The sequence below is a fragment of the Kitasatospora sp. A2-31 genome, assembly GCF_022288725.1.
Lineage (GTDB): Bacteria > Actinomycetota > Actinomycetes > Streptomycetales > Streptomycetaceae > Kitasatospora.
This window is the reverse complement of the sequence record NZ_JAKNTA010000009.1, coordinates 184455-242125: the sequence shown is the minus strand read 5'-3', so window position 1 is coordinate 242125 and position 57671 is coordinate 184455. Positions and strand designations below refer to the sequence as shown.

Here is a 57671-nt window from a genome sequence, read left to right as displayed (position 1 = left end):
GGGGGCGGTGTGCTCACGTACCTCCGGGCACGGCCGGGCCGACGGGGTGGCGTCATATGCCGCGAGGATGGTCCCGGATGGTGTCACGAAGAGCAATGCAACAGTTCACCTGCGTGTCCGTCAAGCAGCAGCCGATGTGCGCCGGTTCGCGCCGCGACGGCCACGTGCTTCGATCCACCGGGCGAGCGCCGTGAGCAGCAGGCACATCGCGATGTAGATCGGGCCGATCACCAGGACCACCGGGATGTAGGGGAAGCCCGCGGCGTTCAGCGGCTGGCTGGCGATCGCCTTACCGACGAACAGCAGCTCGTGGTAGGTGATGATGAAGCCGAGCGAGGTGTCCTTGAGGGTGACGACCAGCTGGCCGATCATCGAGGGAAGCATCGAGCGGATCGCCTGCGGGACCAGGATGAGGGTCATCACCTGGGTCTTGCCCATGCCGAGCGCGTAGGCCGCCTCGCCCTGGCCGCGCGGGACGGCGTTGACGCCGCTGCGGATGATCTCGGCCTGGACGGAGCCGTTGTAGAGGGTGAGTCCGAGCACCAGGGCCCACATCGGCTCCTTGGCGAAGAACGCGTAGTAGAGCGCGACGATCAGGATCAGCAGCGGCATCGCCCGGAAGAACTGGACGACCGAGACCGCCGCCCAGCGCACCGGCCTGTGGTCGGAGAGCTGCCCGGCGGCGAGCAGCGCGCCCAGCACGAGCGAGAACAGCGCTGCCAGCCCGAAGGCCTCCAGGGTGGCCAGCAGGCCGTCGACGATCCGCTGCTGGACGGTGTTGTACTGGAACGCGTCCCAGAGCTGGGGGTCGAACTGGCCGTTCTCGTCGAGCGCCGCGTAGGCGTACCAGAGCAGCCCGGCGATGCCGGCCAGTGCCAGCACGCCGAGGATCCGGTTGCGGGCGCGGGCCCGGGGGCCCGGGGCGTCGTAGAGGACGCTGGCCGTGGAGGCGCGGGTGAAGAGCGAGCTCATGCGGCCACCTCGTTCCGCTGGGCAGGGGCAGTCACCGGCGCGCACCTTTCGATGGTTCGCTCGCTCCGCTCGCTCATCGGGCCACCGCCAGGCGGTCTTCCAGGAAGCGGAACACGAGGGCGACGGTGGCGCTGATCACCAGATAGGCGCAGGCCACCCAGAAGAAGATGGCGAAGATCGAGTAGCCGCGCTCGGAGAGCGTCTGCTGCACGCTGTAGAGCTCGGGGACGCTGAACGCGCCGGCGATCGCCGAGTTCCTCGGCAGGGCGATGAAGACGCTGCTCATCGGGGCCAGCACGGTCCGGGCGGCCTGCGGCAGGACGACCGAGGTGAGGGTCTGGCCGAAGGTGAGGCCGAGGCTGCGGGCCGCCTCGGCCTGACCGAGCGGCACGGTGTTGATGCCCGAGCGCAGCACCTCGCAGACGAACGAGGCGGTGTAGCCGCCGAGCGCCAGCACCGCGAAGACGAGGTGGCTGAAGTGCACGCCGAGCCGGGGGAGTCCGAACGCGACGGCGAAGAACAGCAGGGTCAGCGGGGTGTTGCGGAACAGCGTCACCCAGGCGGTGCCGAAGCCGCGCAGCACCGGCACGGGGGAGACCCGGAAGGCCGCCAGCAGGGTGCCCAGCAGCAGGGCGAGCAGCGCGCTGAGTGCGCTCAGCTCGATCGTCTGCAGGAAACCGTCGCGGAACAGAGCGAAGTTGTCGTCCTCGAACAGTATGCCCATCTGGCGGCCCTCCTCTCAGAATCGGTCAGGAACGGATCAGGTCCGACGTGGGTCGGGCCTGGCGGGGGATCAGTAGCGGTCCAGGGCCGGCGGCTGCGGCGCGCTGGAGCCGGAGAGGCCGAGGGTGGCGTCGTAGGCCTTCTTCCAGTCGCCGTTGTCCTGGTGGGCCTTCAGGGCGTCGTTGATGGCGCCGCGCAGCGCCGCGTCGTCCTTGGCCAGGCCGACGCCGTAGTTCTCCTTGGTGAACGGCTTGCCGACCACCTTGAGCTTGGGCGCGAACTTGGAGGCGTAGCCCTTGAGGATCGCGTCGTCGGTGGTGACCGCGTCGACCTCGCCGGCCAGCAGCTTGTCGACGCAGGCCGAGTAGCTGTCGAACTGGGTGATCTTCGGCGAGTACTGCTGGATGTTCTTGATCGACGTCGAGCCGGTCGCGGTGCAGACGTTCTTGCCGTTGACCGACTCCGGGCCGGTGATCGCGGTGTTGTCGGCCTTGACCAGCAGGTCCTGGCCGGCGATGTAGTACGGGCCGGCGAAGGAGACCGTCTTCTTGCGCTCGTCGTTGATGCTGTAGGTGCCGACGTAGAAGTCGATCTGGCCCTTGTCGATGGCGGGCTCGCGCTGCGAGGAGACCAGGGTCTGCCACTTGATCTGCTGCGGGGTGAAGCCGAGGTCGGCGGCGATCATCTTGGCGATCTCGATGTCGAAGCCGCTGCGGTCGCCGGTGGCGACGTCCTCGAAGCCGAGGAACGGCTGGTCGGCCTTGGCGCCGATGATCAGCTGGCCGCGCTTCTTGGCCTCGGCGAGCCGGGCCGAGTCCACCTTGACGTCGGTCTTGACGGTGTAGGTGGGCAGCTTCGGGGCGGGCGTGCCGCCGGCGCCGGTGGCCTCGGTGCTGCTCGGCGAGCCGTCCTTGCCGCAGGCGGCGGTGGCGGTGAGCGCGATGACACAGAGCGCGACGGCGAAGGTGCGACGAGTCCTCATGGGGGTAGCTCTCCTCGGGCGAAGCCACGGATCGACCGGGCTCTGGCGACAGGAAGTTGGCCGGGCAGGCCGGGGTGGCGGCGGCGTTCTCGCCGCCGTCGCCCGTTGGCCGGCCCGATGGGTCCGGCGTGGTCAGTGGTGCAGGATCTTGGAGAGGAAGTCCTTCGCGCGGTCGCTGCGCGGCGCGGTGAAGAAGGCCTCGGGGGTGTTCTGCTCGACGATCCGGCCGTCGGCCATGAACAGCACGCGGTTGGCGGCGGAGCGGGCGAAGCCCATCTCGTGGGTGACGACGACCATCGTCATGCCGTCGGCGGCCAGTTGGCGCATGACCTCCAGCACCTCGTTGATCATCTCCGGGTCCAGCGCCGAGGTGGGCTCGTCGAAGAGCATCACCTTGGGGTTCATCGCCAGGGCCCGGGCGATCGCGACGCGCTGCTGCTGACCGCCGGAGAGCTGGGCCGGGAACTTGTCCGCCTGCGCACCGACACCGACCCGCTCCAGCAGCTCGCGGGCGGTCCGCTCCGCCCGATCGCGGCCGATCTTGCGGACCTTGACCTGGCCGAGCACCACGTTCTCCAGCACGGTCTTGTGTGCGAAGAGGTTGAAGCTCTGGAAGACCATGCCGACCTCGGCCCGCAGCCGGGCCAGTTCGCGGCCCTCGGCGGGCAGCGGACGGCCGTCGATGGTGATGGTGCCGGAGTCGACGGTCTCGAGCCGGTTGATCGTCCGGCAGAGCGTGGACTTGCCGGAGCCGGACGGGCCGATCAGCACGACCACCTCGCCCTGCGCGATCTCCAGGTTGATGTCCTGGAGCACGTGCAGCGCGCCGAAGTGCTTGTTCACCCCGCTCAGCACCACCAGAGGGGCGTTCGCAGCGCTGGAGTCCTTGACGAGGCTCTCGGTCATCGCGCCTGCTCCCTAGGGTTCGGCCCGAGAGCTGAACTCCCGTGGGCGGCAATGGTGGTGGGTGGAGCCGGGGGCCTCGGCCGGCGGAGCCGCGGCCCCCGGTGGGGTGACCATAGGAGCCATGACGATGGCACGTCAGCCGATCTGAGCGGAACTTGAGGATCACGATCCGGCCACACGCCGGGCGCGGACCGTTCACCCCGCCCCCGCAGGGGCACGTGACACCGGTGGGGCCGCGTGGTGACAGCGGGCGTCCGCCCCGGCGCACGCCGTCCCGGTCGGTCCCGGGACGTGGCCGAGCCTGGCGTCCGGCGCTCCACTGGCCCATACTGCGCAGGACCGGGAGGTGCCCGGAGGGGCCCGCGAACACCAGGCGACACCCCGGGGAACGTCGGGGAAAGGAGGAACGATGCGACTGCTGCTCGTCGAGGACGACGAACGCGTGGCCGCCGCGCTGGTCGCGGTGCTGGGACGGCACGGCTTCCAGGTCAGGCATGCCCGCAGCGGGCACGAGGCGCTCGACGCGCTGGTGCCGGACGGCAACGACCCGTACCGGGTCGTGCTGCTCGACCTCGGGCTGCCCGACCGCGACGGCTTCGAGGTGTGCAGCCGGATCCGGGCCGGCAGCGGCGTGCCCGTGATCATGGTCACCGCGCGCGCCGACATCCGTTCCCGGATCCACGGCCTCAACCTCGGCGCCGACGACTACGTCACCAAGCCCTACGACATGGGCGAGCTGCTCGCCCGGATCCACGCCGTCGCCCGCCGCGGCGCGGCCCCCGCCGCCGTCTCGGTCCCCACGCCCGACGCCGTCCCGCAGCAGCGGGGCCCGCTGGAGTCCCGCGGCATCACGATCGACCGCGAGCGCCGCCGGGTCAGCGTCGACGGCCGGGACGTCCCGCTCACCCGCAAGGAGTTCGACCTGCTGGCGCTGCTCGCCCAGAGCCCCGGCGTGGTCTACCGCCGCGAGCAGATCTTCAGCGAGGTCTGGCGCAGCGGCTGGGAGGGCAACGGCCGCACCCTGGAGGTGCACATCGGCTCGCTGCGCACCAAGCTCGCCCTGCCCGGCCTGGTCGAGGCCGTCCGGGGCGTCGGCTACCGGCTGATCCCCGAGTCCCCGGCGGCCGCCGCGGACGCCCCCCAGGCCCGCGCGGAGCACTGACCGCACGTGCGCACCCGCCTGCTCGGCATCCTGCTCGCGCTGATGCTCTGCGTCCTGGCCGCCCTCGGGCTGCCGCTCGCCGCGGCGGTCGCGGCCGCCGAGCAGAGCCGGGTGGTGGTCGACCGGCTCGACGACGCCGCACGGTTCGCCCAGGACCTGCCCACCTCCGGCGTCTCCGGCCTGGACTCCGCCCTCAAGGGCGACCCCGAACCCGCCCCCGGCGACCTCAGCCGCCGGCACGCCCTGGACGCCGAGGTGGCCCGCTACCACGAGCTGTACGGCGTACGGCTCGGCATCTTCCAACGCGACGGCATCCCGATCGCCACCGCCCCGGCCGACTGGCGGGTGCCCGCCGGCGGCTGGGGCGAGCAGGCCTTCCAGGAGGCCCTGGACGGGCGGCGCAGCCACAACCCGCCCCAGGTCTGGCCGTGGACCTCGGACCGCACGCTCACCATCGCCACCCCGGTGGTGCGCGACGGCGACGTGGTCGCGGTGGTGCTCAGCGAGTCCCCGACGGGTGCGCTGCGCACCCGGATGCTGCACAGCTGGCTGGTGATCGGGGCCGGGGAGGCGGCCGCGATGATCGTCGCGGTGCTGCTGGCCGTCCGGCTCACCGAGTGGGTGCTGCGCCCGGTCCGGACGCTGGACCGGGCCACCCACGACATCGCCACCGGCCGGATGAACGCCCGGGTCGCGCCCGGCGGTGGACCGCCCGAACTGCAGCGCCTCGCCCGCTCGTTCAACGACATGGCCGACCACGTGGTGCTCGCCCTGGACCAGCAGAAGGCGTTCGTCGCGGATGCCTCACACCAGCTGCGCAACCCGCTCGCGGCACTGCTGCTGCGGGTCGAGGTGCTCGGCCTGGAGCTGCCCGAGGGGCACGAGGAGGAGCTCGGAGGGGTGCGCGAGGAGGGCGCCCGGCTGGCCCGGGTGCTGGACGACCTGCTCGGCCTGGCCACCGCCGAGCACGCCCGCCCGGCGCCCGAGCCAACCGACCTGGCCGCCCTCAGCATGGCCCGGGCCGACGCCTGGCGGCCGGTGGCCCTCCAGCGCGGGATCGAGCTCGCCTGGGAGGGGCCGGCGGTGGCGCTCGGCATGGCCGACCCGATCGGCTTCGGCAGCGCCCTGGACGCGGTGGTCGACAACGCCCTGAAGTTCGGGCCGTCCGGCAGCCGGGTGCGGGTGCTGGTCGCCGTCCGGAGCACCGAGGTCGCGGTGACCGTCTCGGACGGCGGGCCCGGCCTTACCGAGGAGGAGCTGGCCCGCGCCGGCGACCGTTTCTGGCGCAGTGCGCGGCACCAGAACGTGGACGGCTCCGGCCTCGGCCTCTCGATCGCCCGCACCCTGCTGCAGGCCGCCGGCGGCTCGCTCACCTTCGCCCCGGTGAAGCCGACCGGCCTCGCCGTGACCCTGGCGGTGCCGCGGGCGGAGGGCCCGGGCCGGCCCTGAGCTCGCCGGTGCCGCCCGAGCTCGCCGGTGCCGCCCGAGCGCCAGGCGGGCCCGAGCGCCAGGCGAGACCTGGGCGCCCCCGGTGCGGCCCGAGCCGGGGAGACGCTGCTAGGGCTTCACCGAGCGGTAGTAGCGCATGGCGCCCTCGTGGAGCGGGAGCGGGTCGGTGTAGACCGCGGTGCGCAGGTCCACCAGCTGGGCGGCGTGCACCTGGGAGCCGATCTGGTCGCGGCTGTCTATCACCACCCGGGTCATGCCCTCCACCAGGGCGGTGTCGACGTCGCTGCGGGTGATCAGCAGGTTGGGCACGGCCACGGTGGCGACCGGCTCCTTGGGCTCGGCGTTGGGATAGGTGCCCTTCGGCATGGTGGCCGCCCGGTAGGCGTCGGTGCCGCCGCCCTCGACCTTGTGCACGGCCTCGGCGAGGTCGCCGAGCGGGACGAGCCGGATCCGGACGTGGTCGGAGAGGTCGGTGATCGCGCTGGTCGGCAGCCCGCCGGACCAGAAGAAGGCGTCCAGCTCACCGGACCGCAGCTTGTCGGCCGCGTCGCCGACGCCCAGCATCACCGGCCGGACGTCGCGGTCCGGGTCCAGGCCGGCCGAGGCCAGCAGCCGGCGGGTCACCAGGTTCACCCCGGACTGCGGCAGGCCCACGCCCACCCGCAGGCCCTTGAGGTCGGCCGTGCGGTGCACCGGTGAGGACACCGGGACGATCAGCTGGAGGTAGTCGTCGTAGAGCCGGGCGATCGCCCGCAACCGGTCCTTGCCGGGGCCGGAGTACTGCGCCACCGCGTCGGCGGTGGCGATCGCGAAGTCGTCCTGGCCGCCGGTCACCCGGGCCAGGTTGTCGACCGAGCCCTGGGTGTTGTCCAGCCGCAGCTGCACCCCGGGCATCGCCTTGCCGATGTGGGACTCCAGCAGCTGCCCGTAGCGGTCGTAGACGCCCCGCTGCACGCCGGTGGCGAAGCCGGTCTCGCCGGGCGGGTAGCCGGGCGAGCGGCCGGCCGACAGCCACCAGCCGCCGATCCCCGCCAGCACCAGCACCAGGACCAGCACCGTCCGCCACAGCGGGCTGCCGGCCGCTGCGCGGAGGGCGCCGGGGCGGGGGTGGGATCTCGGGGCCATGCAGGGATAGTGCCAGGCGCGCCGGGCGAACGGGAGGGGCGAACCGGAGGACGCACGCCCGGGGCGGGCGTACGGCGAGCGCACGCCGGAGCGGAGCCCCGGGCAAAGCCAGGGGAAATCCGCTTCGCGGGTGCCCGTACCCTGGTCTGGTGAGCGGTGAGAGCGGATTGAAGAGCTACAAGGTCGTCACGCACGGCTGTCAGATGAACGTCCACGACTCCGAGCGGCTGGCCGGTCTGCTGGAGGAGGCGGGCTACGTCAAGGCCGGGTCCGACGGCGACCCGGACCTGGTGGTGTTCAACACCTGCGCCGTGCGGGAGAACGCCGACAACAAGCTGTACGGCAACCTCGGCCAGCTGGCGCCGGCCAAGAGCCGCAACCGCGGCATGCAGATCGCCGTCGGCGGCTGCCTGGCGCAGAAGGACCGCGACAGCATCGTCCAGCGGGCCCCCTGGGTCGACGTGGTGTTCGGCACCCACAACATCGGCCACCTGCCGGCGCTGCTGGAGCGGGCCGCGGTCGAGAAGAAGGCCCAGGTCGAGATCCTCGAGTCGCTGGAGACCTTCCCCTCCACCCTGCCGACCCGCCGCGAGTCCGCCTACGCCGCCTGGGTCTCCATCTCGGTCGGCTGCAACAACACCTGCACCTTCTGCATCGTCCCCGCGCTTCGCGGCAAGGAGGAGGACCGGCGCCCCGGCGACGTCCTCGCCGAGATCGAGGCGCTGGTGGACGAGGGCGTCATCGAGGTCACCCTGCTCGGCCAGAACGTCAACGCCTACGGCTCCGACCTGGGCGACCGCGAGGCCTTCTCCAAGCTGCTGCGTGCCGCCGGTCGGATCGAGGGCCTGGAGCGGATCCGCTTCACCTCGCCGCACCCGCGCGACTTCACCGACGACGTGATCGCCGCGATGGCCGAGACCCCGAACGTGATGCACCAGCTGCACATGCCGCTGCAGTCGGGCTCCGACACCGTGCTCAAGGCGATGCGCCGCTCCTACCGGCAGGAGCGCTTCCTGGGGATCATCCGGAAGGTCCGTGAGGCCATGCCGGACGCCGCGATCTCCACCGACATCATCGTGGGCTTCCCCGGCGAGACCGAGGAGGACTTCGAGCAGACCATGCACGTGGTCCGCGAGGCGCGGTTCACGAACGCCTTCACCTTCCAGTACTCCAAGCGCCCCGGCACCCCGGCCGCGGAGATGGAGGACCAGGTCCCGAAGGCCGTCGTCCAGGCCCGCTACGACCGGCTGATCGCCCTCCAGGAGGAGATCTCCTGGGAGGAGAACAAGAAGCAGGTCGGCCGGACCCTGGAGGTCCTGGTGGCCGAGGGCGAGGGCAAGAAGGACGACCGGACCGACCGGCTCTCGGGCCGCGCCCCCGACAACCGGCTGGTGCACTTCACCCGGCCCGCCGAGCCGGTGCGGCCGGGCGACATGGTGACCGTCGAGATCACCTACGCCGCGCCGCACCACCTGCTGGCCGAGGGCCCGACGCTCGCGGTGCGCCGTACCAGGGCCGGTGACGCCTGGGAGAAGCGCCAGGCCAAGCCGGCCGCCAGGCCGGCCGGCGTGATGCTCGGCCTGCCGACCGTCGGCGCCCCGGCGGCCCTGCCGCCGGCCGCCCCGGCGGGCGGCTGCTGCGGCGACTGACGGCTCCGGACACCGGGCGGCCCGGCGGGATCCTGCATCCCGCCGGGCCGCATCCGTTCCCGGCCGCGGCCCGTCGGGCGGCCCGGGGCCGGCCTGATCCGACCTGACCCGCGGAACAGGCCCTAGAGTGATCCACATGCTGGTTGCCGCTGCCGTCTGCCCCTGCCCGCCGCTGCTCGTCCCGGAGGTCGCCGCCGGCGCGGCCGCCGAGCTGGAGGCGCTGCGCGCGGCCTGCGACGAGGCGCTGGCCGCGCTGGTCGCGGCCCGGCCGGAGCTGGTCGTGGTGGTCGGCACGGGGCCCGAGGCCGAGGTGTGGACCGAGGGCGGGGCCGGCTCCTTCCACCGCTACGGCGTTCCGCTGGTGGTCCGGCTCCCGGTCGGCGGGGTCGACGGGCCCGAGCTGGCGCCCTCGCTGACCGTCGGCGCCTGGTTGCTGGAGCGGGCCGGGGTGAAGCTGCCCACGCACGCCTGCGCCGTCCCCGCGGACGCGCCCACCGACCGGATGCTCGGGCTCGGCCAGGGCCTGGCCCAGCTGGCCGACCGGGTCGCGCTGCTGGTGATGGGCGACGGCAGCGCCTGCCGCTCGCTCAAGGCGCCGGGCTACCTGGACGAGCGGGCCGAGGGCTTCGACGCGGCCCTCGCCGAGGCGCTGGGCTCGGCGGACCTGGCCGCGCTGGCGGCGCTGGAGCCGGGCCTCGCCGCGGAGCTGAAGGCGGAGGGCCGCGCCCCCTGGCAGGTCCTGGCCGGCGCCGCCGAGGGCGCCGGCCTCACCGCGCGCCTCGGCTACCGGGACGCGCCGTACGGCGTCGGGTACGTCGTCGCCACCTGGGCCTGACGCCCGCTGCCGCCGGTCTCAGGCGTCCGGGCCCCGGCCGCCCTCGGGCGCGGCGCCGCCGGGCGCTGGGCCGGCCGGACCGCCGGGGGTGCCCGGGGTGCCCGTGGCGCCCGTGGCGCCGGTCGTCCTGGGCTTGTGGGCGAAGTCGTCCACCGCGCCCTTGGCCTTGGTGGTGCCGTGCTCGATCTTCTCGCTGTACTTGCCCTTGGTGGCCTTGTCGATCGCCCCGCCGGCCCTGTCCACCGCGTGCTCGATCTGGTCGCTGTGCTTGCCGGCCAGTTCGCTGGCCTTCTCCTTCAGCTCCCCGGCCTTGCCCTTGAGGTTGTCCATCAGACCCATGGCGCTCTCACCGTTCCTCTCCGTCTCCTGCTCAACGTCCGTCGTGGCCGATCCGTTCTCGACCGTGGCCGAACCGTTCTCGACTGCGGAAATGGCCGAAATCAGTCATATCGTCGCTCAGTAGCACCGGCGCGATGGGGAGGCCACCGGCGCGGCGGCGGTTTTGCGAGACTGGTCCGGTGAGCACCTCCCGTACCACCGTCCCGTCCCGCCCCGCCCGGCCCCGCGTGGTCTCCGTCGTGGGCGCGACCGCCGCCGGCAAGTCCGACCTGGCCGTCGCCATCGCCCGCAGCCTCGGCGGCGAGGTGATCAACACCGACTCGATGCAGCTCTACCGGGGCATGGACATCGGCACGGCCAAGCTCACCCTCGACGAGCGCGGCGGCGTCCCGCACCACCTGCTGGACATCTGGGACGTGACGGAGGCCGCGAGCGTCGCCGAGTACCAGCGGCTCGCCCGCGCCGAGATGGACCGGCTGCTCGCCGCGGGCCGCACCCCCGTCCTGGTCGGCGGCTCCGGGCTGTACGTCCGGGCGGCGATCGACGAGATGGAGTTCCCCGGCACCGACCCCGCGGTCCGGGCCCGTCTGGAGGCCGAGCTGGGGGAGCTCGGCCCGTACGCGCTGCACCGGCGGCTGGCCGAGCTGGACCCGGCGGCCGCCGAGGCCATCCTGACGAGCAACGGGCGGCGGATCGTCCGGGCCCTGGAGGTCATCGAGATCACCGGGCAGCCGTTCACCGCCAACCTGCCCAGCAACACCGCCGTCTACGACGCCGTGCAGATCGGGGTCGCGGTGCCGCGCCCCGAACTCGACGAGCGGATCACCCTGCGGGTCGACCGGATGTGGGAGGCCGGGCTGCTGGACGAGGTGCGCGCGCTGGAGGAGCTCGGGCTGCGCGAGGGCCGGACGGCCTCCCGGGCGCTCGGCTACCAGCAGGTCCTGGACCACTTCGCCGGGGAGTGCACCGAGGACGAGGCGCGGGCCGAGACGGTCCGGGCGACCAAGCGGTTCGCCCGCCGCCAGGAGTCCTGGTTCCGCCGCGACGACCGGATCCACTGGCTCTCCCGCCCGGCCGGCGCCGACCCCGCCGAGCTGCTCGCCCGCTCCCTCGACCTGATCGACCGTCAGGAATCCGCCGCGTCGTAGACGGGATCCGGCCAATCGGCGGTGCACCTGCGCGCGCAGGTGACCGTGCAGGACGAACCGGGGGTTACGGCCCGATCACGTGATGGCCACGGATCACCCGACGACGCCGGTCAGGCCCGGAACGCACCCCTGGACATGCCATCATCGAGGTCATAAGGGTCGGTCCGGATGGGCCGACCGCGCCCGGCCGCGAGTGCCCACTCGTGTCGAACTGTCAGGGGAGGCCGCGTGTCCACGGGTACCGGCCCCGAAGCCGGCCAGAGCGCCAGGCCGACGAGTGGCGGGGCCACCGCGCAGGCCGGCGACCTCGACGCGTCCACCCTGCCGGACCTTCCCGTCCTGCCGGGGCTCGACGCCCCCTCGTCGTACGCCGTCGCGCTGCCCGTACTGGACGGCGCCTCCTCCGGTGCCGTGCACGAGCGGGAGATCCGCCCGCGCCGCCGGCTGCGCTGGTGGCAGACGCTGCCGATCGCGCTGCTGGCCACCGCAGGCTCGCTGATGTTCGCCTTCCCGCTCGCCTTCGGCTCCGCCGGGGCGGGCTCGGCGATGGTCGGGATGCTCGGCCTGCTGCTGACCGCCGCCTCGGTCGGCTGGGGCGCGATGGCCGCCCGGCACGCCGGGTACAAGTGGCCGGGCCTGCCCCGCCGCGGCTCCGGCCAGCGGGCCGGCTGGAAGGCGATCGTGATCTACACCCTGATCGTGCTGGCCGCCTGCGCGCTGGCGCTCTGGCGCGTCGTCCACCTGCGTTGACCCCGCTGCGGGGAGCCGCCGGACGGGCCGCCCGACGGGCCGTCCGGTACGCGGTCCGACAGGTGGTCCGCCGGGCCGGGACGGCCGCCCGCTCAGTACCATCGGGAGGGTGAGCGAATCCTCCCCGCAGCCCGCCGGCCTGCCCTTCCTCAAGGGGCACGGCACCCAGAACGACTTCGTCATCGTGCCCGACCCGGACGGCCGGCTGGTGATCGGCCCCGAGGCCGTCGCCGCGCTCTGCGACCGCCGGGCCGGCATCGGCGCCGACGGATTGCTGCGCGTGGTGCGCTCGGCCGCCGACCCGGCCGCGGCCGACCAGGCCGACCGGGCCGAGTGGTTCATGGACTACCGCAACGCCGACGGGTCGATCGCCGAGATGTGCGGCAACGGCGTGCGCGTCTTCGCCCGCTACCTGGTCGACGCCGGGCTGGCCGAGCCCGGCGAACTGGCCGTCGCCACCCGGGCCGGCGTGCGGACGGTGCGGATCGCCGAGGACGCCGAGGACGGCACGCCGGGCGACGTCACCGTCGGGATGGGCCGCGCGGAGCTGCCCGGTCCGGACGGGATCGAGGTCGCGGTCGGCGAGCGGCGCTGGCCGGCCCGCAACGTCAACATGGGCAACCCGCACGCGGTCGCCTTCGTGGAGAGCCTGGACCACGCCGGCGAGCTGCGCAGCGCGCCGCTCACCAGCCCCGCCGAGGCCTACCCGGACGGCGTCAACGTCGAGTTCGTGGTGGACCGCGGCCCGCGGCACGTCGCGATGCGGGTGCACGAGCGCGGCTCCGGCGAGACCCTCTCCTGCGGCACCGGCGCCTGCGCCGTCGCGGTCGCCGCGATCCGCCGCGACGGTCTCGACCCCGCGGTCACCGGGGAGGCCGTCAGCTACACCGTGGACGTGCCGGGCGGGCGACTGGTGGTCACCGAGTACCCGGACGGCCGGGTGGAGAAGACCGGCCCGGCGGTGATCGTGGCTCGTGGCGAGCTCGACGCGGGGTGGCTGGCGGCCCTTCAGGGCTGAGCAGCGGGCGGTTTGCCCATTTCGCGCAGCGGTGAATCCCCCCGTTCGGGTGATCCGGCTCACGGACGGGAAGCAGGGCGTCGCCGAACGTGCTCTGCTCGGTAGCATGGACCACCGGGTCGATCACCCCGCGTCGGGGTAGCAGGCAACCGGTGACTGCTGCCGGAGGCGCTGATGACCATCGAAGCCGGGCAGCCCCTGGCGGGGCAGCCGACGTCCGCACGGCAGGCCGGGGCCAGGCGCCCCCTCGGCGGGCTCGGCCGGGCCGCGCTGGGCCGGGCCGGGCGCGCCGCCCTGCTGGCCACCGGCCGCCCACCGGTGCCGGACGCGATCGAGCCGCTCGTCCGGGTCCACCGCCGCCACCACCCGCAGGCCGACCTCGGCCTGCTCGGCCGGGCCTACCGGCTGGCCGAGGCGAGCCACCGGGGGCAGAAGCGCAAGAGTGGCGAGCCCTACATCACCCACCCGCTGGCCGTCACCATGATCCTGGCCCAACTCGGCGCCGGGACGACCACCTTGGTCGCCTCGCTGCTCCACGACACCGTGGAGGACACCGATCTGACGCTTGATCAGGTGGCGGAGGAGTTCGGACCCGAAGTCGCCTACCTGGTGGACGGGGTGACGAAGCTGGAGAAGGTCGACTTCGGCGCGGCCGCCGAGGCCGAGACCTTCCGCAAGATGCTGGTCGCCACCGGGGACGACGTCCGGGTGATGGTGATCAAGCTCGCCGACCGGCTGCACAACATGCGCACCATCCGGCACATGAAGCCGGCCAGCCAGGTGCGGATCGCCAAGGTCACCCGGGACGTGCTGATCCCGCTCGCCGAGCGGCTCGGCATCCAGGTGCTGAAGGCGGAGCTGGAGGACATCGTCTTCGCCACCCTGCACCCCGAGGAGTGCCGGCGCACCCGCGCCCTGCTGGCCGGGCACGAGGACGGACCGGACACCCTGCTCGAACCCTTCGCCCGGACCCTCGCCCGCCAGTTGGCCGAGGCGGGGGTGGCCGCCGAGGTCACCGTCCGCCCCCGGCACTGCGTCTCGCTGCACCGGGTGCTGCTCAAACGGGCCGCCGCGGCGGGCCCGGACGGGCGGCCGCAGGGGCCGCAGCCCGCCGACTTCGGCCGGGTGCTGGTGGTGGTGGAGGAGAACGCGGACTGCTACGCCGTCCTCGGCGAGCTGCACACCTGCTGGACGCCGCTGCCGGGCGAGTTCAAGGACTTCGTGGCCGCCCCCAAGTTCAACCTGTACCAGTCGCTGCACACCGCGGTGGCGCTGGAGGGCGGCGCGGTGGTGGAGGTGCTGGTCCGCACCCGGCGGATGCACGAGGTCGCCGAGACCGGCGTGGTCGCCCTGGGCGACCCGCGGCAGCCGGGGGCCGGCGCCGACCAGGGCGGCGACGAGCTGGACCGCACCGACCCGGCCCGGCCCGGCTGGCTCAGCCGGCTGCTCGAGTGGCAGCAGGAGACGCCGGACCCGGACGCCTTCTGGTCCGCCCTCACCGCCGACCTCGCCGGCGACCGCGAGATCACCGTCGTCACGGAGACCGGCGAAACGCTTCAGCTGAGGGCGGGCGCCAGCTGCGTCGACGCCGCCTACCTGCTCGGCGAGGAGACCGGCCACCGATGTATCGGCGCCCGGGTCAACGGCCGGCTCACCGCGCTCTCCACCGTGCTCCAGGACGGCGACCTGGTCGCCATCCTGACCGAGCAGGGCGACCCGGCGGCCCGGCCGTCCGGCCCGGCGCCCGACTGGCTGGCGCACGCCCGGACCCCGGCCGCCCGGCTGGCCATCGAGCGGTGGCTGGCGGACCACCCGGCGCCCGTCCCGGTGGTCCGCACCGGCCCCTCGGCCGGCCAGCCGGCGCCACCCGCGCACCGGACCGCCGAGCGCGGCGCCGCCCCGGTGGCGGTGGCCGGCCGGCCCGGGGCGCCGGTCCGGCTGGCCCGGTGCTGCACCCCGGTGCCACCGGACGAGGTCAGCGGCTTCGCGATCCGCGGCGGCACGGTCGCCGTGCACCGCACCGGCTGCCCGGCCGGGGAGCGGATGCGGGCGGACGGGCGCGGCGTCCTGGAGATCCACTGGCAGCCCGGCGGCGCGCCGCCGTCCGGCTACCGGGCCACCCTGCGGGCCGAGGCGCTCAACCGGCCGCGGTTGCTGGCCGACCTCACCGCGGCGATCTCCGGGGAGGGCGTCGGGATCGTCTCGGCCGAGGTGGAGCCGCCGCAGGAGCTGCGGGTGCGGCACACCTACACCGTGGAGCTGCCCGACCCGGCGGTGCTGGCCGCGGTGATGCGGGCGATGCTGCGGGTCTCCGGGGTGTACGACGTCAGCCGGCCGCACGCCCCCGAGGGCGGCGCCACCGCACGCACCCCGGCCGGGGAGGCGGAGCCGGCGCCGCCCGGGGAGGGCACCGAACCCGGGGCAGGGGCGACGGCCGGGGGAAATGGGGATGACCCGCCCGCGCCGGGCGTGCGACCATCATGGGGAATTCACGGCCGGTCCGCGGCGTTCACCGGGCAATGGGAGAACCTGCCCGCATCGGGTCCGCGGTCCCGAGGGGTAGCTCACACCTCGCCCGAGCGGTAGACGGGGCGGCAGCTGGGCAGACTCCGGGTGTGACCGTCCGGTACGGTCACGCAGACAGGCCTTCCGACCAGCAGCCAAAGGACAGAATGACCTCCACGTTCGACACCCGCGACCACGCCGACGCCCCGCGCCGCATCGACGGCCGGCGAGCGGAAGCCCTCATGGACGAGGACCTCGCGGCCATCGACGAGGACCTCGGCCACCACTACGACGGCGACCAGTACGACCGCAGTGAGCGTGCCGCCCTGCGGCGCGTCGCCGGACTCTCCACCGAACTCCAGGACGTCACCGAGGTCGAGTACCGCCAGCTCCGTCTGGAGCGCGTGGTGCTCGTCGGCGTCTGGACCGACGGCACGGTCGAGGAGGCGGAGAACTCGCTCGCCGAGCTCGCCGCGCTCGCCGAGACCGCCGGCTCCCAGGTGCTGGACGGCGTCATCCAGCGCCGTGACAAGCCCGACGCGGCCACCTACATCGGCTCCGGCAAGGCCAGGGAGCTGCGCGACATCGTCGCGGCGACCGGTGCCGACACCGTGGTCTGCGACGGTGAGCTCACCCCGGGCCAGCTGATCCACCTGGAGGACGTGGTCAAGGTCAAGGTCGTCGACCGGACGGCCCTGATCCTCGACATCTTCGCCCAGCACGCCAAGTCCCGCGAGGGCAAGGCACAGGTCTCGCTCGCCCAGATGCAGTACATGCTGCCGCGCCTGCGCGGCTGGGGTCAGTCGCTCTCCCGGCAGATGGGTGGTGGTGGCTCCGGCTCGTCCGGCGGCGGCATGGCCACCCGTGGTCCCGGTGAGACCAAGATCGAGACCGACCGGCGCCGGATCCGCGAGAAGATGGCGAAGCTCCGCAAGGAGATCGCCGACATGAAGAAGGGCCGCGACACCAAGCGCCAGGAGCGCAAGCGCCACCAGGTGCCGTCCGTGGCCATCGCCGGCTACACCAACGCCGGCAAGTCCTCGCTGCTCAACCGGCTCACCGGCGCGGGTGTGCTGGTGGAGAACGCGCTGTTCGCCACCCTCGACCCGACCGTGCGCCGGGCGCAGACCCCGAGCGGCCGGCTCTACACGCTGGCGGACACCGTCGGATTCGTCCGGCACCTGCCGCACCACCTGGTCGAGGCGTTCCGCTCGACCATGGAGGAGGTCGCCGACGCCGACCTGATCCTGCACGTGGTGGACGGCTCGCACCCCGAGCCGGAGACGCAGCTGGCGGCCGTCCGCGAGGTGATCGTCTCGGTCGACGCGCAGAACGTGCCGGAGATCGTGGTGATCAACAAGGCCGACGCCGCCGACCCGCTCGTGCTGCAGCGGCTGCTGCGCCGCGAGCCGCACGCCATCGTGGTGTCGGCCCGCAGCGGCCAGGGCATGGACGAGCTGCTCAAGCTCATCGACGACGAGCTCCCGCGGCCCGCCGTCGAGGTGCAGGCGCTCGTGCCGTACACCCAGGGCGGCCTGGTCTCCCGGGTGCACGCCGAGGGCGAGCTGCTCTCCACCGAGCACACCGCCGAGGGCACCCTGGTGCACGCCAAGGTGCCGGCCGAGCTGGCCGCCGAGCTGGAGCACTTCGCGGTCGCGACCGCGTAGGGCCGGGCCGGACGCCCGGGCCCGCGCCCGAACGCCGGCGGCCCCGGACCCCGCTTTGAGGGGTCCGGGGCCGCCGGCGTTCGCCGGGACGGGACGGGCCGCCCGGCCTACTTCGCGTTCTTGGAGAAGTAGTCGAAGGCCTGCTTCGCCTGCTCCTGGAGGGAGGGGCCGGCCATGTACTCGGACGGGTTGCGGTTGCCGATCGAGTTGACGCTGATCAGGTTCGGCTTGCCGTCCCTGGTGATGAACCAGCCGCCGCCGCTGGAGCCGCCGGTCATGGTGCAGCCGATCACGTACATCGGCGGGCGGCTCTGGTCGAAGGAGAGCTTGGCCGGGCGCACGGTCGAGTCGCAGTGGTTGAGCTCCATGCCGTCGAACGGCCGCTCGGCGGGGTAGCCGTAGGAGAACGCCGAGGTGATCTGCTCGCGCGGGGCGTTGAACCAGATCGGGACCGAGCCGCCGACCGCCTCCTCCAGCGAGAGGCCGGAGCCGTTCTCGTTGCGGACCCGGATGATCCCGTAGTCGTACTGGGAGTTCGCGCCGACGCCGCTCTCCTTCACCCAGTTCGGCGAGACCAGCGCCTTGACCGCCGTCCACCGGCCGTAGGGGGACACCTGCTGCTCGGTGTACCGCTTGCCCCGGCTGGCCTGGCCGTCCCGGTTGTAGCCGGGGACGAAGACGATGTTCTTCAGCCAGGTGCCCCCCTTGCCGTCGTGCAGGCAGTGGGCGGCGGTGTAGACGAGGTTGCTGCGGCCCGGGTTGGCCGGGTCGGAGACCACGGTGCCCGAGCACATCGAGTCGCCCTCGGGCGCGGTCATGAAGATCTTGCCGACCACGGCCGTCGCCGGGCTGTACGGGTGCGGCTGCGGCTTGGCCGGGATCGCGGCCGGGGGCTCGTCGCGCTGGACCGAGCTGCCGGCCGACTTGTGCGAGTACTCCGGCGTGGGCCGGCCCTTGGCGTCCTCCATCTTGGCGATCGACCAGAAGCCCTGGGCGACCTCGTTGACGAAGGCGTTGTCGCCGATGAACCGCGCCCAGTCGTCCAGCTTCCAGCCGGCGACGTCCTGGAGGCTGGTGGGGAGCGCGGGCCTGCCGCCCCCGGGCGCCGCCGCGGTGGTCGCGGCCGGCGGCCCCCCGGCGTCGGTGCTCTTCTCGTTGTCCGGTCCGCAGGCGGTCGCGGTGAGCGCGAGCGCGGCCAGTACGGCCGCCGCCGCCGGCGCGGCCCGGCGGCCGCCCCGCGGCCGGTCGTCCGGTGCCCCGGGCGTCGGCGCCGCGGTGGTCAGTGCCCTGGTCGGCAGTCCCCTGATGGTCAGTCGCATGGTGATCGGTCCCCGTCGGTCGTGCGGTCGGTCGGACGCGGGCGGCGCTACTTCTGCTTCCGCGAGATGTACTCCAGCGCCTGCTTGGCGACCGTCTCCAGGTACGGGCCGCTCAGCGAGGTGTGGTCCTGCGTGCCGATGGAGGTGTTGCTGACCAGCGCGAGTTTGCCGTCGGGCATCGTCGCGAACCAGCCGCCGCCGCTGGAGCCCTGGGTCATGGTGCAGCCGATGGTGAGCATCGACGGCCGCTTCGGGTCGAAGGAGAGCCGGACCGGCTTGCCGCCGTCGCACTTGTACAGCTCCTGCCCGTCGAAGGGCTTGTAGAGCGGGTAGCCGACGGCCGAGACGGAGAGCTTGTCGCGCGGGGCGTCGAACCAGACCGGTACGGCCGAGCCGACGGTCTCCTCCAGCGACTTGCCGGTGTCGTTCTGGTTCTGCACCCGCATGACCGCGAAGTCGTACTGGCTGGCGGAGTCACCGGTGCCGCCGCCCTCGACCGTCCACTGCGGCGAGGTCACCACGTCCTTGGCCCACCAGGTGCCCAGCGGCGCCAGCTCCGCCAGCGGCGCCTTCTTGCCGCCGCTGGAGGCACCGGAGTTGTTGTAGGCCGGCACGAAGACGAGGTCCTTGAAGAAGTTGCCGCCCTTGCCCTGGTGCACGCAGTGGCCGGCCGTCCAGACCAGGTTGCTCTTGCCGGGGTGCGCCGGGTCCGCGATCACGGTGGCCGAGCAGTTGCCCCGGCCGCCCTCGGCGCTGAAGAACACCTTCCCGGACGGCTGCTTGGTGTAGGGACGGGCCACCGGAACGGCCTTGACCACCGGCGGCTCGGGGTCGGTGACCCCGGCGTCGCCGGCCGGCTTGGCGGTGGGCGGCGCCGGGTCGGCCGGCTTGGAGTCGCCCATCTTGTCCGGGTTCCAGAAGTCCTTGACGACGGGGTTGTTGAAGACGTGCTGGGAGGCCCAGTTGTCCCAGTCCTCGAACTTCCACTTCTTCAGGTCGTCCCAGCTCTTCGGCAGGCCCTCCAGCAGGCTGGTCGGGATGCCCGTCGGCAGGGTGAGGCCGCCGATCACGCCGCCGCCGCCCGCGGCGGAGCCGCTGGCGCTCGCCGAGGCCGGCGGCGGCGCGGCGCTCGTGCCGCCGGTGTCCCCGGACGGACCGTCCGGGCCGCAGGCGCTCACGGCGAACAGCGTTCCGGCCGCGAGGGCCGCGGCCACGGCTGACCTGTGGATCGATGGCATGGTGTCGCTTCCCCCAGCTGGTCCTTGTTTCCCGGCAGTTCCGCTGCGGCGCCGGCCGGCCGCCTTGGAGTCTCCCACTGGCCACCAGGACGGCGCAGGGCGGCCCCTGGGTTCCGGAACCGACGGGAGGTCATCGATCCGTGACGAACGCCGGGCGGTCTCGTTGCCGCGACGGGCGCGCGACGGGCAGGGGCGATCACCCCACGGGTGAACAATCACCGGTCTTCACCCGGACGAGTGAGTCGTCCTTGTGATCACCCGTCAGGGATAGGTAACCCTTACCTGACGCGACGGTGCGAGCGCCCGCCAACCCCTCCACCACCCGTGCGCGTCCGCACCCACGCGCCCCAAGGAGCAGCCTTGAGCACCGCCCTCACCGGAGCCCCGCCCGACGTTCCGGCGCGCCGCCCCGCCCCGGCCCGACCCGCCGCGGCCGCCGCCGTCGGCCCCGACCCGCTGCTGCACCCGGACCCGGCCGTCGCCGCCGAACAGGCCGGCCTGGAAGCCCTGTTGCGGTGCTGGACCCGGGAGACCGGCGCCGCGCCCGGCCCGGACGGCCGACTGCGGATCGCCGTCCTCGGCGGCGCGGCCCGGCTCTGCGCACCGGTCCGGTACTGGTCGCCGGCCGGCTGGCACCGCTTCGGCCCGGCCACCCTCTCGGCCGGCGAGGACACCGCCGACGCCCCGGTGGACGCCGTCACCGCCGCCGCCCTGATCGCCGCCGCGGCCGCCGACCGGCCCGACCCCGGCCAGGTCGCGGACCTCGCCGCGCGCGTCGCCGACTCGGTGGTCCGCACCGCCGACATCCTCGCCCACCGCCGCACCGCCGCCGCCCCCGGCGGGCCGGAGGCCTCGCACTTCCTCGCCGCCGAGCAGTCGCTGCTGCTCGGGCACCCGCTGCACCCCACGCCCAAGAGCCGCGACGGCCTCGGCCCGGCCCAGAGCGCCGCATACTCCCCGGAACTGCACGGCTCCTTCCGGCTCCACTGGTACGCCGTCGACCGCGAACTGCTCGCCGCCGGCTCCGCGCTGACCGAGAGCGCCGACCGGATCACCGCGGAGCTGCTCGGCGGTGGCACGCCGCTGCCCCCCGGTACCGCCGCGCTGCCCCTGCACCCCTGGCAGGCCCGCGAACTGGCGCTGCGTCCGGCCGTCGCCGATCTGCTGTCCGACGGTCTGCTGCACGACCTCGGCCCGGCCGGCGAGGCCTGGTACCCGACCTCGTCGGTGCGCACCGTCTACCGGCCCGGCACACCGTGGATGCTGAAGCTCTCGCTCGGCCTGCGGATCACCAACTCCCGCCGGGAGAACCTCCGCAAGGAGCTGCACCGCGGCCTGGAGATGCACCGGCTGCTGGAGAGCGGCCTCGCCGACGAGTGGCGGGCCGCCCACCCCGGGTTCGACGTCGTCCGCGACCCGGCGTGGATCGGCGTCGACCACCCCGCCCTCGGCGACCCCGGCGGGCTGGACACCGTGCTGCGCGCCCAGCCCTTCGCGCCCGCCGACCGCGCGCTGTGCGTCGCCGGACTGGTCGCCGAGCAACCGCTCGGCACCGGCGACACCGTCCCCTCCCGGCTCGGCGACACCCTGCGCGCCCTCGCCGCCCGCAGCGGGCGCCCGCTGCGCACCGTGGCCGCCGAATGGTTCCTGCGCTACCTGGAGGCGGTCGTGCTCCCCGTCCTCTGGCTCGACGGCCGCGCCGGCATCGCGCTGGAGGCCCACCAGCAGAACAGCCTCGTCCTGCTGGACGCCGAGGGCTGGCCGACCGGCGGGCGCTACCGCGACAACCAGGGCTTCTACTACCGGCAGAGCGCCGCCGACCGGCTCACCGCCCGGCTGCCCGGCCTCGGCGCGCGCAGCGACACCTTCCTCGCCGACGAGGTGATCGACCACCACTTCGCCTACTACCTCGGCATCAACCACGTGCTCGGCCTGATCGGCGCCCTCGGCTCCCAGGGCCTGGCCGACGAGGCGGTACTGCTGGCCGCGCTGCGCGGATTCCTGACCGGCCCCCGGGCCGCCGCCACCGGCTCCGCGCTGCCCGCCCTCCTGCTGGACGCCGCCACACTGCCGTGCAAGGCCAACCTGCTGACCCGGATCAACGGCATGGACGAACTGGTGGGGCCGGTCGCCACCCAGTCCGTCTACGTGGACATCCCCAACCCGGTGGCCGGCGCGTGAGCGCTCCCGGGAGCCTGGCCGGCGAGGTCGCCGGCTGGGGCGCCATGCCCACCGGCGCCGGCGAGTTCCGGCTCCGCCCGGTCCGGCTCCCCGCCGACCTGGCGCTCCTCGCCGGCTGGATGAACGACCCCGAGATCGCCGCGTTCTGGGAGCTGGCCGGCCCGGCCGCCGCCACCGAGCGGCACGTCCGCGCCCAGATCGACGGCGACGGGCGCAGCGCCCCCTGCCTCGGCCTGCTCGACGGCACCCCGATGAGCTACTGGGAGGTCTACCGCGCCGACCTCGACCCGCTCGCCGGCTACTACCCCGCCCGCCCCCAGGACACCGGGGTGCACCTGCTCCTCGGCCCCGCCGACCAGCGGGGCCGGGGCCTCGGGGCCACCCTGATCGCCGCTCTGGCCGACCGCATCCTGCGCGAACGGCTGGGGTGCGAGCGCGTGGTGGCCGAGCCCGACGTCCGCAACCGGCGCTCCGTCCGGGCCTTCGAACGGGCCGGGTTCAGTCCGGCCGCCGAACTCGACCTGCCCGGCAAGCGCGCCGCCCTGATGATCCGCGACCGCGACCGCGCCCGGGAGCCCGACCGGGAGCCCGACCGCCCCGACCGCCCCGACCGCCCCGACCCGAACCGACCCGCCTAGGACACCGCCCACCCCATGGACACCCCAGCATCCCGGCCGGCGCCGTACGACCTGCTCGGCGTCGGCATCGGCCCCTTCAACCTCTCGCTCGCCGCGCTCGCCGAGCCCGTTCCCGGCCTGCGCACCCTCTTCTGCGACCAGCGCCCGGAGTTCCGCTGGCACCCCGGCATGCTGGTCGACGGAGCCCGGATGCAGGTGCCGTTCCTCGCCGACCTGGTCTCCCTGGTCGACCCCGCCAACCGCTGGTCCTTCCTCAACTACCTGCGCGAGCAGGACCGGCTCTTCCCCTTCTACTTCGCCGAGCGCTTCCACCTTCCCCGCCGGGAGTACGACCACTACTGCCGGTGGGCCGCCGAGCGGCTCGCCAACTGCCGCTTCGGCACGGAGGTCACCGCCCTGCACTGGGCCGGCGACCGCTACCGCGTCGAACTGCGGGACACCGCCACCGGGCGGCGCGAGGAGGTGCACGCGCGCAACCTCGCACTCGGCGTCGGCACCCGGCCGGTCCTGCCCGAGGCCTTCGCCGCCCTCACCGGGCACCCGCGCGCCTTCCACTCGGCCGACTACCTGGACCGCCGCGACGACCTCGCCGGCGCCCGCGACATCACCGTGGTCGGCAGCGGCCAGTCCGGCGCGGAGGTCTTCCTCGACCTGTTGCGGCGCCACGGCGACGACGGCGTCCGGCTGCGCTGGCTCACCCGGACCAGGGCGCTGGCGCCCATGGAGTACTCCAAACTCGGGCTGGAGCACTTCACCCCCGACTACACCCGCTACTTCCACGGCCTGCCCGAACCAGTCCGGGACACCCTGGTCGACGCACAGTGGCAACTGCACAAGGCCGCCAGCGCCGAGACCCTGGCGGAGATCCACGACCACCTGTACGAGCGGACGATCGGTCGCCCCATGGACGCCGCACCGGTCGAGATCATCCCCGGCACGGCCGTCACCGAGGCCCGGCCCGGGCCCTGCGGAGGCCTCGAACTGGACTGCCGGCACACCGACTCCGGGGCCCGGCACCTGCTGCGCACCGACGCCGTGGTCCTCGCCACGGGCTACCGCGCCGCCCGCCCGGCGGCCCTGGAACCGCTGGCCCACCTGATCGACTGGGACGGGTCCGGTCGCTACCGCGTCGACCTCGACCACCGGGTGGCCACCCTGCCGGAGCTCACCGGCGGGCTCTACGTCCAGAACGCCGAACTGCACACCCACGGCGTCGGCACGCCCGACCTGGGCCTCGGCGCCCACCGGGCCGCCGTCATCCTCAACGCCGTGACCGGCCGCACCCTCCACCGGCTGCCCACCCGCACCGCCTGGACCGGCTTCGCCCCACCGCGCGCCGAGCCGCAGGCCGCGCCGCCCCCCGGCCGACCGGCGGCGCCGCGCACCGGGCCGCGGGCCGAGCCGCAGACCCCGCCGCGCGCAGCGGCCCCCACCGCCCCCGAACCGGCCACGCCCCGACCCGTCCCCGCCGTCCCCCGCCCCCAGGAGTCGACCCGTGCCGCAACCGCCGGCCGCTGAACCGCCGCTCTACCTGCCACCGCAGCTCACCCCCGGGCACTGGCAGCGGGCCGGGCGCACGCTCCTGGCCAAGATGCTCGGCGAGTTCGCCTACGAGGAGCTGATCACCCCCGAGCCCGGCACCGCCGAGGGCACCTACCTGCTCCGGCTGGACGGCGTCGAGTACCGCTTCCTCGCCCGCCGCGGCGCCTACGGCAGCTGGCAGGTCGACGAGGACTCGGTCCGCTGCTCGGCGCCCGACGGCCTCGACCCGCTGCGCTTCCTCCCGTACGCCCGACGCGCGCTGGGGCTGCGCGGCGACACCACCGGCCACCTGGTCCGCGAGCTCACCGCCACCCTGATCTCCGACGCCCACCAGCTCGCCACCGCGCTCACCGCCGCCGAGCTGGCCGACCTCGGCCACACCGACCTGGAGGGCCGGCAGGGCGGCCACCCCTGGATCGTCCCCAACAAGGGCCGGCTCGGCTTCTCCGCCCTCGACACCGCCCGCTGGGCCCCCGAGGCGCGCACCCCGCGCCCGCTCCCCTGGATCGCCGTCCACCGCCGGCTCGCCGAGTACCGCGGCGTCCCCGGCCTCGCCGATCCCGACCAGCTCTACGCCCGCGAGCTCGACGACCCCGACGCCCTCCGGGCCGACCTCGGCCCCGATGCGGGCGACTACCTGCTGCTGCCCGTCCACCCCTGGCAGTGGGACGAGACCGTCGTCCCGCTGTTCGCGCCGTGGATCGCCTCCGGCGAGATCGTCCCCCTGCCCTCCGACGGAGACCTGCGGCTGCCCCAGCAGTCCATCCGCTCGTTCTTCAACCACAGCCGGCCGGACCGCTGCACGGTCAAGCTGCCGCTCGCCGTCCTCAACACCCTGGTCTGGCGCGGCCTGCCCACCGAGCGCACGCTGGCCGCGCCCGCCGTCACCGCCTGGATCCACGGCCTGCGCGACGCCGACCCGTTCCTGCGCGACGAGTGCCGGGTCGTCCTGCTCGGCGAGATCGCCTCCGTCACCGTCGACCACCCGCTCTACCGGGAACTGCCCGAGGCTCCGTACCAGTACAAGGAGCTGCTGGGCGCGATCTGGCGCGAGCCGCTCGGCCCCGCCCTGGACCCCGGCGAGCGCGGCCGCACCCTGGCCGCCCTGCTGCAGACCGGCTCCGACGGCCGGGCCCTGGCCGCCGAGCTGATCGCCCGCTCCGGGCTCACCCCGAAGGCCTGGACCGCCCGGCTGTTCGCCGCCATGCTGCCGCCGCTGCTGCACTTCCTCTACCGCTACGGCCTGGTCTTCTCCCCGCACGGCGAGAACGCCATCGTCGTCTTCGACGCCACCGACACCCCCGTCCGGCTGGCGGTCAAGGACTTCGTCGACGACGTCAACCTCAGCGACCAGGACCTGCCCGAACTGCGCGACCTGCCCGCCGAGGTGGCCGGGGTGCTGCTGCGCGAGGACCCGCAGGGCCTCTGCCAGTTCCTCCACTCCGGCCTCTTCATCGGCGTCTACCGCTACCTCGCCCCGCTGCTGGAGGCCCAGACCGGCCTGCCCGAGGCGGAGTTCTGGGCCCTGCTGCGCGCCGAGATCCTCCGCCACCAGGAGCGCTTCCCCGAACTGAAGGAGCGGTTCGCGCTCTTCGACCTCTTCCGCCAGCGGATCGACCGGCTCTGCCTCAACCGCAACCGGCTGCTGCTCGACGGCTACGGCGACCGCCCGCACCGGCCGCACGCCGCCCGGCACGGCACCGTCCCCAACGCCCTGACCCCCGAGGGAACGGCCGCGCTGCCCGGACAACGGGACCGGATTGTCACCCCCGCCCCGTAGGGTGGGAGGGTCATGACGAACGACTCCGAATCCCAGCTCCCCGCCGACGCCGCCGAGGACGCCGCCGACGATTCGGCCGCCCACGACGCCGTCCCGCGGGCCCAGCTCCCCGAGCTGCTGCACGCCGCCGTCGCGGCCGTCGGCGGCGTCGAGCGCCCCGGCCAGGTCCGGATGGCCGAGGCCGTCGCCGACGCCGTCGACCACGGCGAGCACCTGCTGGTGCAGGCCGGCACCGGCACCGGAAAGTCCCTGGCCTACCTGGTGCCGGCCCTCGCCCACGGGGACCGCGTGGTGGTCGCCACCGCCACCCTGGCGCTCCAGCGCCAGCTGGTCGAGCGGGACCTGCCGCGCACCGTGGAGGCCCTGCACCCGGTGCTGCGCCGCCGCCCGCTCTTCGCGATGCTCAAGGGCCGCTCCAACTACCTCTGCCTGCACCGGGCCAACGAGGGCACGCCGAGCGACGAGGGCGAGGGCCTGTTCGACCCGGTCGAGGCGATGGGCGGGCCCGCCGGCAAGCTCGGGCAGGAGGTGCTGCGGCTGCGCGAGTGGGCCGACGAGACCGAGACCGGGGACCGGGACGACATGACCCCGGGAGTCTCGGACAAGGCCTGGGCCCAGCTCTCGGTCACCTCCAAGGAGTGCCTGGGAGCGAGCCGCTGCGCGTACGGGCAGGAGTGCTTCGCGGAGAAGGCGCGCGAGCGGGCCAAGCTGGCCGACGTCGTGGTCACCAACCACGCGATGCTGGCGATCGACGCCATCGAGGGCGCGCCGGTGCTGCCCGAGCACGGGCTGCTGATCGTCGACGAGGCCCACGAACTGGTCAACCGGGTCACCGGCGCGGCCACCGCCGAGCTGACCGTCGGCGCGGTCAACCGGGCGGTCAAGCGGGCAGCCAGGCTGGCCAACGAGAAGGCCGTGGACGCCCTGCAGGCCGCCGCCGAGAACTACCACGGCCTGATGGAGACCGCCCAGCCCGGCCGGGTCGAGGAGCTGCCCGAGTACCTGGCGTACGCCGTCACCGCGATCCGGGACGCCAGCCGCCAGGTGATCACCTCGCTGGGCGAGACGAGGGACAAGGGGCTCAGCGACGAGGACGCGGTGCGCAAGCAGGCGATGGCCGCCGCCGAGACGCTGCACGAGACGGCGGAGCGGCTGCTGGCCGACTCCGAGTACGACGTGGTCTGGATCGAGCGCAGCGACCGCTTCGGTCTGGGCACCGCCTCGCTGCGGGTCGCCCCGCTGAGCGTCTCCGGACTGCTGCGGGAGGGCCTCTACAAGGAGCGCTCGGTGGTGCTCACCTCGGCCACGCTCAAGCTCGGCGGGGACTTCAACGGGGTGGCCGCCTCGGTCGGGCTGCCCTCCGACGCCCGGCTGCCGGACGTCCGCACCCCGGGGGACGAGCCGGACACCGGCGGATTCGGGGACGACCCGGTGCCGTTCTGGCGGGGCATCGACGTCGGCTCGCCCTTCAAGTACCCGAAGCAGGGCATCCTCTACGTCGCCAAGCACCTGGCCGACCCGGGCCGTGACCCGGAACGCCCGGACATGCTGGACGAGCTGGCGGAGCTGATCGGCGCGGCCGGTGGGCGGACCCTCGGCCTGTTCTCCTCCATGCGCGGCGCCCAGGCGGCCGCGGAGGCGATGCGCGAGCGGCTGGACAACCGGATCCTGCTCCAGGGGGAGGACACGCTCGGCGAGCTGATCCGGGAGTTCGCCTCGGACGCCACCACCTGCCTGTTCGGCACGCTCTCGCTCTGGCAGGGCGTGGACGTGCCCGGCTCGGCCTGCCAGCTGGTGGTGATGGACCGGGTCCCGTTCCCGCGCCCGGACGACCCGCTGATGAGCGCCCGGCAGAAGGACGTCGAGCAGCGCGGCGGGAACGGCTTCATGGCCGTCGCAGCGACGCACGCGGCGCTGCTGATGGCACAGGGCGCGGGCCGGCTGGTCCGCGCGGCGGACGACCGCGGCGTGGTCGCGGTGCTGGACCCGCGGGTGGAGACGAAGCGTTACGGGGGCTTCTTCCGGTCGTCGATGCCGGAGTTCTGGTACACCACGGACCGCAACCAGGTGCGGCGCTCGCTGGCGGCGATCGACGCCTCGGCGCCGCCGGTCCGGCCGGTGGTCCGGCGGGGCTGAGGGCGTTGCCCCGGTCCGGTCCTGGCCGGACCGGGCGAGCGGGGCCGCACGCCGGGCCGCGGGCCACGGAAGGGGTGGGCGGCCCGGCCGTGACCGGCGGGCTCCGTGCAGAGGGCGCCGCGGCGCCGCGCGGAAACGCGGAGGGGCTCCCCGCAGCGTGCGGTGGAGCCCCTTCCCGGTGTGCGCCCCGGCGGGCCGCTCAGAGGCGGCGCAGGACCGCGACGACCTTGCCCAGGATGGTCGCGTTGTCGCCGTTGATCGGCTCGTACGCGGGGTTGTGCGGCATCAGCCAGATCCGGCCGTCCTCGCGCTTGAGGCGCTTCACGGTGGCCTCGCCGTCGATCATGGCGGCCACGATGTCGCCGTTCTCCGCGACCGGCTGGCGCCGGACGGTGACCCAGTCGCCGTCGCAGATGGCCGCCTCGATCATCGAGTCGCCGCGCACGGTGAGCGCGAACAGCTCGCCCTCGCCGACCAGCTGGCGCGGCAGCGGGAAGACGTCCTCGACCGTCTGCTCGGCCAGGATCGGCCCGCCGGCCGCGATCCGGCCGACCAGCGGCACGTACGAGGTGGACGGGCGACCGGCCGTCTCGGCGGTGTTGGGCCGGGCCACCTCGACGCCGCGGACCTCGTAGGCGCGCGGGCGGTGCGGGTCGCGCCGGAGGAAGCCCTTGCGCTCCAGGGCCATCAGCTGGTGGGCGACCGAGGAGGTGCTGGACAGGCCGACGGCCTGGCCGATCTCGCGCATGGACGGCGGGTAGCCGCGGCGCTGGACGGAGTCCCGGATGACCTCGATGACCCGGCGCTGCCGCTCGGTCAGCCCGGCCTCGTCGGTGCGGATGCCGGGGGGGCGCCCGGGCATCGAACGCGTCGGCGCCGGGTTCGCGTCGTCGAGCGCGGCGGCGTGCTCGATGGGCTGGTCGGGAACGCGGCTCGTGTGAGGAATGGCCGGGCCGGAGAGCCGGTGCTGTTCACTGCGGTCCATGCTGACGTCCACACTCTGCTGGTTCGTGGTGCGCTGACCCACCTTGAGCTGGGAGTGTTCCTGCACCGGGATGGTGTTGCTTTCGATGGTGTTCACGGCGGCCCCTCTCGACGGCTGTCCTCTCCCTTTTCCAGCCCAACGGCACCTCCTATCGAAAGGTTGCGCCAAACACACGTTCGAGTGAATTATTCGGGAGTTGGCTGACTCGATCAAGGCTTTGTTGTACATCGATTAAATGTTCGATCCGGGATCGACTCCGGCAGTCTAATCCGCGCCGACACGCCAGGGGTGTCACCTCCCCCGAAGACCTACATGTAGTGGCTACAGTCCACATCGTGCCCAGTACTAGTGGTCACGTCGCATGATCAGCTTGCCGAGGACGGGTCGGCATCGCATAGACTCGACAAGTCCGCACGTTCCGCCCGGGAGGGATCCTCAGGTGCACTGCCCCTTCTGCCGGCACTCCGACAGCCGCGTCGTCGACAGCCGGACCACCGAGGACGGCAGCTGCATCCGCCGTCGTCGGCAGTGCCCCGACTGCGGCCGCCGCTTCACCACGGTGGAGACGGCCGCGCTGATGGTCATCAAGCGCAGCGGCGTCACCGAGCCGTTCTCCCGGGAGAAGGTCATCTCCGGAGTCCGCAAGGCCTGCCAGGGCCGCCCGGTCACCGAGGACGCCCTCGCCCAGCTCGGCCAGCGGGTCGAGGAGTGCGTGCGGGCCACCGGCAACGCCGAGCTCACCACCCACGACGTCGGGCTGGCCATACTCGGACCCCTGAAGGACCTCGACGTGGTCGCCTTCCTGCGGTTCGCCAGCGTGTACCAGGCCTACGACGGACTGGAAGACTTCGAGGCCGCCATCGCGGAACTCCGCCGCGAACGGCCCGCCCCCGCGGCGGACGGCACCTCCGTGCCCGTCCCCGCCGCCGCGCCCTAGCGGCCCGGCGGAGCACAGGGCCCTCCGGGGCCCGCACCACAAACCGGCCCCCTGACGGGGTCGGCGACACACCGGCCCCCTACCGGGGTCGACGCGTGCCCGGAAACGGTGCACGGAACACCACGAACCGTGCGGAACCAGGCGGGTCCTCGCCTGTCCGCACACCGGAAGAGCGAACCAGCGGTGCCCGGACTTTTCGGGGCACTTTGGGCGTTTGCCCAGGAGGAGGAGCGAGAAGTGACAGACACCACGAGCGGTTCCGCACGCGGGTCGAAGTCCGACAAGACCGCGGCCAAGGGCGCCGGCAAGGCCCCCAAGGGCGGTCTGCGGATCGAGCGCATCTACACCACCCCTGGCGTCCACCCCTACGACGAGGTCCGCTGGGAGCGGCGCGACGTCGTGATGACCAACTGGCGCGACGGGTCGATCAACTTCGAGCAGCGCGGCGTGGAGTTCCCCGACTTCTGGTCGGTGAACGCGGTCAACATCGTCACGTCCAAGTACTTCCGCGGAGCCGTCGGCACCCCGCAGCGCGAGTGGAGCCTCAAGCAGATCATCGACCGCGTGGTGCTCACCTACCGCGCCGCCGGTGAGAAGAACGGCTACTTCGCCACCCCGGACGACGCCGAGATCTTCGAGCACGAGCTGACCCACGCCCTCCTCCACCAGGTGTTCAGCTTCAACTCGCCGGTCTGGTTCAACGTCGGCACCAAGCAGCCCCAGCAGGTCAGCGCCTGCTTCATCCTGGCCGTCGACGACTCGATGGAGTCGATCCTCGACTGGTACAAGGAAGAGGGCATGATCTTCAAGGGCGGTTCCGGCGCCGGCCTCAACCTCTCCCGGATCCGTTCCTCCAAGGAACTGCTCTCCTCCGGCGGCAACGCCTCCGGCCCGGTCTCCTTCATGCGCGGCGCCGACGCCTCCGCCGGCACCATCAAGTCCGGCGGCGCCACCCGCCGCGCGGCCAAGATGGTCGTCCTGGACGTCGACCACCCGGACGTCGAGGCCTTCATCGAGACCAAGGTGAAGGAGGAGGAGAAGATCCGCGCCCTGCGCGACGCGGGCTTCGACATGGACCTCGGCGGGGACGACATCACCTCCGTCCAGTACCAGAACGCCAACAACTCGGTCCGCGTCAACGACGAATTCATGACCGCCGTCGAGAACGGCACCGAATTCGGCCTGCGCGCCCGGATGACCGGCGAGGTCATCGAGACCGTCGACGCGAAGAAGCTCTTCCGCAAGATGGCCGAGGCCGCCTGGGCCTGCGCCGACCCCGGCATCCAGTACGACTCCACCATCAACCACTGGCACACCTGCCCGGAGTCCGGCCGCATCAACGCGTCCAACCCCTGCTCCGAGTACATGCACCTGGACAACTCCAGCTGCAACCTCGCCTCGCTGAACCTGATGAAGTTCCTGCGCGACGACGACTCCTTCGACGCCGCCACCTTCGCCAAGGTCGTCGAGCTGGTCATCACCGCGATGGACATCTCCATCTGCTTCGCCGACTTCCCGACCGAGAAGATCGGCGAGACCACCCGCGCCTACCGTCAGCTGGGCATCGGCTACGCCAACCTCGGCGCCCTGCTGATGGCCACCGGCCACGCGTACGACAGCGAGGGCGGCCGCGCCCTGGCCGGCGCCATCACCTCGCTGATGACCGGCACCGCCTACCGCCGCGGCGCCGAACTCGCCGGCGTCGTCGGCCCGTACGACGGCTACGCCCGCAACGCCGCCCCGCACCAGCGGGTCATGAAGCAGCACGCCGACGCCTCGGCCGCCGCCGTCTCGGTCGACGACCTGGACGCCCCGGTCTGGGCCGCGGCGAACGACACCTGGCAGGACGTGCTCCGCATCGGTGCGCAGAACGGCTTCCGCAACGCGCAGGCCTCGGTGCTCGCCCCGACCGGCACCATCGGCCTGATGATGGACTGCGACACCACCGGCGTCGAGCCCGACCTGGCCCTGGTCAAGTTCAAGAAGCTCGTCGGCGGCGGCTCGATGCAGATCGTCAACGGCACCGTCCCGCGCGCCCTCAAGCGCCTCGGCTACCAGGACGAGCAGATCGAGGCGGTCGTCGCGCACATCGCCGAGCACGGCAACGTGGTCGACGCGCCCGGCCTGAGGACCGAGCACTACGAGGTCTTCGACTGCGCGATGGGCGAGCGCAGCATCTCCCCGATGGGCCACGTGCGGATGATGGCGGCGATCCAGCCGTGGATCTCGGGCGCCATCTCCAAGACGGTGAACATGCCGGCCTCCGCGACCGTCGAGGACGTCGAGGAGATCTACTTCGAGGCGTGGAAGATGGGCGTGAAGGCGCTCGCCATCTACCGCGAGAACTCCAAGGTCGGCCAGCCGCTCTCGGCCAAGAAGAAGGACGAGGAGAAGGCCGCCGAGGCCGCCCCGGCCGCGGTCGAGAAGGTCGTCGAGTACCGTCCGGTCCGCAAGCGCCTGCCCAAGGGCCGCCCGGGCATCACCACCTCCTTCACGGTCGGTGGCGCCGAGGGCTACATGACCGCCAACTCCTACCCGGACGACGGTCTCGGCGAGGTCTTCCTGAAGATGTCCAAGCAGGGCTCGACCCTCGCGGGCATGATGGACGCCTTCTCGATCGCCGTCTCGGTCGGCCTCCAGTACGGCGTGCCGCTGGAGACCTACGTCTCGAAGTTCACCAACATGCGCTTCGAGCCGGCCGGTCTGACCGACGACCCGGACGTGCGGATGGCGCAGTCGATCGTCGACTACATCTTCCGCCGCCTGGCGCTGGACTTCCTGCCGTTCGAGACCCGCTCGGCGCTCGGCATCCACTCCGTCGAGGAGCGCCAGCGTCACCTGGAGACCGGCTCCTACGAGCCGCTGGAGGCCGAGGAGCTCGACACCGAGACCCTGGCCCAGTCCGCCCCGGTGACCAAGCCGGCCGCCCCGGCGGCCCCGGCGGTCGAGGCCCCCAAGGCAGCTCCGGCGCAGGCCCACAACTCCACGGAGCTGCTGGAGATCCAGCTCGGCCTCAACGCCGACGCACCGCTCTGCTTCTCCTGCGGCACCAAGATGCGCCGCGCCGGCAGCTGCTACCTCTGCGAAGGCTGCGGCTCCACCAGCGGCTGCAGCTGACCTGACACCGCACGCGGGGGCACCGGGACGTACCCGGTGCCCCCGCGCACGTCTTTCCGGCAACGGTGAAGGCGGGCTCCCGGGGCGGGGCGAGGACGGGGCGTCCTCGCCCCGCCCCTTTCGCGCCTTCCGTGTCAACCAGGGTTGACACTCCGCCCGTGTCAACCTATGTTGACGTCATGAGCGAGAACGGTGAGCTCGCGGCTGCCGCGAGCAGTCGGGATCCGGCGGTCGGGCTGCGTGCGGTCCGGGCGTTGCGGGATCTGGCGGACCGGCTGGAGGGGTTGCAGGTCGGGAACGCCCGGGACCAGGGGTGGTCCTGGCAGGACATCGCGGTCTGTCTCGGCGTGAGCAGGCAGGCGGTGCACAAGAAGTACGCCCGGCGCGGGGCCGGGGGAGCCGGCGGGGACAAGGACGGAGGCTGAGCGATGTTCGAGCGGTTCACCGAGGGTGCGCGGCGTGCGGTGGTGCAGGCGCAGGAGGAGGCGGCGGGGCTCGGTCACGAGCACATCGGGACGGAGCACCTGCTGCTGGCGGTCCTCGCCCGGCCGGAGGACCCGGCCGCCGCGGTTCTGGTCGAGGCCGGGCTGGACCACGGGACCGCCCGGCAGGCCGTGCGGCGACTGCTGGGGGAGGGCGGCGACGCGCAGGCGCTGGCCTCGATCGGCGTGGACCTGGACGCGGTCCGGGAGGCGGTGGAGTCCGTGTTCGGGGCGGGGGCGCTGGATGCGCCCGCCGAGGAGGCGGAGCCGCGGCGGCGGGGCTGGTTCCGCTCCGAGGCCAAGGGCCGGCGGGCGCCGTTCACGGCCCGGGCGAGGAAGGCGGTGGAGCTCTCGCTGCGGGAGTCGCTGCGGCTGAAGTCGGGTCACATCGGGGTCGGTCACCTGCTGCTCGGTGTGATCCGGGAGGGCGAGGGACTCGGTGCGAAGGTCATCGCCGACCACGGGCTGGACTTCGTGGCGCTGCGGCGGGCGATCGAGACGAAGACCGGCTGAACCCCGTGGGGGAGTGGCGGTGGTCGTGTGTGCGGAGCGTGTCTGAACGAGACTGAGCGTCAACTCTCCAGTTGAGGCGAACAGCTGAATGGATATGATCGGCCGAAAGTGTGAACCGATCAGCCCGCCCGGAGACGTTTCACCACGTCGGCCGGGCGGTGGCGCGTTCGCCCGCCCCCGCTGTCGGCGTCCTTCGTGGCCGCCGCTGTTGCCGAGGACCGCACCGATGAGAGAACGCACCAGCCCCGCCGCCCCGTCGTGGCGGCGGATCGCCCCGCGGACCGCGGCCCTGACGGCGGCGGCCTGTCTGCTGGCGGCGATCGCCGGACCGGTGGCGGTCGTCCGGGCGGTGGACGCCCACCAGCCGCTGACCGCCGTCGCGGTCTGCGCCGTCACCGCGCTCTGGCTCATCGCGGTCTGGACGGCCGCCACCGCCACCGAGCGCGCCCGCCGGCTGGACGGCGAGCTCGGCATGGGCGAGGAGGAGGCGATGACCGCACTGGTCGTGGCCGGCGCCGCCAAGCAGGCGGAGGCGGCCGCGAAGGCGCGGGCCTGCGCCGCGGAGGCCGAGCGCGACGCCGCGCGGGCCGAGGCGGCACGCGCGGAGGCGGACGCCGCGGCCGTCCGGGCCGAGCTCGTCGAGGCGCGGGCCGAGGTCGAGACCGAGCGGGCCGAGCGCGCCCAGCTCGACCGGCTGGCCGAGGACGTCCTGCCCGACGTGGTGAAGCGGCTGCGTGACGGCGCGTCCGTCGACAGTGCGCTCGCCGCGCACCGCAAGCACCCCCAGTACGCGCTGCTGCGCGTCGTCGCCGAGGAGATCGGCCGGGGCGAGCGGCTGCGGGCCGCGGCCCTCGCGGTCTGCGCGACGGCCGCCGGGCGGGTCCAGGCGCTGGCCACGAGCATGCACGCGGAACTGCGCGAGATGCAGCACCGGCACGACGAGGAGGTGCTGGGCGACCTGCTGCGGCTGGACCACTCCACCGCGCAGGCCGGCCGGATGGCCGACAGCATCGCCGTGCTCACCGGCGCCCGCTCCGGCCGCCGCTGGGCCAAGCCGATCGCCGTGGAGTCGGTACTGCGCGGTGCGCTCGGCCGGATCGGTGCGTACCAGCGCGTCCGGCTGCACAACGCCAGTACGGCCGCGGTGGCCGGGTTCGCCGCCGAGGGCGTCATGCACGCGCTCGCCGAGCTCCTGGACAACGCCACCAACTTCTCCGCCCCGCCGGCCGAGGTGCACGTCTACGTCGAGGAGGTGCCGGCCGGACTGGCGATCAGTGTCGAGGACAGCGGCCTGGGGCTGAGCGAGAGCTGGCTGCGCCGGGCCGAACGGGCCGTCTCCGCCGAGCCGCTGGACCTCACCACGCTCTCCGCGGGGACGCGGCTCGGCCTCGCGGTGGTCGGCTCGCTGGCGCGCAAGCACGGGCTGCAGGTCTCCTTCCGGCCGTCGGCGCGCGGCGGAACCGGGGTGGTGATGCTGATCCCGCAGCAGCTGGTGACGCACCCCGCGCCGGAGCCGACTCCGGCGCCCGTGCCGGCCCGCGCGGCCGTCCAGGCTCCTGCACGCCCGGCGCTCAGCCCGGCGCCCGCTCCGGCCCCGGTCCCCGCCCCGGCCCCGGCCCCCGCGCGCCCGGTACCGCCGGCCGCCCCGACGGCCCCGGCCGTGCCCGTCACGCCGGTGACGCCGGCCGCGCCCGCGCCCGCCGCCCCGGCGCCCGTCCGGGTCACCGACAGCGGCCTGCCGCAGCGCCGCCGCGGTCAGACGCTGGCCGCGACCGCCCCGGCCGCGGCCCCCGCCGCCAAGCCGACGCGCAGCGACAGTGCGACCGCCGCGGCCCGGTTCGGCGCGTTCCGACGGGCCGCCCAGCAGGCCAGGACCGGCGCCACCCCGGAGGGGGAGGGGCCGCCGGCCGAGGCCGCCACGCCGGGGACCGCCGCCCCCGGGGCTGCCGCACCCGCGCCCGCCGCCGAGGCCGCCACGCCGGCACTCGCGCCCGCCGCTCCCGGCGCCGCCGTTCCGGCCACCCCCGCCGCCCCGGCCGCCGCCACCGACGCCTCCCGCGCCACCACCACACCCCCCACCACCCCCGACGCCTCCCCCGTCACCGAGTGAAGGACTCCTGATGAGCAGCGCCACCGACCGTGACCTCGACTGGCTGTTGGAAAACCTCCTGACGGCCACCCCCGGCACCCGGCACGCCCTGGTGCTCTCCGCCGACGGCCTGAAGCTCTGCCACACCTCCGGCCTCGGCGCCGACCAGGCGGACCAGCTGGCGGCGATCGCCTCCGGGATGCAGAGCCTGGCGCACGGCGCCTCGATCGAGTTCGGCGACGGCAGCGGCGGCGTGCGGCAGTCGATGACCGAGTTCCACGGCGGCATCCTCTGCATCGTGGCGGCCGGCGAGGGCGCGCACCTCGCCGTGGTCACCGACGACGACGCGGACGTCGGCGTGGTCGGCCACAACATGCACGGGCTGATCGAGCAGATCGGCGTCCACCTGAGCGCCCCGGCCCGGGACGCCGTGGCCGACGGCGGCGGTGCAACGACCGCCGGGGGCGACGGTGCGGCGGCCCGCGAGGACGCGCGGGCATGACCGGCCGGCCGGTCATGCCGGGCCGTGACGACGACCCGGACCGCCTCTACACCATCACCCGCGGCCGGAGCCGGTCCCCGGAGAACGCCTTCGACCTGGTCACCCTGATCGTCTCGGAGCGGGAGCCGGCCCCGGGCATGCAGTCGGAGCACGTCCGCATCCTGCAGATGTGCGAGGCGCCGACCGCCGTCGTGGAGGTCGCCGCCGAGCTGGCGCTGCCGGTCTCGGTGGTGAAGATCCTGCTCGGCGACCTGCTGGAGAGCGGGGCGGTCACCGCCCGCCACCCCCGGTTCGCGCCCAACAAGGCCCGGCTGCCCGATCTCGACACGCTGAAGCAGGTGCTGCATGGACTCCAACGGCTCTGAGCTGCCGGACGCCCGTCCGGCCGGGCGGACCCCGCTGCGCGGCACCGCCGACAACGCGCTGAAGATCGTCGTGGTCGGCGGCTTCGGCGTGGGGAAGACCACCCTGGTCGGCGCGGTCAGCGAGATCCGTCCGCTGAACACCGAGGAGACCATGACCAAGGCGGGCGAGGGGATCGACGACCCCTCGGGCGCCTGGGGCAAGCGCTCCACCACGGTCGCGTTCGACTTCGGCCGGATCACGCTCTCGGAGCGCCAGGTGCTCTACCTGTTCGGCGCGCCGGGGCAGGAGCGGTTCTGGTTCCTCTGGGACCGGCTGTTCAGCGGCGCGCTCGGCGCGGTCGTCCTGGTGGACACCCGGCGGCTGGAGGAGTCCTGGTACGCCATCGACCGGCTGGAGCACCACGGCACGCCGTTCATCGTCGCCCGGAACAACTTCGGTGAGCCGACCCACACCCTGGAGCAGGTCCGGGAGGCGCTCGACCTGCCGGCCGAGGTGCCGCTGGTCGACTGCGACGCGCGGGACCGCGAGTCGAGCAAGCAGGTGCTGATCGAGCTGGTCCGCCACCTGGCCGCCCGGGTGGAGGCCGCCGCGCAGGCCGGGGCTCCGGCCGCCGCGTCCACCGTCGAAGGCACCACCGACCCGTCCCCGTACGAGGAGAGCACCCCGTGACCGAGCCCGCCGCCACCCCGCCGCCGGGCTGCCCGGCGCACGCCGGCGCCACCCCGCTGTACGGGCCGCGCTTCCAGACCGACCCGGCCCAGCTCTACCGCGAGCTGCGGGCCGCCCACGGCCCGGTCGCACCGGTCGAGCTGGCCGGCGGCGTGCCGGCCTGGCTGGTGATCGGCTACCGCGAGCTGCAGCTGGTGACCGGCCAGCCGCAACTGTTCGGCCGTGACTCCACCCGCTGGAACGCCTGGGAGTCGATCCCCGAGGACTGGCCGCTGCGGCCGATGATGACCCCGGTGCCGTCGATCCTCTACGCCGAGGGCGAGGAGCACGTCCGCCGCTCCCGGGCGGTCACCGACGCGCTCGCCGCCGTCGACCCGTACGAGCTGCGCAAGCACGCCGAGGAGATCGCCGACCGGCTGATCGACGAGTTCGCCGGGCGCGGCGAGGCCGACCTGGTGGCCGAGTACGCCCACCGGATGCCGCTGCTGGTGCTCTGCCGGCTGCTCGGGCTGAGCGAGGAGCAGGCGCCGGTCCTGATCGACGGCCTGCTGGCGATGCTGGACGGCGGGCCGGACGCGCCCGCCGGCGCGCAGCGGCTGCTGGGCGTGATGCTCGACCTGGTGCGGGAGAAGGCCGAGCACCCGACCGAGGACATCGCCTCGCGGATGCTGGCGCACGCGGCGGGCCTGGACCACGAGGAGGTCATGCGCGACCTGCGGGTGCTGCTGATCGCAGGCCACCAGCCGACCTCGTACTGGATCTCGAACGCGATGCGGCTGATGCTCACCGACGAGCGGTTCGCCGCCTCGCTCTCCGGCGGCCGGCGCAGCATCAGCCAGGCGCTGAACGAGGCGCTCTGGGAGGACACCCCGACGCAGATCTTCGCCGGCCGGTGGGCGACCCGGGACACCCAGCTGGCCGGTCAGCGGATCGCGGCCGGTGACATGGTGCTGCTGGGCTTCGCGGGGGCCAACGCGGACCCGTCGGTACGGCAGCCGGACGGGCGTCCGGCCGAGGGCAACCGGGCGCACATGAGCTACTCGTACGGCGAGCACGGCTGTCCGTTCCCGGCGCAGGAGGCGGCCGAGGTGATCGCCACCACCGCGATCGAGGTGCTGCTGGACCGGCTGCCGGACCTGCGGCTGGCGGTGGCCGAGCACGCGCTGGTGTGGCGCCCGTCGGCGTGGGTGCGCGGGCTGGTGGCGTTGCCGGTGTCCTTCACGCCGGGCTACCAGGGCTGATCCGGTCCGGGGCGGCCCCCTGCGGGGCCACCGCCCGTCCGCGTCCGCGCATGGCTGTTCAAGAACGAGGAACCGAAGGAGAGTTGTGCCGATGACCGCGCCGATAGCCCTCGACCCGCTGGCCCGTGACAACGCCGCCGAGGGGGCGCTGCTGCGCGCCGCCGGCCCGGCGGTGGCGGTGGAGCTGCCCGGCGGCGTCGCCGCCTGGGCGGTGACGCAGCACGCGGCCGCTCGCGACCTGCTGACGGACGCCCGGCTGGTGAAGGACGCCGCGCACTGGGCGGCCTACCAGCGCGGCGAGGTGCCGAAGACGTGGCCGCTGATCGGCCTGGCGGTGCCCGGCCCGAGCATGGTGACCACCGACGGCGCCGAGCACCGCCGGCTGCGGGCCCTGGTGGCGCAGGCGTTCACGCCGCGCCGGGTGGAGCTGATGCGTCCGCGCGTCGAGGAGATCACCCACGGCCTGCTCGACGCGCTGGCGGCGGGGGAGCGGGTGGTGGACCTCAAGTCGGTCTTCGCCTTCCCGCTGCCGATGACGGTGATCTGCTCGCTGCTGGGGGTGCCGGAGTCCGACCACGGCCACCTGCGTGACCTCTACGAGAGGTTCTTCGGGATCCGTCCGAACCCGGAGGGCATCCAGGCGACCATCGCCGGGCTGAACGCCTTCGTCGACGGCCTGGTGGCACAGCGCCGTTCGGTGCCGGGCGACGATCTGGCGAGCGTGCTGCTGGCGGCGGACACCGAGGGCGGGGCGCTGAGCGACGCGGAGGCGGCGGCCACCCTGCGAGTGATCATCGCGGCGGGCCACGAGACCACGGTCAACCTGATCGGCAACGCCGTCCGGGCGCTGCTTGCCCACCCCGACCAGCTGGAGCTGGTCCGGTCGGGGAAGGTCGGCTGGGACGCGGTCGTCGAGGAGTCGCTCCGCTGGACGCCGCCGACCAGCAACTTCCTGTTCCGGTTCACCACCGAGGACGTCGCGGTCGGCGGGGCGGTGATCCCCGCGGGTGAGCCGGTGCTGATCTCCTACAACGCGATCGGGCGGGACCCCGCTCAGCACGGCGTGACGGCCGAACTGTTCGACGTCACCAGGGACCCGGTCCGGCACCTGTCGTTCGGCCACGGGCCGCACGTCTGCCCGGGGTCGCCGCTGGCCCGGCTGGAGGCGGGGGTGGCCCTGCCCGCGCTGTTCGAGCGGTTCCCGGAGCTGCAGCTGGCGGTGCCGGACGAGGAACTGCGGCCGAGCCCGTCCCTGGTGGTCAACTCGCTGCGGGAGCTGCCGGTCCGGCTGTACTGACCGGCCGCGCCGCCGCGTCCTCGGCGGCGGCGCGCCCCCTACGGGCCCCGTGCCCGGGTCCGTGCCTGCGCCCGGGCCCGGCGCCCGGTGCCTCGCGCCTGCGCCCCGCCGGCCCCGTCCGCTCCGGACGGGGCCGGCGGCGTTCCGGGCCGGCGAACGGGGGGCACGACTGTGGCACATGCCGATGAAGGTCGAACGCAGACCTTGGCGCGGGGTGCCGGCTGCGTTAACGTCGTAAACCGGCCCCGTCGCCGCGTCCATGTCGATCTCCGGTACAGCGCAATGTCGTTCCGTCGTACTGCCGGCGTTTCGCGCCCTGGCGAGGAGGACCGCATTGACCACCACCCCGACCGCGCCGTCCACCCGTTCCCGCCGGTCGGCAGCCGTGCCCGCCCTGCTGGCGGCACTGGCGCTGACCGCGGCCTGTTCCAACAGTTCGGACTCCGGCGGCTCGGGCGGTGGTGACGGCGGGGGCAAGGCCCTGACCGGCGACTGCGCCAAGTACCAGCCGTACGCGGGGCATTCGGGCACCACGGTGACCGTCTTCGCCTCGATCCTCAGCCCCGAGTCGGACAACCTGGAGAAGTCCTGGTCCGAGTTCAGCTCGTGTACCGGCATCAGGATCAGCTACGAGGGCTCCAACGACTTCGAGTCCCAGCTGCCGGTCCGGGTCACCGGCGGCAACGCCCCGGACTTCGCGATCATCCCGCAGCCGGGTCTGCTGGCGCAGATGGTCAAGAGCGGCAAGGTGGCGAAGCCGCCCGCGCAGACGGTGGCCAACCAGGACAAGTGGAGCCCGGTCTGGAAGACCTACGGCTCGGTGAACGGCACCTTCTACGCGGCGCCGATGAGCGCCAACATGAAGTCGCTGGTCTGGTACTCGCCGAAGGCCTTCAAGCAGGCCGGCTACGAAGTCCCGAAGAGCTGGTCGGCGCTCATGGAGCTCAGCGACCGGATCGCCAAGGCGGGCGGCGGCAGGCCGTGGTGCGGCGGCATCGCCTCCGGGACGGCCACCGGCTGGCCGGCCACCGACTGGCTGGAGGAGGTGGTGCTGGGTTCGTACGGCGGCGAGGTGTACGACCAGTGGGTGGGCCACAAGGTGAAGTTCTCCGACGAGAAGATCACCACGGCGATGAAGACGGTCGCGGGCTGGATGCAGAACCCCGCCTGGGTCAACGGCGGCTACGGCGATGTGAAGTCGATCGCCACCACGACCTTCCAGGACGCGGGCGCGCCGATCCTCACCGGCAAGTGCTTCATGCTCCAGCAGGCGTCCTTCTACAAGGCGCAGTGGCCCAAGGACACCAAGGTCGGCCCGGACGGCGACGTCTTCGCCTTCCAACTGCCGGCGGTGAACCCGGGCGTGCCCAACCCGGTCGAGGGCGGCGGCGAGTTCCTGACGGCGTTCGCGAGCCGGCCGGAGGTGCAGGCGGTGCAGAACTACCTGTCCAGCCCGGAGTGGGCGAGCAGCCGGGTGAGGACCGCCACCGGGTGGGTCTCGGCCAACCAGGGCGTCGACAAGAGCCTCTACACCGACCCGATCGACCGGCTCTCCGCCGACGCGCTCACCGACCCGGCGGCGACCTTCCGCTTCGACGGCTCGGACCTGATGCCCGCGGCGGTCGGTGCCGGGCAGGAGTGGAAGTCGCTGACGGCCTGGTTCGCCGAGGGCCAGTCGATCCAGAAGACGGCCGCCGACATCGACGCCGCCTGGCCGCAGTAGCGGCGGCGCGGCTCGCCACGTTCGCGGGCCCGCCGGCGAGGTCCGCCGGCGAGGTCCGCCAGGGACCACCCGCCGAGGGCGGTGCGGGACCACCCACCCGCACCGCCCGCCCCAATCCCCCGGACGGGAGGACGCACCGCCATGTCCCTATCCGGCACCGCACTCGCCGCAGCCGGCGCCGCCGCGCTCGGCGCGCCGGCCCACCTCGGCGCCGCCACGCCCCTGGGTGACGCGACGTCCCTCGGCGGCGCCACCACGCTCGCCGGCGGCGCCCCGGGCCTCGGCGGCACCGCCCTGGCCGCCGGGGCCTGGGGCGACGCGGCGGTGAAGCTCGGCAACACCGTCGGCGCCGTCGCCGGGTTCCTCGGCATCCTGCTCCTGGTCTTCCTGGTCGCCGGCCGCGCCTCCGGTCGGCTCGCCCGCCCGCTGTCCGTCGCCGTCTTCCTCGGCCCGGCGGTGGTGCTGCTGCTGGTCGGCCTCGTCGTGCCGCTGGTGCGCACCGTCTACCTGAGCCTGCAGAACGACGACAGCACCGGCTTCGTCGGCGGCGAGAACTTCGGCTGGGCGTTCACCACCGACTCGGTGCAGAAGGTCCTGGTCACCACCCTGCTCTGGCTGGTGGTCGCCCCGCTGGCCGCGACCGGCCTCGGCCTGGTGCTGGCGCTGCTGGTGGACCGGATGCGCGGCCAGGCGGTCTACAAGTCGCTGATCTTCATGCCGATGGCGATCTCGCTGGTCGGCGCCTCGATCATCTTCAAGTTCGTCTACGAGTCGCGGGACGCCTCCCAGCAGCAGATCGGTCTGCTCAGCCAGGTGGCGATCTCCCTGGGCTGGGAGCACCCGCCGAACTGGATGCTCTCCCAGCCGCTCAACACCTTCCTGCTGATGGCGGTGATGGTGTGGGTGCAGACCGGCTTCGCGATGGTCGTCCTCTCGGCGGCGATCAAGGCGATCCCCGACGAGGTCACCGAGGCGGCCCGGCTGGACGGCGCGGGCGGGGTGCGGCTGTTCTGGTACGTCACCGTGCCGATGATCCGCACCACGGTGGTGGTGGTGCTCACCACCGTCATGATCACCACCCTCAAGGCCTTCGACATCGTCCGCACCATGACCGGCGGCAACTTCGGCACCCAGGTGCTGGCCAACGAGATGTACTCGCAGTCCTTCGTGCAGTTCAACACCGGGCGGGGCAGCGCGCTCGCGGTGATCCTCTTCCTCGCGGTGCTGCCCCTGGTGGCCTACAACATCGTCCAGTTGCGGAAGGAGCGCGGGGTCCGATGAGCGTGCACCGCCCGACGGGCGTCCGCACCGGGCGCGGTCCGGTCCGGAAGACCTTCAGCAGCCCGCTCGCCTCGGTCTTCGTGATCGCGGTGACCGTCCTGTGGACCGTCCCGACCCTCGGCCTGCTGGCCACCTCGCTGCGGCCCAAGCAGGACGTGACGGCCGACGGGTGGTGGAACGTCCTCCTCCACCCGGACCTCGGCCTCTCCAACTACCACACCGTGCTGTTCGAGGGCGGCTCCGGCGTCTCCACCGGGCTGATGCCGTTCCTGGTGAACTCGCTGGCGATCAGCATCCCGGCCACGCTCTTCCCGCTGGTGCTGGCGGCGATGGCCGCGTACGGGCTGGCCTGGGTGCGGTTCCGGGGCAGCGACACGGTCTTCTTCGTGGTCTTCGCCCTGCAGGTGGTGCCGATCCAGATGGCGCTGATCCCGCTGCTGCGGCTGTTCTCCGGCGGTGCCCACCTGGGCCCGCTGACGCTGGTCCCGGCGGTGGACCTCAAGGGCACCTACGCGCCGGTCTGGCTGGCGCACACCATGTTCGCGCTGCCGCTGGCGATCTTCCTGCTGCACAACTTCATCGCCCAGCTGCCGCGCGACCTGATGGAGGCGGCGGTGGTGGACGGCGCCTCGCACTTCAAGATCTTCCGGTCGATCGTGCTGCCGCTCTGCACCCCGGCACTGGCCTCGTTCGCCATCTTCCAGTTCCTGTGGGTCTGGAACGACCTGCTCGTGGCGCTCACCTTCGCCGGCGGCACCCCCGAGGTGGCGCCGATGACGGTCCGGCTGGCGCAGCTCTCCGGCTCCTTCGGCGGGCGCTGGGAACTGCTGACGGCGGGGGCGTTCCTCTCGATCATCGTCCCGCTGGCGGTCTTCTTCGGCCTGCAGCGGTACTTCGTCCGCGGTCTGCTGGCCGGATCCGTCAAGGGGTAGCGGGACCGGCGGGGGCATTGTGGTTGTTCCGTGGACAGGGCCGATGCGCAACCGGTACACCGTTAAAGGCAGTTGCCGAAGCGCAAGGGGGCGGTCATGGCAGGTGCAGACGTACGCTCGGGCAGCCGGTGGCGGAGGAGAATCGGGGCGCTGCTGGCGGCCCTCGGCACGGCGGCGGCGCTGACCGCCGGCCCCGGGGCCGCGACGGCGGCGGCCGCCACGGCCACCCTGGGCAACACGGCGGTCGGTCCGTCCACCGACACCGCGGACTCCAACTACCTGAACGCGTCCCGCTACGTCACCGGCGCGGCGGGCGGCACGGTCAGCAGCGTCAGCGTGTACGTGGGCGCGGTGGACGCGGCGCCGAACAACCGGTTCCAGGTCGCGGTCTACCGGGACAACGCGGGCAGCCCGGGCACCCTGCTGGCCTCCAGCGCCTCCGCGACGCTCGCCGCCGACAGCTGGAACACCGTACCGCTGACGGCCGCGCTGAGCGCCAACACCGCGTACTGGCTGGCCTACAACAGCAACGGCGGGAGCGCCGCCGTCAACAACCTGCGGTACACGCCCGGCGGTACCAGCGTGTACGGCAACGGCGGCCGGGCGTTCGGTAGTTGGCCCGCCGACTTCGGCGCCGCGACCTCCGGCGGCCTCAGCTTCTCGATCTACGCGACCTACGCCGCGGACGAGACCCCGCCGCCCCCGCCGCCGGGCTCCGGCCCGGGCGGGGAGGGGCCGATCCTGCTGGTCACCAACCAGGCCAACCCGTACACCCGCTACCTCGGCGAGATCCTGAAGGCGGAGGGCCTCAACTACTACCGCACGGTGGACGTCTCGGCGGTGACCGGTTCGCTGCTCGCCTCCTCCGACGTGGTGCTGCTCGGGGAGACGCCGCTCACCGCCGCGCAGGCCGCGATGTTCACCACCTGGACCAACGGCGGGGGCCGTCTGGTGGCGATGCGGCCGGACCGCCAGCTCGCCCCGCTGTTCGGCCTCACCCCGGCCGGCGGCACCCGCGCGGACGCCTACCTCAAGGTGGACACCGGCGCTGCTCCCGGCACCGGGATCACCGCAGACACGATGGGCTACCACGGCCCCGCCGACCTCTACACGCTCGCCGGCGCCACCGCCGTCGCCACCCTCTACAGCGACGCCGGCACGGCCACCGCCAACCCGGCCGTCACCCTGCGCACGGCGGGCAGCGGCCGGGCCGCCGCGTTCAGCTACGACCTGGCGAAGTCGGTGGTGCAGACCCGGCAGGGCAACGCCGCGTGGGCCGGCCAGCAGCGGGACGGCACCGACGGCTACGAGGCCAGCGAGATGTTCTTCGGCACCGGCGGCCAGCCGGACTGGAACGACCTCGACAAGGCGCTGATCCCGGTCGCCGACGAGCAGCAGCGGCTGCTGGCCAACCTGATCACCCTGGTCGACGCCGCCAACAAGCCGCTGCCGCGGTTCTGGTACTTCCCCCGGGACGTCAAGGCGGTCGTCGTGATGACCGGCGACGACCACGGCATCGGCGGCACCGCCGGCCGCTGGGACGGCTACGTCGCGCAGAGCCCGCCCGGCTGCAACGTGGCCAACTGGGAGTGCGTGCGCGGCTCCTCGTACATCTACACCGACGACCCGCTGACCCCGGCGCAGGCCAAGGCCTACACCGACCAGGGCTTCGAGGTGGGCGTGCACGTCACCACCAACTGCCGCCCATGGGGCACCACCGCCGCCCTCCAGGGCTTCTACCGCGACCAGTTGGTGAACTGGCGGGCCAAGTACCCGGCACTGCCGGCCCCTTCGAGCAGCCGCACGCACTGCGTGGAGTGGGACGACTGGGCGACCCAGGCGAAGACCAAGCTGGCCAACGGGATCCGGCTGGACACCGACTACTACTTCTACCCGTCCAACTTCACCAAGGACCGGCCCGGCTACTTCAACGGCACCGCCCAGATCATGCGCTTCGCCGACACCGACGGCAGCGTGATCGACGAGTACCAGGCCACCACCCAGCTGACCGACGAGTCCGGCCAGTCCTACCCCGGCACCATCAGCACGCTGCTCGACGCCGCCTACGGCGCCAAGGGCTACTACGCGGCGCTGACCGCCAACCTCCACACCGACTACGCCGCCTCCGCCGCCTCGGACGCGGTCGTCGCCGCCGCCAGGGCGCGCGGCGTCCCGGTGGTCTCCGGGCGGCAGATGCTCACCTGGCTGGACGGGCGCAACGGCTCGGCCTTCTCCAAGCTGGCCTGGAGCGGGAGTTCGCTGACCTTCGAGATCACCGGCGGGGCCAACGGGCTCCGGGCGATGGTGCCGGTCTCCGCCGCCTCCGGCACGCTGACCGGCATCACCTCGGGCGGCCGGGCGGTGCCGTACCGGATCGAGACGGTGAAGGGGGTGTCGTACGCCTTCTTCGACGGCGCGGTGGGCGCCTACACCGCCTCTTACGGCCGGGACACCACGGCGCCGACCGTCACCGGCACCACCCCGGCCGCCGGCGCCACCGGGGTGGCTCCCGGCACGGCGGTGCGCTTCTCGTTCAGCGAGCCGCTGGACCCTGCGAGCGTCACCGCCTCCTCCGTCACCCTGCGCACCGCGGGTGGCGCCGCCGTCGCGGGGACGGTGGCCTACGACGCGGCCGCCAACGGCGTGGTCCTCACGCCCGCCTCCCCGCTGGCCCTGACCACCGGGCACACCGCGACCGTGCAGGGCGTGCGGGACACCTCGGGCAACGCACTGGCGAGCCCGTTCACCCTCTCCTTCACCACCGGGGGAGCGGCACCGCGGACGCTCGGCAGCACGGTGGTGGGCTCGCTGATCGACGACACCGACTCCCACCACCTCAACGGCAGCCGGGTCACCACGGGGCCGGGGCCCGTGCCGCTCACGGCGCTGAGCGTGCACGTCGGCCCGGTCAGCGCGGCGCCCGCCAACCAGTACCAGCTGGCCGTCTACACCGACGCGGGCGGCTCGCCCGGCACCCTGGTGACGACCACGGCGGTCGGCACGCTCACCCCCAACGCCTGGAACTCGCTGCCGGTCACGACCACGCTGAGCGCCGGCACCGCCTACTGGTTCGTCTACAACAGCAACGGCACGGGCGCCACGGTCAACAACATGAACTACTCCACCGGCCCGGCCGGCACCGGCGCCTACAGCAATGCGGTGGTGCCCTTCGGCACCTGGCCGACGGACTTCGGGCCGGCGGTGAAGGACACGCTGCTGTACTCGCTCTACGGCTCCTACTGAGCCGCTGACCTTCCCCCAGGGCCCGGGGCGACCTGCGCGGGGCGCCTCCGTCACAGCCGCGTGACGGGGGCGCCCCGGTGTTCTTGTTCGGCCGACGGTCCGGAAAACCGTGCGGGCCGGCCGGGAGCGGGTGCTCCCGGCCCGGCCCGCACCGGTCGGTGCAGCGCAGTGCACTGGGGTGCGCTGCGGCAGCACGCGAGGTCAGTGCAGCGCGATGCCCGAGGTGTTCGAGGCCAGGTCGTCGGCCTTGGCCTTGACCACCACGAGCGCGATCACGGCGGCGAGGGCGGCCAGCACCGCGCCGACGATGAAGCCGTGCGAGATGCCCTGGGCGAGTACCTCGTTGGCCGCTCCGGTGCCCTTGGGGAACTCGTGCTTCTCCAGGAACGTGGCCTTCTGCTCCGGCGTGGCCGTGGCCAGGAAGCCGGGCAGCTGCACCTTGGCCTCCGCCGTCGCGTAGTGCGCGAAGACGGTGGTCAGGATCGACAGCCCCAGCGAACCGCCGATCTGCTGCATCGAGTTGAGCAGACCGGAGGCCGCTCCGGTGTCCTCCCCGGCGACGCCCGCGACGGCGAGGAGCATCACCGGGACGAAGACCAGGCCCATGCCGAAGCCGAACACCACCGTGGGACCGAGGACCCCGTCCAGGTAGCCGCTGTCGGCGTCCATCAGGGTCAGCCAGCCCAGGCCGATGGTGACCAGCACCGAGCCTCCGGCCATGAACGGCTTGGGGCCGTACTTGACCTGCAGGGTCGACGCGATCTGCGCGGCGATGATGATCGACACGCTGATCGGCAGGAAGGCGAAGCCGGCCTTCAGCGGGCTGTAGTCGAGCGGCCCCTGCACGAAGAGCGTGATGTAGAAGAAGATGCCGAACATGGCCGCGGCCAGGCAGAGCATCATCACCAGGCCGCCGGTGCGGTTCCGGTCGGCGAAGAGGTGGAGCGGGGTGATCGGCTGCGAGGTGCGGTTCTCGATCACCACGAACGCGGCCACCAGCACGACGCCGGCCGCGAAGGAGCCGAGCGTCACGGGGTCCGTCCAGCCGTCCGAGGCCGCCCGGATGAACCCGTAGACCAGCCCGACCAGGCCGAGCGTGGAGGTGAGCGCTCCGGGGAGGTCGAAGCGGCCCGGGTGGCGCTCCGACTCGGCGATGTAGCGCGGCGCGGCCACGGCGATCAGGACCGCGATCGGCACGTTGACGAAGAACACCCAGCGCCAGTCCAGGTACTCGGTGAGCAGGCCGCCGGCCAGCAGACCGATCGCCGCACCCGAACCCGCCACCGCGGAGAAGACGCCGAACGCCCTGTTGCGTTCGGGCCCCTCGTCGAAGTTGGTCGCGATCAGGGCGAACGCCGTCGGCGAGCAGATCGCCCCGCCGATGCCCTGGAGCGCGCGGGCGGCCAGCAGCATGCCGCCGTCCTGCGCGAAGCCGCCCAGCAGCGAGGCCAGCCCGAAGAGCAGCGTGCCGGCGATGAAGACCCGGCGGCGGCCGAGGATGTCGCCCGCGCGGCCGCCGAGCAGCAGCAGGCCGCCGAAGGTCAGCGTGTAGGCGTTGATCACCCACGACAGGTTGGTGGTCGAGAACCCGAGCGCGTCCCTGATCTGCGGCAACGCGATGTTCACGATGGTGGCGTCGAGCACCACCATCAGCTGCGTGGCCGCGATGACGGTCAGGGTGATGCCCTTGTTCCGGCCCTGGCTGCCCTGCGGTGGAGAGTTCTTGCTGAGTGTGTCGGAGATAGCCAAGTTGATGCCCCCTGCTGGCTATTGCTACGTGTGCTGCGTATGCCGTCGGCCCCTGGTTGCTTCGTGTGCTGTGGACCCGGGGTTCGACGCGGTCCCTGCGGCGTCCCGCAAGCTAGGAAGGAACGGGATCGTTCACTACTCTGGACGATATCCTGGGCAAGATTGTGAACGCAAGCGTTCCTTAAGGTTGGTGAGCATGGATCAGTTGGTGCGGCGCCAGGCGGCGAACCGGGCGAACGGTCGGGCGGCGGAGCAGGCTGCGGGGGGAGCCGCGGAGCCCCCGGCCGGACCTGCGTCCGCACCCTTGCCGAGGGTCGGCGGGCCCGGGTCGGGGTCCGCCGCGGCCGCCGCCGTGCCTGCTGCCGTGCCCGTCGCGTGCTGCGCGGTGCAGAAGGCGGCCGAGGTGCTGTCCCGACCGGTGCGCCGCCGGGGGAAGGAGTTGGAGCGGGCGATCTTCGAGGCCACGCTCGACCAGCTCACCTCCGGCGGATTCGCACGGCTGACGATGGAAGGCGTCGCCGCTGCCGCGCGGACCGGGAAGGCCGCGCTGTACCGGCGTTGGGCGTCCAAGGTCGAACTGGTCATCGACGCCCTGGACTCCACTCTCCCACGGCCTACGGACACCCCCGACCTCGGGTCCACCCGTCGTGAATTGCTGCTGCTCATCGAGGGTTTCGCCGGGGCGATCAACTCCCGGGCGGGCGGTGCGATGCAGGCGCTGATGGGTGAGCTGGACCACGAACAGGCCGAGCTGTTCAAGGACTTCATCGTCCAGCGGGTGATCATGCCGACCCGGGGCACCATCGTGGACATCCTCCGGCGGGGCATCGAACGGGGGGAGGTCCGGCCCGGTGCGGACACCTCGATGGCCGTCGACGTGGCCCCGGCGATGCTGATGTACCGGGTGAAGACCTGCGGCCGGCAGTTCGGCCCGGAGTTCGCGGCGGAGCTGGTGGACCACGTGCTGGTGCCGATGATCCGGCCCTGAGGCCCGAGGGGTCGCGCCGGTAGGGTGCCGGAGGTTGGTCCCGGGGGCTGGTGTCGGGGTGTCGGGGGGCGCGGAACGGGCGTCGCCGGTCGTCCGGGCCGTCCGGGCCGTCCGGGTCGTCCGGGTCGTCCGGGGCGCCGGGGGCCGGCTCCGTCGCCGGAGCGCGGTCGGCGCGGTCGCGGTCGGCGCGGTCGGCGCGGTCAGGGCGGTCAAGGCGGCCTCGGGCGGGGCTTAGGCTGGTGTTGCCCCCGCTGAACGGACACCGAGATGCCCATCGTCCCGCCGACCCACTCCGTCGAACGCTCGCTGCGCCGAGCCGGCGCCAAGATCGTCGTCGGGTTGGACGAGGTCGGGCGCGGAGCCTGGGCCGGCCCCGTCACCGTGGGTGCGGCCGTCACCGGGCTCCGCCGGCCCCCGGAGGGCCTGACCGACTCCAAGCTGCTCACCGAGCTGCGCCGCCGGGCGTTGGCCCCGGTGCTCGCCGACTGGGTCACCGCGTACGCGCTCGGTCACGCGTCCGCCCTGGAATGTGACGAGCTGGGGATGACCGCGGCGCTCCGGCTGGCCGCCGTCCGCGCCCTGGAGGCGCTGCCGGTGGAGCCCGACGCGGTGATACTCGACGGCAAGCACGACTACCTGGGCGGGCCCTGGCGGGTGCGCACCGTGATCAAGGGCGATCAGTCCTGCGTCTGCGTCTCCGCCGCCTCGGTGCTCGCGAAGGTGCACCGCGACGGTCTGATGGCCGATCTGGGCGAGGCCCACCCCGAGTACGGCTTCGCCGACAACGCCGGCTACCCCTCCCCGGTCCACCGGGCGGCGCTGGAGGATCTCGGGCCGACCGAACAGCACCGGGTCTCCTGGGCTTTCATGGACGGCCTCCCCAAGTGGCGCCACCTGAAGCGGATCCGGGTCGTCGAAGGGGTCGGCGGTGCGGGTCCGGAGGCTCCGGCGGGCGAGCAGTTGATGCTCGGTTTCTGACGGTCCGTCGGGAATTGCCGTGGTGGGGGAGGGGGGTTCGTGGGGCCCAACGGGTGGGGCGCCCGTGCGCGTCCGACCGTCATTTGATAGATATCCGGGTATGCCTGTCTTCCCCGAGGAGCCGGAGATTCACGAGAGCCTCCCGGGCCCCGGCGTTCCCTTCCCCCGAGAGTCGGACGCACAAGCCCTCCGTACGGCTGCCGCCGGCAGCTCGACCACTTCCGCACCGTCGGCCGTCTCGGCCGCGACGGTCCCGGTGCCGGGACCCCGCCCGGGGGCTCCCCGGCCGGCTCCGCCGCGTGCCGCCCGATCCGCTCCGCCGCCGCGTCCGGGCCAGATCCCCAAGCCCGGCCCGCGCCGGCCCGCGCCCGCCGCACCGCAGGTCGCGGTCCAGCTCGTGGCCGCCCCCGCGGCCGAGGCCGTGGAGCGCGCCGACGAGACGGTCGACCTGTTGCTGGACGCCGGCCGCGAGCCGGGCGACATCCTGGTCCTGACCGTGGGTGAGGCCCACCCCTGGCAACAGCACGAGGTCACCTTCGGTGAGGAGCGCTACTGGGCGCAGCTCGCCGAGGGCGGTGACGTGTTCTACGCCGACGCCGCGCTGACCCGCCCGGCCCGCCGCGAGGTGGTCGTGCTGGCCGTCAACGGCGGTACCGCCGACCGCGCCGCCGAGGCGTTCACCAAGGCGCTCGGCCACGCCGCGGGTCTCCTGGTGGTCTGCGGCGACGCCGGCCCGGCCGCCGCGGCCGCCGCCGGTGCGTCCGCCGGCCGTCCGGTGCCCGCCTGACGTCCGGCGCCGGGGACCGGCCGAGCGCCGGTTGAGCGCCCGTGGTTCCTGCCGGCCGTCCGGGCCCGGTGCCCTCGGCACCGGGCCCGGATCGTGCGCGGCGCGGTCGGGGGCCCGCCGGCTCGGGCGGTGTCGCCGTGGCCGTGGTGCTCGGCCGGTCGTCCTTCCGGCCGCCCTGCCCGTGCGGGCTGCGGAGTGAATCGCGGTGCGGGTTGCCGTGCCCGGGGGTGGGCCCGCCGGTCGGGTCAGCAGGTGCCGGTGCGCCGGACCGGATCGATCGCCGCCACCCCGGCGGGTGCCCAGGGCGGCTCGGCCGTCGGTCGGGAGCGCTGCGCGCGCTCCCCGGCCTGGGCCGACCGCTCCGAGGTCTGGCGCAGCGCCGAGCGTGGGGGCAGCTCCGTCACGGTGTGCACCGGCCCGTCCGCCCAGGAGCCCGAGTGCGGGTTGCGCCCGGTCCGCCCGTCGCCGAGGATCTGCCAGCCCGCCGGCGTCAGCGTGATGTAGGAGCCGCAGCGCAGGCCGTGCAGGACGGCCGCGTCCTGCAGCGCCCACATCCAGGCGCCGTCCTGCTCCGTCCAGCCGGCCGCGCCCTCCCGGCAGCGCAGCAGTACGGCCGTCCGGCTCGGCGCCGGCTGCCGCAGGTCGTGCGGGGTGACCTGGCGCAGGTGGCCGAGGAGCGCGTTGCGGTGCTGCCAGCCGTCGGTGTCGTGGGGCCAGGGCGTGAACGAGGCCGAGGCGGTCAGCCGGTGCGAGGCGTCCAGGACGGCGATCACGACCGTGCCCGGTTGCGGCAGGTGCCGCTGGTGGAGTTCCGGGACGAACTCGCGCGGATCGCGGAGCAACGGGATCGCCGCGGTCGCCCACGCCTCCAGATCCAGCACCCGTCTGGGCGACGAGCTCCGGGCGAGGGGATACTGATCGCGGTCGATACCGTTGATCACGATCCTCCTTCCCGACCCACGGGCGCGCGGGTGCGCACGTACGCCAAAGGCCTGGTCCGTCGGACCGGGTTGCGGGTACCGTCCAATTCTCAGGGCAGATGGGGCGGAGCGGCAACGATGAAATGATGAACGCCGCCCGAAAGTCCTGCTTCTGCCGGATATATTCCACAGTCGGGCGGGAATCACTCGGCCGGTGCGGGATTGCGGTCCCGGCGAACCGAAGAGCACCGCGAAGTGCCTGGAGCACGGGCTCTTCCTCCCGTTCGTAGATCGTCGTGCGTTCCGTCCGGCCGTGCGGCCGCTGCGTGAGGTGCCGGCCCCCATTACTCCATTCGGGTGACGGCAGTACCGCCGGTTCCTTCCGCGGGCCCGTTCTGCCCCGTCGTTCCCCTCGGCGCCGGCCGTTCAGCCCTGCACGGCCAGTACCAGCGGCAGGACGGCGCCCGCCCCGGCCTTGCGCAGCAGACGTGCGGCCACGGTGACCGTCCACCCCGAGTCGACCAGGTCGTCGACCAGCAGCACGGGCCCGCCCGCGGCCGCCACCGCGGCCGCCAGCTCCGGGGGCAGCACGAGCGTGCCCGCCAGCGAGTGCAGCCGCTGGGCGCTGTTGCTGCGCGCGCCGTGCGGGGGCTGCCCGGTCGCGTACTCGATGCGCCCGAGCAGCGGCAGGCGGCCGATCTCGGCGATCCGGGCGCCGAGGCTGCCGACCAGCTGGGGCCGGGTGGACGAGGCCATGGTCACCACGCCGACCGGCCGGTCCAGCCGGGTGCCCTCGGCCGTTGCGGGCCCGGCCCAGCCGCCGGGGCCGCGCGCCCAGTCGGCCAGCACGGCCACCAGCGCGTCCACGGCCTCGCCGGGCACGGGCACGTCGGGGGCCTGCTCGGCCAGCAGGGCGCGCAGCCGGTTGCCCCAGCCGATGTCGGAGAGCCGGCCGAGGGCGCGCCCGGTCTCGGCCTGCTCGCCGACCGGGATGCGGCCCTTGAGCGGCACCCCGAGCGCGTCCATGCCGGTGGGCCAGAGCCGGCGCGGCTCGAAGCTCACGCCCGGTCGGCCGAGCGCAGCCCGGGCCGCCTCCAGGGCCTCGGTGGAGACCTCCGGGGTGTGCAGCGGCCCGGCGCAGTTGTCGCAGCGGCCGCAGGGCGCGGCCTGCTCGTCGTCGAGCTGCCGCCGCAGGAACTCCATCCGGCAGCCGGTGGCCGCCGCGTACTCGCGCATGGCCCGCTGCTCGGCCTCGCGGGAGGCGGCGACCTTGGCGTAGCGCGCGGTGTCGTACTCCCAGCTCTGCCCGGTGGCCGTCCAGCCGCCCTTGACCCGGCGGACGGCCCCGTCCACGTCGAGCACCTTGAGCATGGTCTCCAGCCGGGCGCGACGCAGATCCACCCGGGGCTCCAGCGCGGCCGTGGAGAGGGGCCGGCCGGCCTCGGCGAGCGCGTCGATGGTGCGGCGCACCTGCTCCTCCGGAGGGAAGGCCAGCGAGGCGAAGTAGCGCCAGATCGCCTCGTCCTCCCGCCCGGGGAGCAGCAGGACCTCGGCCCGGTCGACACCGCGCCCCGCCCGGCCCACCTGCTGGTAGTAGGCGATCGGCGAGCTGGGCGAGCCCAGGTGGACCACGAAGCCGAGGTCGGGCTTGTCGAAGCCCATGCCGAGCGCGGACGTCGCGACCAGCGCCTTGACCCGGTTGGCCAGCAGGTCGGCCTCGGCCGTCCGGCGCTCGGCGTCCTCGGTGCGGCCGGAGTAGGAGGCCACCGCGAAGCCGCGCTCGCGCAGGAAGGCCGTCACCTCGTCGGCCGCGGCGACCGTCAGGGTGTAGACGATGCCGGAGCCGGGCAGCCGGTCGAGGTGGTCGGCCAGCCACGCCAGCCGATGGGCCGGATCGGGCAGGCCGAGGACGCCGAGGGTGAGGCTCTCGCGGTCCAGCGGGCCGCGCAGCACCAGGGCGCGTTCGTCGGTGCCGCCGGTGCCGAGCTGCTCGGCGACGTCGGCGGTGACCCGGGCGTTCGCCGTGGCGGTGGTGGCGAGCACCGGGACGCCCGGCGAGAGGTCGGCGAGCATGGTCCGCAGCCGGCGGTAGTCGGGGCGGAAGTCGTGGCCCCAGTCCGAGATGCAGTGGGCCTCGTCGACCACCAGCAGGCCGGTGGAGGCGGCGAGCTTGGGCAGCACCTGGTCGCGGAAGTCGGGGTTGTTCAGCCGCTCGGGGCTGACCAGCAGGATGTCCACCGCGCCGGCCGCCACCTCGGCCTGGATCGCGTCCCACTCGTCGGTGTTGGCCGAGTTGATGGTGCGCGCGTGGATGCCGGCCCGGGCCGCGGACTCCACCTGGTTGCGCATGAGGGCGAGCAGCGGCGAGACGATCACCGTCGGCCCGGCCCCGCGGGCGCGCAGCAGGGCGGTCGCGATGAAGTAGACGGCGGACTTCCCCCACCCGGTGCGCTGCACCACGAGGGCGCGGCGGTGGTCGACGACCAGTGCCTCGATGGCCGTCCACTGGTCCTCGCGGAGCGTGGCGGCGGGGCCGGCGAGCTCGCGCAGGACGGCCTCGGCCCGCCCTCGGACCTCGGCGCGGTCGGCGCCCGTCGCGCCCCCGGCGCCGGTCGGGCCGGTACCGGCCGTGGCGGGGGCGTCGCTGCCGGTGCTGTGGGTCTGTGGCTGCTCCATGCCGTCCATGAAACCCCGAGGTGCCGACAACGGGCGAACGGCGAGGGTCCGCGGACGTTCACGGCCGGGCGGAGATCCGCGTCATTTCATCCGCTTTCCAGCTGAACGGCCGTCAGATATCCCCCGGGGGAGTGGCGAAGGGCTACTCGAAAGGAGGAGGTTTTATCCACAGGCGGGAGTTGTCCACAGGGAATCCGAAACATTCCGGGCCGTTCGCGAAATGGCGGCACTCTTCCCGGCATGAACAACGCGCGCATTCCGCTGCCCTTCGGCCCCGCCGGTCCGCGAACGGTCACCATGCGCGGCCCGGCCGACATGGCCGAGCTGCTGCCCTACCTGTTGGGGTTCTACCCCGACGACAGCATCGTCGCCGTCGGCCTCCAGGGGCCGGACCTCCACCAGGGCGGCGTGATCCGGCTCGATCTCCCCGACTCGCCCGCGCAGTGGCCAGCCGCGGCCGACGAGACGGCCGCCCTCCTGGTCGGCCTGTCCGAGCGGCGCGACCACCGCCCGGCCCAGGTGCTCCTCTACCTCTGCCAGGATCCCGGCCCCGATCCCGGCACCCCGCACGGCCCGCCCGTCCGGGAGCGGCTCGGCCCGCTCGCGGCGGAGCTGCAGACGGCGTTCGAGAACAGGGGAGTGGCGGTGAAGGAGTCGCTCTGCGTCTCGGCCGGCCGCTGGTGGTCCTTCCTCTGCCGCCGCCAGGGGTGCTGCGATCCGGCCGGCCACCCGGTCCGACACGCCCCCGGCCCCGGCCCGGTCGCCGTCGCGGCCACCGTCGCGGGCCTGGCACCGCGCGGCAGCCGCAAGTCGATCGTCGCCGGGCTGACCCCGATCGGCCCGCCCGGTGCGGACGCCCAGCGGCGCGCTCTCGCCCGCGCGGAGCGCGCCATGGGCGCCGCGCGCGGGTGGCCGCGGGCCGAGCAGCGGGGCGCCGCGCTGCTCGACCAGGCCGTCGCCGAGTTCGCGACCGGCGCCGGCGAACTCGACGAGCTGCGGGCGGCCCGCCTGCTCGTCGCCCTCCAGGACCGCCGCGTCCGGGACCGCGCCGCGGAGTACGCGAGGCCGGCCGAGCTCGCGCCCGCCCAGCGGCTCTGGCGATTCCTCGCCCGGCGCTGCGTGCCGCCTTACACGGGATACGCCCCGCCCCCGCTCACCCTGCTCGCCTGGGTGTCCTGGGTGGCCGGGGACACCGCGACGGCCCGGGTGGTGCTCGCCCACACACTGCGCCTCGACCCCTCGTACCTGCTGGCCCAGTTGCTCTACGAGTCGCTGAACGCCGGCCTCTCGCCGGCCCCGCTCCTCGCCCGCGCCGACGCCGAGCGGCGTCGCCGGAGCAGCCCGGCCGGGGGCGGCCCGCAGGCCGCCGGGAGCGCGGCCGCCGAGGCGGGGGAGGACGGTGGTGCGGCCGGGAGCGGTGGATCGGACGCGGATCCGGTGCCGCCGGCGGCACCGGCACCGGCCGACGGGCGGCCGGGGCCCGGCGCGGTGGGGACCGGTTCGACGGCCGGGGCCGCCGGGCCGGAGCGGGAAGAAGGGCCTCCGGCGGGGCCGGGGTCCGATCCGGCGGACGGGCGGGACGAGCGGGGCGGGCGGGACGGGCGGGACGGGTCGGACGGGCGGGACGGGTCGGACGGGCCGGACGGCCCCCGAGCGCCGGGCTCCGCGCGCCCCCGGCGGCGGCGTGCCCGGCGGGAGACCCCGCCACCCGCTCCCGGGGCTCCCGGACCCCCCGATCCCGGACGGGCACCCGGGCCGAGCCTTCCGCCCTCCCGCCGCGCGGCCGGGGGTGCACCGGACGGCGGCGGATCCGCGAAGAAGAGGCTGATGCGGGAGCGGGGCTTCGGCTGCGCGGCCGGCCCCGACCACGGGACGGGCGACGGGCGGGCCGGGGTCGGCCCGAGCGCCGGGCCGCTGCCGGGCCGAGGCGTGCCGCCGGGGCGCCGGCCGCCCTCCCCTGCGGACCCCGGCCGCGGGCTGCGGCTCGGCCGCCCGTCGCCCTGGGCGGCCGGCGTGGTCACGCCCACCCCGCAGGCCGGCCGGCTGGGCCGTTGCCACGACGCCCGGGGTCCGGCGATCGGACGTCGGCATGTGCAGTGAGTGCCGGGCCGCCGGGGCCGGCCGGGCCGGGC

The 57671-nt window shown here is 73.7% G+C and carries 44 protein-coding genes; 32 read left to right on the top strand and 12 right to left on the bottom strand.

Annotation, left to right across the window (positions count from 1 at the left end):
• Positions 1–120: 120 nt before the first annotated feature.
• The 4 genes from MCM47_RS25265 to MCM47_RS25250 all read right to left on the bottom strand — a co-directional run bounded on the left by MCM47_RS25265 (position 121) and on the right by MCM47_RS25250 (position 3583).
• Positions 121–972 (bottom strand): amino acid ABC transporter permease, encoded by an 852-nt coding sequence (locus MCM47_RS25265; RefSeq protein WP_238863981.1) that lies wholly within the window; start codon positions 970–972, stop codon positions 121–123.
• A 73-nt stretch (positions 973–1045) separates the two neighbouring features.
• Positions 1046–1696, bottom strand: coding sequence for an amino acid ABC transporter permease (locus tag MCM47_RS25260; protein ID WP_238863980.1), 651 nt, complete (start codon positions 1694–1696; stop codon positions 1046–1048).
• Positions 1697–1765: 69 nt separating this feature from the next.
• Positions 1766–2677: a glutamate ABC transporter substrate-binding protein gene (locus tag MCM47_RS25255; RefSeq protein ID WP_238863979.1), complete on the bottom strand. Its 912-nt coding sequence runs from the start codon at positions 2675–2677 to the stop codon at positions 1766–1768.
• Positions 2678–2809: 132 nt separating this feature from the next.
• Positions 2810–3583 (bottom strand): amino acid ABC transporter ATP-binding protein, encoded by a 774-nt coding sequence (locus MCM47_RS25250; protein WP_305068019.1) that lies wholly within the window; start codon positions 3581–3583, stop codon positions 2810–2812.
• Between the two features lie 409 nt (positions 3584–3992).
• Between MCM47_RS25250 and MCM47_RS25245 the strand changes: the two genes are divergently transcribed.
• Positions 3993–4745 carry a response regulator transcription factor gene (locus MCM47_RS25245; RefSeq protein ID WP_238863978.1) on the top strand — a complete coding sequence of 251 codons (753 nt, stop codon included), beginning with the start codon at positions 3993–3995 and terminating at the stop codon, positions 4743–4745.
• Between the two features lie 6 nt (positions 4746–4751).
• Complete coding sequence (locus MCM47_RS25240) at positions 4752–6194, top strand: HAMP domain-containing sensor histidine kinase (RefSeq protein ID WP_238863977.1); 1443 nt, start codon at positions 4752–4754, stop codon at positions 6192–6194.
• A gap of 108 nt (positions 6195–6302) precedes the next feature.
• On the opposite strand, the gene MCM47_RS25235 is transcribed toward MCM47_RS25240, so the two are convergent.
• Positions 6303–7319 (bottom strand): TAXI family TRAP transporter solute-binding subunit, encoded by a 1017-nt coding sequence (locus MCM47_RS25235; protein WP_238863976.1) that lies wholly within the window; start codon positions 7317–7319, stop codon positions 6303–6305.
• A 149-nt stretch (positions 7320–7468) separates the two neighbouring features.
• Between MCM47_RS25235 and miaB the strand changes: the two genes are divergently transcribed.
• A complete protein-coding gene (gene miaB / locus MCM47_RS25230; protein ID WP_308222445.1) occupies positions 7469–8968 on the top strand; it encodes a tRNA (N6-isopentenyl adenosine(37)-C2)-methylthiotransferase MiaB in 1500 nt (499 codons plus the stop codon).
• A gap of 136 nt (positions 8969–9104) precedes the next feature.
• Positions 9105–9803: a class III extradiol dioxygenase subunit B-like domain-containing protein gene (locus tag MCM47_RS25225; protein ID WP_238863975.1), complete on the top strand. Its 699-nt coding sequence runs from the start codon at positions 9105–9107 to the stop codon at positions 9801–9803.
• 18 nt (positions 9804–9821) lie between these two features.
• On the opposite strand, the gene MCM47_RS25220 is transcribed toward MCM47_RS25225, so the two are convergent.
• Positions 9822–10142 (bottom strand): antitoxin, encoded by a 321-nt coding sequence (locus MCM47_RS25220; RefSeq protein WP_238863974.1) that lies wholly within the window; start codon positions 10140–10142, stop codon positions 9822–9824.
• 179 nt (positions 10143–10321) lie between these two features.
• Here MCM47_RS25220 and miaA point away from each other — a divergent pair, with 179 nt between their 5' ends.
• The 5 genes from miaA to hflX all read left to right on the top strand — a co-directional run bounded on the left by miaA (position 10322) and on the right by hflX (position 17230).
• Complete coding sequence (gene miaA, locus MCM47_RS25215; protein WP_238863973.1) at positions 10322–11290, top strand: tRNA (adenosine(37)-N6)-dimethylallyltransferase MiaA; 969 nt, start codon at positions 10322–10324, stop codon at positions 11288–11290.
• A 228-nt stretch (positions 11291–11518) separates the two neighbouring features.
• Complete coding sequence (locus tag MCM47_RS25210; protein WP_238863972.1) at positions 11519–12040, top strand: hypothetical protein; 522 nt, start codon at positions 11519–11521, stop codon at positions 12038–12040.
• Between the two features lie 109 nt (positions 12041–12149).
• On the top strand, positions 12150–13058 hold the full coding sequence (gene dapF / locus MCM47_RS25205; RefSeq protein WP_238863971.1) for a diaminopimelate epimerase: 909 nt from the start codon (positions 12150–12152) through the stop codon (positions 13056–13058).
• Positions 13059–13232: 174 nt separating this feature from the next.
• A complete protein-coding gene (locus MCM47_RS25200) occupies positions 13233–15644 on the top strand; it encodes a bifunctional (p)ppGpp synthetase/guanosine-3',5'-bis(diphosphate) 3'-pyrophosphohydrolase (protein ID WP_238863970.1) in 2412 nt (803 codons plus the stop codon).
• A gap of 86 nt (positions 15645–15730) precedes the next feature.
• On the top strand, positions 15731–17230 hold the full coding sequence (hflX, locus tag MCM47_RS25195) for a GTPase HflX (protein ID WP_238863969.1): 1500 nt from the start codon (positions 15731–15733) through the stop codon (positions 17228–17230).
• A 107-nt stretch (positions 17231–17337) separates the two neighbouring features.
• On the opposite strand, the gene MCM47_RS25190 is transcribed toward hflX, so the two are convergent.
• The gene (locus tag MCM47_RS25190; RefSeq protein WP_238863968.1) at positions 17338–18549 is read right to left on the bottom strand and encodes a serine protease; all 1212 of its coding nucleotides are present in this window, start codon (positions 18547–18549) and stop codon (positions 17338–17340) included.
• Between the two features lie 47 nt (positions 18550–18596).
• On the bottom strand, positions 18597–19787 hold the full coding sequence (locus MCM47_RS25185) for a trypsin-like peptidase domain-containing protein (protein WP_238863967.1): 1191 nt from the start codon (positions 19785–19787) through the stop codon (positions 18597–18599).
• Between the two features lie 360 nt (positions 19788–20147).
• Between MCM47_RS25185 and MCM47_RS25180 the strand changes: the two genes are divergently transcribed.
• From MCM47_RS25180 to MCM47_RS25160, 5 genes are read left to right on the top strand one after another with little or no spacing between them, the layout of a single operon-like run.
• The gene (locus MCM47_RS25180) at positions 20148–21968 is read left to right on the top strand and encodes an IucA/IucC family siderophore biosynthesis protein (RefSeq protein ID WP_238863966.1); all 1821 of its coding nucleotides are present in this window, start codon (positions 20148–20150) and stop codon (positions 21966–21968) included.
• The gene (locus MCM47_RS25175; protein WP_238863965.1) at positions 21965–22606 is read left to right on the top strand and encodes a GNAT family N-acetyltransferase; all 642 of its coding nucleotides are present in this window, start codon (positions 21965–21967) and stop codon (positions 22604–22606) included. The genes MCM47_RS25180 and MCM47_RS25175 overlap by 4 nt, the downstream gene beginning before the upstream one ends.
• A 15-nt stretch (positions 22607–22621) precedes the next feature.
• Positions 22622–24124 (top strand): lysine N(6)-hydroxylase/L-ornithine N(5)-oxygenase family protein, encoded by a 1503-nt coding sequence (locus tag MCM47_RS25170; RefSeq protein WP_238863964.1) that lies wholly within the window; start codon positions 22622–22624, stop codon positions 24122–24124.
• Positions 24102–25928, top strand: a complete 1827-nt coding sequence (locus MCM47_RS25165) for an IucA/IucC family siderophore biosynthesis protein (RefSeq protein ID WP_238863963.1) — start codon at positions 24102–24104, stop codon at positions 25926–25928. Before MCM47_RS25170 ends, MCM47_RS25165 begins: the two co-directional genes overlap by 23 nt.
• Before the next feature lie 12 nt (positions 25929–25940).
• Positions 25941–28064, top strand: a complete 2124-nt coding sequence (locus MCM47_RS25160; protein ID WP_238863962.1) for an ATP-dependent DNA helicase — start codon at positions 25941–25943, stop codon at positions 28062–28064.
• 199 nt (positions 28065–28263) lie between these two features.
• Here the strand turns inward: MCM47_RS25160 and lexA are convergent, their stop codons facing one another.
• Positions 28264–29145 carry a transcriptional repressor LexA gene (gene lexA, locus MCM47_RS25155; RefSeq protein WP_308222443.1) on the bottom strand — a complete coding sequence of 294 codons (882 nt, stop codon included), beginning with the start codon at positions 29143–29145 and terminating at the stop codon, positions 28264–28266.
• Between the two features lie 343 nt (positions 29146–29488).
• Between lexA and nrdR the strand changes: the two genes are divergently transcribed.
• The 14 genes from nrdR to MCM47_RS25080 all read left to right on the top strand — a co-directional run bounded on the left by nrdR (position 29489) and on the right by MCM47_RS25080 (position 47441).
• Positions 29489–29986, top strand: coding sequence for a transcriptional regulator NrdR (nrdR, locus tag MCM47_RS25150; RefSeq protein ID WP_238863961.1), 498 nt, complete (start codon positions 29489–29491; stop codon positions 29984–29986).
• 237 nt (positions 29987–30223) lie between these two features.
• Positions 30224–33103 (top strand): vitamin B12-dependent ribonucleotide reductase, encoded by a 2880-nt coding sequence (locus MCM47_RS25145; RefSeq protein WP_238863960.1) that lies wholly within the window; start codon positions 30224–30226, stop codon positions 33101–33103.
• Positions 33104–33282: 179 nt separating this feature from the next.
• The gene (locus tag MCM47_RS25140; protein ID WP_238863959.1) at positions 33283–33528 is read left to right on the top strand and encodes an RNA polymerase subunit sigma-70; all 246 of its coding nucleotides are present in this window, start codon (positions 33283–33285) and stop codon (positions 33526–33528) included.
• A gap of 3 nt (positions 33529–33531) precedes the next feature.
• A complete protein-coding gene (locus MCM47_RS44075) occupies positions 33532–34098 on the top strand; it encodes a Clp protease N-terminal domain-containing protein (RefSeq protein WP_374209200.1) in 567 nt (188 codons plus the stop codon).
• 226 nt (positions 34099–34324) lie between these two features.
• Positions 34325–36208, top strand: coding sequence for an ATP-binding protein (locus MCM47_RS25125; RefSeq protein WP_238863958.1), 1884 nt, complete (start codon positions 34325–34327; stop codon positions 36206–36208).
• Between the two features lie 10 nt (positions 36209–36218).
• Positions 36219–36689, top strand: a complete 471-nt coding sequence (locus MCM47_RS25120) for a roadblock/LC7 domain-containing protein (protein WP_238863957.1) — start codon at positions 36219–36221, stop codon at positions 36687–36689.
• Positions 36686–37054, top strand: coding sequence for a DUF742 domain-containing protein (locus MCM47_RS25115; RefSeq protein WP_238863956.1), 369 nt, complete (start codon positions 36686–36688; stop codon positions 37052–37054). Before MCM47_RS25120 ends, MCM47_RS25115 begins: the two co-directional genes overlap by 4 nt.
• Complete coding sequence (locus MCM47_RS25110; protein ID WP_238863955.1) at positions 37035–37724, top strand: ATP/GTP-binding protein; 690 nt, start codon at positions 37035–37037, stop codon at positions 37722–37724. Before MCM47_RS25115 ends, MCM47_RS25110 begins: the two co-directional genes overlap by 20 nt.
• Positions 37721–38965, top strand: coding sequence for a cytochrome P450 (locus MCM47_RS25105; protein ID WP_238863954.1), 1245 nt, complete (start codon positions 37721–37723; stop codon positions 38963–38965). The genes MCM47_RS25110 and MCM47_RS25105 overlap by 4 nt, the downstream gene beginning before the upstream one ends.
• A 91-nt stretch (positions 38966–39056) precedes the next feature.
• Positions 39057–40262 (top strand): cytochrome P450, encoded by a 1206-nt coding sequence (locus tag MCM47_RS25100; RefSeq protein WP_238863953.1) that lies wholly within the window; start codon positions 39057–39059, stop codon positions 40260–40262.
• A gap of 334 nt (positions 40263–40596) precedes the next feature.
• The gene (locus MCM47_RS25095) at positions 40597–41985 is read left to right on the top strand and encodes an ABC transporter substrate-binding protein (RefSeq protein WP_238863952.1); all 1389 of its coding nucleotides are present in this window, start codon (positions 40597–40599) and stop codon (positions 41983–41985) included.
• Between the two features lie 141 nt (positions 41986–42126).
• A complete protein-coding gene (locus MCM47_RS25090) occupies positions 42127–43266 on the top strand; it encodes a carbohydrate ABC transporter permease (protein WP_238863951.1) in 1140 nt (379 codons plus the stop codon).
• Positions 43263–44198 (top strand): carbohydrate ABC transporter permease, encoded by a 936-nt coding sequence (locus tag MCM47_RS25085; protein WP_238863950.1) that lies wholly within the window; start codon positions 43263–43265, stop codon positions 44196–44198. Before MCM47_RS25090 ends, MCM47_RS25085 begins: the two co-directional genes overlap by 4 nt.
• Before the next feature lie 96 nt (positions 44199–44294).
• The gene (locus MCM47_RS25080; RefSeq protein WP_238863949.1) at positions 44295–47441 is read left to right on the top strand and encodes an Ig-like domain-containing protein; all 3147 of its coding nucleotides are present in this window, start codon (positions 44295–44297) and stop codon (positions 47439–47441) included.
• 201 nt (positions 47442–47642) lie between these two features.
• Here the strand turns inward: MCM47_RS25080 and MCM47_RS25075 are convergent, their stop codons facing one another.
• Positions 47643–49190 (bottom strand): MFS transporter, encoded by a 1548-nt coding sequence (locus MCM47_RS25075; protein WP_255752761.1) that lies wholly within the window; start codon positions 49188–49190, stop codon positions 47643–47645.
• Positions 49191–49554: 364 nt separating this feature from the next.
• Between MCM47_RS25075 and MCM47_RS25070 the strand changes: the two genes are divergently transcribed.
• The 3 genes from MCM47_RS25070 (at position 49555) to MCM47_RS43390 (ending at position 51943) form a co-directional block, all read left to right on the top strand.
• The gene (locus MCM47_RS25070) at positions 49555–50178 is read left to right on the top strand and encodes a TetR-like C-terminal domain-containing protein (RefSeq protein WP_238863948.1); all 624 of its coding nucleotides are present in this window, start codon (positions 49555–49557) and stop codon (positions 50176–50178) included.
• 267 nt (positions 50179–50445) lie between these two features.
• Positions 50446–51156: a ribonuclease HII gene (locus MCM47_RS25065; RefSeq protein WP_238863947.1), complete on the top strand. Its 711-nt coding sequence runs from the start codon at positions 50446–50448 to the stop codon at positions 51154–51156.
• Between the two features lie 397 nt (positions 51157–51553).
• Positions 51554–51943, top strand: a complete 390-nt coding sequence (locus MCM47_RS43390; RefSeq protein ID WP_308222442.1) for a hypothetical protein — start codon at positions 51554–51556, stop codon at positions 51941–51943.
• A 245-nt stretch (positions 51944–52188) separates the two neighbouring features.
• Here the strand turns inward: MCM47_RS43390 and MCM47_RS25055 are convergent, their stop codons facing one another.
• Positions 52189–52824, bottom strand: a complete 636-nt coding sequence (locus tag MCM47_RS25055; protein ID WP_374209206.1) for a hypothetical protein — start codon at positions 52822–52824, stop codon at positions 52189–52191.
• Between the two features lie 465 nt (positions 52825–53289).
• The gene (locus MCM47_RS25050; RefSeq protein ID WP_238863944.1) at positions 53290–55539 is read right to left on the bottom strand and encodes a RecQ family ATP-dependent DNA helicase; all 2250 of its coding nucleotides are present in this window, start codon (positions 55537–55539) and stop codon (positions 53290–53292) included.
• 240 nt (positions 55540–55779) lie between these two features.
• Between MCM47_RS25050 and MCM47_RS42655 the strand changes: the two genes are divergently transcribed.
• Positions 55780–57639 (top strand): DUF4192 family protein, encoded by a 1860-nt coding sequence (locus MCM47_RS42655; protein ID WP_305068018.1) that lies wholly within the window; start codon positions 55780–55782, stop codon positions 57637–57639.
• The last annotated feature ends 32 nt before the right edge of the window (positions 57640–57671 follow it).

Coding starts and splice junctions, on each gene's coding strand:
- MCM47_RS25090 (WP_238863951.1), top strand. CDS start 42,127: ATGTCCCTATCCGGCACCGCACTCGCCGCAGCCGGCGCCGCCGCGCTC.
- MCM47_RS25100 (WP_238863953.1), top strand. CDS start 39,057: ATGACCGCGCCGATAGCCCTCGACCCGCTGGCCCGTGACAACGCCGCC.
- MCM47_RS25125 (WP_238863958.1), top strand. CDS start 34,325: ATGAGAGAACGCACCAGCCCCGCCGCCCCGTCGTGGCGGCGGATCGCC.
- MCM47_RS25220 (WP_238863974.1), bottom strand. CDS start 10,142: ATGGGTCTGATGGACAACCTCAAGGGCAAGGCCGGGGAGCTGAAGGAG.
- MCM47_RS25190 (WP_238863968.1), bottom strand. CDS start 18,549: ATGCGACTGACCATCAGGGGACTGCCGACCAGGGCACTGACCACCGCG.
- MCM47_RS25260 (WP_238863980.1), bottom strand. CDS start 1,696: ATGGGCATACTGTTCGAGGACGACAACTTCGCTCTGTTCCGCGACGGT.
- MCM47_RS25110 (WP_238863955.1), top strand. CDS start 37,035: ATGGACTCCAACGGCTCTGAGCTGCCGGACGCCCGTCCGGCCGGGCGG.
- MCM47_RS25185 (WP_238863967.1), bottom strand. CDS start 19,787: ATGCCATCGATCCACAGGTCAGCCGTGGCCGCGGCCCTCGCGGCCGGA.
- MCM47_RS25140 (WP_238863959.1), top strand. CDS start 33,283: ATGAGCGAGAACGGTGAGCTCGCGGCTGCCGCGAGCAGTCGGGATCCG.
- MCM47_RS25080 (WP_238863949.1), top strand. CDS start 44,295: ATGGCAGGTGCAGACGTACGCTCGGGCAGCCGGTGGCGGAGGAGAATC.
- MCM47_RS44075 (WP_374209200.1), top strand. CDS start 33,532: ATGTTCGAGCGGTTCACCGAGGGTGCGCGGCGTGCGGTGGTGCAGGCG.
- MCM47_RS25265 (WP_238863981.1), bottom strand. CDS start 972: ATGAGCTCGCTCTTCACCCGCGCCTCCACGGCCAGCGTCCTCTACGAC.
- MCM47_RS25160 (WP_238863962.1), top strand. CDS start 25,941: ATGACGAACGACTCCGAATCCCAGCTCCCCGCCGACGCCGCCGAGGAC.
- MCM47_RS25200 (WP_238863970.1), top strand. CDS start 13,233: ATGACCATCGAAGCCGGGCAGCCCCTGGCGGGGCAGCCGACGTCCGCA.
- MCM47_RS25245 (WP_238863978.1), top strand. CDS start 3,993: ATGCGACTGCTGCTCGTCGAGGACGACGAACGCGTGGCCGCCGCGCTG.
- MCM47_RS25170 (WP_238863964.1), top strand. CDS start 22,622: ATGGACACCCCAGCATCCCGGCCGGCGCCGTACGACCTGCTCGGCGTC.
- MCM47_RS25235 (WP_238863976.1), bottom strand. CDS start 7,319: ATGGCCCCGAGATCCCACCCCCGCCCCGGCGCCCTCCGCGCAGCGGCC.
- MCM47_RS25250 (WP_305068019.1), bottom strand. CDS start 3,583: ATGACCGAGAGCCTCGTCAAGGACTCCAGCGCTGCGAACGCCCCTCTG.
- MCM47_RS25050 (WP_238863944.1), bottom strand. CDS start 55,539: ATGGAGCAGCCACAGACCCACAGCACCGGCAGCGACGCCCCCGCCACG.
- MCM47_RS25255 (WP_238863979.1), bottom strand. CDS start 2,677: ATGAGGACTCGTCGCACCTTCGCCGTCGCGCTCTGTGTCATCGCGCTC.
- MCM47_RS25225 (WP_238863975.1), top strand. CDS start 9,105: ATGCTGGTTGCCGCTGCCGTCTGCCCCTGCCCGCCGCTGCTCGTCCCG.
- hflX (WP_238863969.1), top strand. CDS start 15,731: ATGACCTCCACGTTCGACACCCGCGACCACGCCGACGCCCCGCGCCGC.
- MCM47_RS25065 (WP_238863947.1), top strand. CDS start 50,446: ATGCCCATCGTCCCGCCGACCCACTCCGTCGAACGCTCGCTGCGCCGA.
- MCM47_RS25115 (WP_238863956.1), top strand. CDS start 36,686: ATGACCGGCCGGCCGGTCATGCCGGGCCGTGACGACGACCCGGACCGC.
- MCM47_RS25085 (WP_238863950.1), top strand. CDS start 43,263: ATGAGCGTGCACCGCCCGACGGGCGTCCGCACCGGGCGCGGTCCGGTC.
- MCM47_RS42655 (WP_305068018.1), top strand. CDS start 55,780: ATGAACAACGCGCGCATTCCGCTGCCCTTCGGCCCCGCCGGTCCGCGA.
- MCM47_RS25120 (WP_238863957.1), top strand. CDS start 36,219: ATGAGCAGCGCCACCGACCGTGACCTCGACTGGCTGTTGGAAAACCTC.